This is a genomic window from Pseudomonas sp. SYWMCR5 (assembly GCF_057197165.1).
In genome coordinates this window covers 911,960-967,441 of sequence record NZ_JBXUNH010000001.1, presented here as the reverse complement: position 1 = coordinate 967,441, position 55,482 = coordinate 911,960, and the positions used below count along the sequence as shown (strand labels likewise).

55 protein-coding genes and 1 other RNA gene (2 of these 56 only partly in view) are annotated in these 55,482 nt (G+C 62.7%); 37 read left to right on the top strand and 19 right to left on the bottom strand.

Annotated features, from left to right (window positions below):
- The 5 genes from algK to yaaA all read right to left on the bottom strand — a co-directional run.
- Positions 1–1,250, bottom strand: partial view of an alginate biosynthesis TPR repeat lipoprotein AlgK gene (gene algK / locus AC2CGW_RS04575; protein ID WP_484573589.1) — the 5' portion only. It extends 271 nt beyond the left edge of the window; 1,250 of the gene's 1,521 nt are visible here — the first part of the coding sequence; it begins with the start codon at positions 1,248–1,250; its stop codon lies off the left edge, out of view.
- Between the two features lie 13 nt (positions 1,251–1,263).
- Entirely contained in the window at positions 1,264–2,430 is a 1,167-nt protein-coding gene (locus AC2CGW_RS04570) for a PilZ domain-containing protein (protein ID WP_484573588.1), read from the bottom strand.
- Positions 2,431–2,466: 36 nt separating this feature from the next.
- Complete coding sequence (locus AC2CGW_RS04565; RefSeq protein WP_411383200.1) at positions 2,467–3,948, bottom strand: glycosyltransferase family 2 protein; 1,482 nt, start codon at positions 3,946–3,948, stop codon at positions 2,467–2,469.
- Positions 3,949–4,010: 62 nt separating this feature from the next.
- A complete protein-coding gene (locus AC2CGW_RS04560; RefSeq protein WP_065864153.1) occupies positions 4,011–5,327 on the bottom strand; it encodes a nucleotide sugar dehydrogenase in 1,317 nt (438 codons plus the stop codon).
- An 876-nt stretch (positions 5,328–6,203) separates the two neighbouring features.
- The gene (yaaA, locus tag AC2CGW_RS04555) at positions 6,204–6,983 is read right to left on the bottom strand and encodes a peroxide stress protein YaaA (protein ID WP_063546032.1); all 780 of its coding nucleotides are present in this window, start codon (positions 6,981–6,983) and stop codon (positions 6,204–6,206) included.
- A 135-nt stretch (positions 6,984–7,118) separates the two neighbouring features.
- On the opposite strand from yaaA, the gene AC2CGW_RS04550 reads away from it, so the two are divergent.
- From AC2CGW_RS04550 to moaE, 5 genes are all read left to right on the top strand, one after another.
- Positions 7,119–8,246 carry a polysaccharide deacetylase family protein gene (locus tag AC2CGW_RS04550; RefSeq protein WP_186718748.1) on the top strand — a complete coding sequence of 376 codons (1,128 nt, stop codon included), beginning with the start codon at positions 7,119–7,121 and terminating at the stop codon, positions 8,244–8,246.
- Between the two features lie 292 nt (positions 8,247–8,538).
- Entirely contained in the window at positions 8,539–9,933 is a 1,395-nt protein-coding gene (locus AC2CGW_RS04545; RefSeq protein ID WP_186668120.1) for a PhoH family protein, read from the top strand.
- A 150-nt stretch (positions 9,934–10,083) separates the two neighbouring features.
- Positions 10,084–10,554: a cyclic pyranopterin monophosphate synthase MoaC gene (gene moaC / locus AC2CGW_RS04540; protein ID WP_186668118.1), complete on the top strand. Its 471-nt coding sequence runs from the start codon at positions 10,084–10,086 to the stop codon at positions 10,552–10,554.
- Positions 10,554–10,799: a MoaD/ThiS family protein gene (locus AC2CGW_RS04535; protein ID WP_186711200.1), complete on the top strand. Its 246-nt coding sequence runs from the start codon at positions 10,554–10,556 to the stop codon at positions 10,797–10,799. Before moaC ends, AC2CGW_RS04535 begins: the two co-directional genes overlap by 1 nt.
- A gap of 2 nt (positions 10,800–10,801) precedes the next feature.
- Positions 10,802–11,248, top strand: a complete 447-nt coding sequence (gene moaE / locus AC2CGW_RS04530; RefSeq protein WP_186711201.1) for a molybdopterin synthase catalytic subunit MoaE — start codon at positions 10,802–10,804, stop codon at positions 11,246–11,248.
- A 132-nt stretch (positions 11,249–11,380) separates the two neighbouring features.
- Here moaE and rhlB read toward each other — a convergent pair whose 3' ends face one another.
- Both rhlB and AC2CGW_RS04520 read right to left on the bottom strand, forming a co-directional pair.
- Entirely contained in the window at positions 11,381–12,841 is a 1,461-nt protein-coding gene (gene rhlB / locus AC2CGW_RS04525; protein ID WP_186711889.1) for an ATP-dependent RNA helicase RhlB, read from the bottom strand.
- A gap of 114 nt (positions 12,842–12,955) precedes the next feature.
- Positions 12,956–13,612, bottom strand: a complete 657-nt coding sequence (locus tag AC2CGW_RS04520) for an alpha/beta hydrolase (RefSeq protein WP_411383197.1) — start codon at positions 13,610–13,612, stop codon at positions 12,956–12,958.
- Positions 13,613–13,947: 335 nt separating this feature from the next.
- On the opposite strand from AC2CGW_RS04520, the gene AC2CGW_RS04515 reads away from it, so the two are divergent.
- The 4 genes from AC2CGW_RS04515 (at position 13,948) to AC2CGW_RS04500 (ending at position 18,105) form a co-directional block, all read left to right on the top strand.
- Complete coding sequence (locus tag AC2CGW_RS04515; RefSeq protein WP_411383196.1) at positions 13,948–14,976, top strand: amino acid ABC transporter substrate-binding protein; 1,029 nt, start codon at positions 13,948–13,950, stop codon at positions 14,974–14,976.
- Between the two features lie 67 nt (positions 14,977–15,043).
- On the top strand, positions 15,044–16,222 hold the full coding sequence (locus AC2CGW_RS04510) for an amino acid ABC transporter permease (RefSeq protein WP_484573587.1): 1,179 nt from the start codon (positions 15,044–15,046) through the stop codon (positions 16,220–16,222).
- 10 nt (positions 16,223–16,232) lie between these two features.
- On the top strand, positions 16,233–17,330 hold the full coding sequence (locus AC2CGW_RS04505; protein ID WP_186668105.1) for an amino acid ABC transporter permease: 1,098 nt from the start codon (positions 16,233–16,235) through the stop codon (positions 17,328–17,330).
- A gap of 10 nt (positions 17,331–17,340) precedes the next feature.
- Positions 17,341–18,105, top strand: a complete 765-nt coding sequence (locus tag AC2CGW_RS04500; protein WP_054893975.1) for an amino acid ABC transporter ATP-binding protein — start codon at positions 17,341–17,343, stop codon at positions 18,103–18,105.
- Between the two features lie 35 nt (positions 18,106–18,140).
- Here AC2CGW_RS04500 and algW read toward each other — a convergent pair whose 3' ends face one another.
- Positions 18,141–19,301, bottom strand: a complete 1,161-nt coding sequence (gene algW / locus AC2CGW_RS04495) for a Do family serine endopeptidase AlgW (RefSeq protein ID WP_186668103.1) — start codon at positions 19,299–19,301, stop codon at positions 18,141–18,143.
- Positions 19,302–19,508: 207 nt separating this feature from the next.
- Here algW and AC2CGW_RS04490 point away from each other — a divergent pair, with 207 nt between their 5' ends.
- The 3 genes from AC2CGW_RS04490 (at position 19,509) to cysN (ending at position 23,276) form a co-directional block, all read left to right on the top strand.
- Positions 19,509–20,267 (top strand): Nif3-like dinuclear metal center hexameric protein, encoded by a 759-nt coding sequence (locus AC2CGW_RS04490; protein ID WP_186668101.1) that lies wholly within the window; start codon positions 19,509–19,511, stop codon positions 20,265–20,267.
- A 174-nt stretch (positions 20,268–20,441) separates the two neighbouring features.
- Positions 20,442–21,359, top strand: a complete 918-nt coding sequence (gene cysD / locus AC2CGW_RS04485; RefSeq protein ID WP_186668093.1) for a sulfate adenylyltransferase subunit CysD — start codon at positions 20,442–20,444, stop codon at positions 21,357–21,359.
- Positions 21,360–21,374: 15 nt separating this feature from the next.
- Positions 21,375–23,276: a sulfate adenylyltransferase subunit CysN gene (gene cysN, locus AC2CGW_RS04480; RefSeq protein ID WP_186711346.1), complete on the top strand. Its 1,902-nt coding sequence runs from the start codon at positions 21,375–21,377 to the stop codon at positions 23,274–23,276.
- A gap of 61 nt (positions 23,277–23,337) precedes the next feature.
- Here the strand turns inward: cysN and AC2CGW_RS04475 are convergent, their stop codons facing one another.
- From AC2CGW_RS04475 to AC2CGW_RS04465, 3 genes are all read right to left on the bottom strand, one after another.
- Positions 23,338–23,583: a bacteriocin immunity protein gene (locus AC2CGW_RS04475; RefSeq protein WP_484573586.1), complete on the bottom strand. Its 246-nt coding sequence runs from the start codon at positions 23,581–23,583 to the stop codon at positions 23,338–23,340.
- Positions 23,580–23,900, bottom strand: coding sequence for an S-type pyocin (locus AC2CGW_RS04470; protein ID WP_197891824.1), 321 nt, complete (start codon positions 23,898–23,900; stop codon positions 23,580–23,582). The genes AC2CGW_RS04475 and AC2CGW_RS04470 overlap by 4 nt, the downstream gene beginning before the upstream one ends.
- A 167-nt stretch (positions 23,901–24,067) precedes the next feature.
- On the bottom strand, positions 24,068–24,547 hold the full coding sequence (locus AC2CGW_RS04465; protein WP_186718757.1) for an Lrp/AsnC family transcriptional regulator: 480 nt from the start codon (positions 24,545–24,547) through the stop codon (positions 24,068–24,070).
- 127 nt (positions 24,548–24,674) lie between these two features.
- Here AC2CGW_RS04465 and AC2CGW_RS04460 point away from each other — a divergent pair, with 127 nt between their 5' ends.
- Complete coding sequence (locus tag AC2CGW_RS04460) at positions 24,675–25,871, top strand: methionine gamma-lyase (RefSeq protein WP_484573585.1); 1,197 nt, start codon at positions 24,675–24,677, stop codon at positions 25,869–25,871.
- A 70-nt stretch (positions 25,872–25,941) separates the two neighbouring features.
- Here AC2CGW_RS04460 and AC2CGW_RS04455 read toward each other — a convergent pair whose 3' ends face one another.
- Complete coding sequence (locus AC2CGW_RS04455; protein WP_054893983.1) at positions 25,942–26,379, bottom strand: Z-ring associated ZapG family protein; 438 nt, start codon at positions 26,377–26,379, stop codon at positions 25,942–25,944.
- Between the two features lie 135 nt (positions 26,380–26,514).
- Here AC2CGW_RS04455 and AC2CGW_RS04450 point away from each other — a divergent pair, with 135 nt between their 5' ends.
- From AC2CGW_RS04450 to zapE, 3 genes are all read left to right on the top strand, one after another.
- Positions 26,515–27,150, top strand: a complete 636-nt coding sequence (locus tag AC2CGW_RS04450; RefSeq protein ID WP_484573584.1) for an alpha/beta hydrolase — start codon at positions 26,515–26,517, stop codon at positions 27,148–27,150.
- Positions 27,151–27,175: 25 nt separating this feature from the next.
- Entirely contained in the window at positions 27,176–28,525 is a 1,350-nt protein-coding gene (locus AC2CGW_RS04445) for a tryptophan--tRNA ligase (RefSeq protein WP_186711351.1), read from the top strand.
- Between the two features lie 179 nt (positions 28,526–28,704).
- Entirely contained in the window at positions 28,705–29,799 is a 1,095-nt protein-coding gene (zapE, locus tag AC2CGW_RS04440) for a cell division protein ZapE (RefSeq protein ID WP_484573583.1), read from the top strand.
- Between the two features lie 63 nt (positions 29,800–29,862).
- Here the strand turns inward: zapE and AC2CGW_RS04435 are convergent, their stop codons facing one another.
- The gene (locus AC2CGW_RS04435; RefSeq protein WP_484573687.1) at positions 29,863–30,759 is read right to left on the bottom strand and encodes a GlxA family transcriptional regulator; all 897 of its coding nucleotides are present in this window, start codon (positions 30,757–30,759) and stop codon (positions 29,863–29,865) included.
- A 282-nt stretch (positions 30,760–31,041) separates the two neighbouring features.
- On the bottom strand, positions 31,042–32,082 hold the full coding sequence (locus AC2CGW_RS04430; RefSeq protein WP_411383190.1) for an NADP(H)-dependent aldo-keto reductase: 1,041 nt from the start codon (positions 32,080–32,082) through the stop codon (positions 31,042–31,044).
- A 257-nt stretch (positions 32,083–32,339) separates the two neighbouring features.
- On the opposite strand from AC2CGW_RS04430, the gene rplM reads away from it, so the two are divergent.
- From rplM to AC2CGW_RS04395, 7 genes are all read left to right on the top strand, one after another.
- Positions 32,340–32,768 (top strand): 50S ribosomal protein L13, encoded by a 429-nt coding sequence (rplM, locus tag AC2CGW_RS04425; protein WP_054893988.1) that lies wholly within the window; start codon positions 32,340–32,342, stop codon positions 32,766–32,768.
- 14 nt (positions 32,769–32,782) lie between these two features.
- Positions 32,783–33,175, top strand: a complete 393-nt coding sequence (gene rpsI / locus AC2CGW_RS04420) for a 30S ribosomal protein S9 (protein ID WP_054893989.1) — start codon at positions 32,783–32,785, stop codon at positions 33,173–33,175.
- 262 nt (positions 33,176–33,437) lie between these two features.
- Positions 33,438–34,031 carry a ubiquinol-cytochrome c reductase iron-sulfur subunit gene (petA, locus tag AC2CGW_RS04415; protein ID WP_054893990.1) on the top strand — a complete coding sequence of 198 codons (594 nt, stop codon included), beginning with the start codon at positions 33,438–33,440 and terminating at the stop codon, positions 34,029–34,031.
- Positions 34,031–35,242, top strand: a complete 1,212-nt coding sequence (locus AC2CGW_RS04410) for a cytochrome b (RefSeq protein ID WP_054893991.1) — start codon at positions 34,031–34,033, stop codon at positions 35,240–35,242. The genes petA and AC2CGW_RS04410 overlap by 1 nt, the downstream gene beginning before the upstream one ends.
- On the top strand, positions 35,242–36,021 hold the full coding sequence (locus tag AC2CGW_RS04405) for a cytochrome c1 (RefSeq protein WP_054893992.1): 780 nt from the start codon (positions 35,242–35,244) through the stop codon (positions 36,019–36,021). The genes AC2CGW_RS04410 and AC2CGW_RS04405 overlap by 1 nt, the downstream gene beginning before the upstream one ends.
- A 121-nt stretch (positions 36,022–36,142) precedes the next feature.
- A complete protein-coding gene (locus tag AC2CGW_RS04400; RefSeq protein WP_484573582.1) occupies positions 36,143–36,766 on the top strand; it encodes a glutathione S-transferase N-terminal domain-containing protein in 624 nt (207 codons plus the stop codon).
- Positions 36,767–36,776: 10 nt separating this feature from the next.
- A complete protein-coding gene (locus AC2CGW_RS04395; RefSeq protein ID WP_484573581.1) occupies positions 36,777–37,208 on the top strand; it encodes a ClpXP protease specificity-enhancing factor in 432 nt (143 codons plus the stop codon).
- 46 nt (positions 37,209–37,254) lie between these two features.
- Here AC2CGW_RS04395 and AC2CGW_RS04390 read toward each other — a convergent pair whose 3' ends face one another.
- The 5 genes from AC2CGW_RS04390 to AC2CGW_RS04370 all read right to left on the bottom strand — a co-directional run bounded on the left by AC2CGW_RS04390 (position 37,255) and on the right by AC2CGW_RS04370 (position 40,999).
- Positions 37,255–37,473, bottom strand: coding sequence for a YgdI/YgdR family lipoprotein (locus tag AC2CGW_RS04390; protein ID WP_063546018.1), 219 nt, complete (start codon positions 37,471–37,473; stop codon positions 37,255–37,257).
- 80 nt (positions 37,474–37,553) lie between these two features.
- Positions 37,554–38,132 (bottom strand): BON domain-containing protein, encoded by a 579-nt coding sequence (locus tag AC2CGW_RS04385; RefSeq protein WP_063546017.1) that lies wholly within the window; start codon positions 38,130–38,132, stop codon positions 37,554–37,556.
- Positions 38,129–38,722: a phosphoheptose isomerase gene (locus AC2CGW_RS04380; RefSeq protein WP_054893997.1), complete on the bottom strand. Its 594-nt coding sequence runs from the start codon at positions 38,720–38,722 to the stop codon at positions 38,129–38,131. Before AC2CGW_RS04380 ends, AC2CGW_RS04385 begins: the two co-directional genes overlap by 4 nt.
- Before the next feature lie 88 nt (positions 38,723–38,810).
- Entirely contained in the window at positions 38,811–39,182 is a 372-nt protein-coding gene (locus AC2CGW_RS04375) for a YraN family protein (RefSeq protein WP_484573580.1), read from the bottom strand.
- The gene (locus AC2CGW_RS04370) at positions 39,182–40,999 is read right to left on the bottom strand and encodes a penicillin-binding protein activator (protein ID WP_484573579.1); all 1,818 of its coding nucleotides are present in this window, start codon (positions 40,997–40,999) and stop codon (positions 39,182–39,184) included. The genes AC2CGW_RS04375 and AC2CGW_RS04370 overlap by 1 nt, the downstream gene beginning before the upstream one ends.
- 187 nt (positions 41,000–41,186) lie before the next feature.
- Here AC2CGW_RS04370 and rsmI point away from each other — a divergent pair, with 187 nt between their 5' ends.
- The 14 genes from rsmI to AC2CGW_RS04300 all read left to right on the top strand — a co-directional run.
- Positions 41,187–42,062 (top strand): 16S rRNA (cytidine(1402)-2'-O)-methyltransferase, encoded by an 876-nt coding sequence (rsmI, locus tag AC2CGW_RS04365; RefSeq protein WP_484573578.1) that lies wholly within the window; start codon positions 41,187–41,189, stop codon positions 42,060–42,062.
- A gap of 67 nt (positions 42,063–42,129) precedes the next feature.
- Positions 42,130–42,489: RNase P RNA component class A (gene rnpB, locus AC2CGW_RS04360), an RNA gene on the top strand.
- 309 nt (positions 42,490–42,798) lie between these two features.
- Positions 42,799–43,254: a division/cell wall cluster transcriptional repressor MraZ gene (gene mraZ, locus AC2CGW_RS04355; RefSeq protein ID WP_004575120.1), complete on the top strand. Its 456-nt coding sequence runs from the start codon at positions 42,799–42,801 to the stop codon at positions 43,252–43,254.
- Positions 43,251–44,198, top strand: coding sequence for a 16S rRNA (cytosine(1402)-N(4))-methyltransferase RsmH (gene rsmH, locus AC2CGW_RS04350; RefSeq protein ID WP_411383188.1), 948 nt, complete (start codon positions 43,251–43,253; stop codon positions 44,196–44,198). Before mraZ ends, rsmH begins: the two co-directional genes overlap by 4 nt.
- Complete coding sequence (ftsL, locus tag AC2CGW_RS04345; protein WP_054894001.1) at positions 44,195–44,488, top strand: cell division protein FtsL; 294 nt, start codon at positions 44,195–44,197, stop codon at positions 44,486–44,488. Before rsmH ends, ftsL begins: the two co-directional genes overlap by 4 nt.
- Positions 44,488–46,218, top strand: a complete 1,731-nt coding sequence (locus AC2CGW_RS04340; RefSeq protein WP_186719096.1) for a peptidoglycan D,D-transpeptidase FtsI family protein — start codon at positions 44,488–44,490, stop codon at positions 46,216–46,218. The genes ftsL and AC2CGW_RS04340 overlap by 1 nt, the downstream gene beginning before the upstream one ends.
- A complete protein-coding gene (locus tag AC2CGW_RS04335; protein WP_186668050.1) occupies positions 46,218–47,705 on the top strand; it encodes a UDP-N-acetylmuramoyl-L-alanyl-D-glutamate--2,6-diaminopimelate ligase in 1,488 nt (495 codons plus the stop codon). The genes AC2CGW_RS04340 and AC2CGW_RS04335 overlap by 1 nt, the downstream gene beginning before the upstream one ends.
- Complete coding sequence (locus AC2CGW_RS04330) at positions 47,698–49,065, top strand: UDP-N-acetylmuramoyl-tripeptide--D-alanyl-D-alanine ligase (RefSeq protein WP_484573577.1); 1,368 nt, start codon at positions 47,698–47,700, stop codon at positions 49,063–49,065. The genes AC2CGW_RS04335 and AC2CGW_RS04330 overlap by 8 nt, the downstream gene beginning before the upstream one ends.
- Positions 49,065–50,147 (top strand): phospho-N-acetylmuramoyl-pentapeptide-transferase, encoded by a 1,083-nt coding sequence (mraY, locus tag AC2CGW_RS04325; RefSeq protein WP_054894005.1) that lies wholly within the window; start codon positions 49,065–49,067, stop codon positions 50,145–50,147. The genes AC2CGW_RS04330 and mraY overlap by 1 nt, the downstream gene beginning before the upstream one ends.
- A gap of 6 nt (positions 50,148–50,153) precedes the next feature.
- Complete coding sequence (gene murD, locus AC2CGW_RS04320; RefSeq protein WP_186718769.1) at positions 50,154–51,500, top strand: UDP-N-acetylmuramoyl-L-alanine--D-glutamate ligase; 1,347 nt, start codon at positions 50,154–50,156, stop codon at positions 51,498–51,500.
- On the top strand, positions 51,497–52,711 hold the full coding sequence (gene ftsW / locus AC2CGW_RS04315; protein WP_189657504.1) for a putative lipid II flippase FtsW: 1,215 nt from the start codon (positions 51,497–51,499) through the stop codon (positions 52,709–52,711). Before murD ends, ftsW begins: the two co-directional genes overlap by 4 nt.
- Positions 52,701–53,780: an undecaprenyldiphospho-muramoylpentapeptide beta-N-acetylglucosaminyltransferase gene (murG, locus tag AC2CGW_RS04310; protein WP_186718770.1), complete on the top strand. Its 1,080-nt coding sequence runs from the start codon at positions 52,701–52,703 to the stop codon at positions 53,778–53,780. Before ftsW ends, murG begins: the two co-directional genes overlap by 11 nt.
- The gene (gene murC, locus AC2CGW_RS04305) at positions 53,773–55,227 is read left to right on the top strand and encodes a UDP-N-acetylmuramate--L-alanine ligase (protein WP_054894009.1); all 1,455 of its coding nucleotides are present in this window, start codon (positions 53,773–53,775) and stop codon (positions 55,225–55,227) included. Before murG ends, murC begins: the two co-directional genes overlap by 8 nt.
- A protein-coding gene (locus tag AC2CGW_RS04300) for a D-alanine--D-alanine ligase (RefSeq protein WP_186668037.1) crosses the window boundary here: on the top strand, positions 55,224–55,482 show its beginning. The gene runs 698 nt beyond the window's last position; only the first 259 of its 957 coding nucleotides appear in the window; its start codon is at positions 55,224–55,226; its stop codon lies off the right edge, out of view. The genes murC and AC2CGW_RS04300 overlap by 4 nt, the downstream gene beginning before the upstream one ends.

The window sequence follows — 55,482 nt, the reverse complement described above, 5'->3', positions numbered from 1 at the left end:
TAGAGCTGAGCCAGGGCGTAGTCGGCACTGAGCTGGCCGCCACGGGCGGCACTGAGCAGATGGTCGACGGCCTTCTGCGGCTCGACATGGCCCAGGTAGCCGCGGCGGTAGAGCTGGCCGAGGTAGTAGTGGGCGCTGATTTCGCCGGCATCGGCGGCGGCCTGCAGGTGTTGCTCGGCCTTCACGGCATCGGCCGGGACGCTCTTGCCTTCGTAGTAGAGGCGGCCCAGCAGCAGTTCGGCGCGGGGCTGCTCGGCTTCGCGGCCCTTGTCGATGTAGGCCATCAGCTGGTCGGTGTCGCCCAGTTCGGGGAAGTCGTAGAGCAGTTGCGCAAGGCTGACCCAGGATGCCGGGTTGGCCGGGGCGACGTGTTCGAGCAGGTCCTTGGCGGTTTTTTCGTCGGTCTGGCCGAGGCTGCGGTCGGCGAGCACGCGGGCGACGCTGTCGACCCGTGTCGCAGGCACCGCGTTGCGGGCATAGGCGGCCTTGAGCTGGTCGAGCAGGGCGGCCTGCTGGTCGGGTTGGGCGCGCTTCTGGTAGACCGTGGCCAGCTCCACGTAGCAGATGTCAGTGGTGTTCAGCGCGGCCTTGCAGATCTTCTCCACCTCGCCCAGGTGCTGGTCGTAGGTGCCTTGGGTGCGGTACAGCAGCACCTGGGCCAGGCCCGCCTCGGGGTTGCCAGCGGCGCGCCATTGGTCGATCTGTTGCTGGGCATTGATGTTCGGGAAGCTCTGTGGGTACTGCAGGTAGAGCATCGCCAGCGGGATCAGGGTGTTGCCCTCACCTTGCCTGGCCGCGAGCTTGAGCAGGGTTTCGGCCTCCTCGCGTTCGGCCTGGGTGCTGTCGGGCTTGGCCACCAGCAGGCGGCCCAGGCGTGCCTGGGCACGTGGCGAGGAGGCGGCCGCGGCGCGGTAGGTGGCTTCGGCCTGCTTGAGCTGGGCCGGGTCGCGGGTGCCGACCTGGATATCGGCCAGGCCCACCTGTGCGTCGCTGTAGCCCAGGTCGGCGAGTGCCTTGTAATTGGCCTCGGCGGTGGCGGTGTCGCCACGTTTGAGGGCCTCGTTGGCCAGGCGCTGGTCAGGCAGGCCGACGCAGCCGGCCAGGGTGATGGCCAGCACGCAGAGCCCGAGAACCTTGTGGGAGCGGGCTTGCCCGCGAATGGCCGGGAGCTGCGATGAAGGTGTGCCTGCTGGCCCCTTCGCGGGCAAGCCCGCTCCCACAGGGGCACAGGTGTAATTGTTCGGGGTCATCGTCCTATCCCCCTCAGAGCCCGCGGGCCACGGCCTTGTCGATCAGCCAGTTCAGCGATGGACCGCGGTCGCTGTTCACCGAAGCCGGGCGGCCGGCCAGCTCTGCAGGCAGCGACTCGTCAGGCTTGATCTGCACGCGAATGTCCGAAGCCAGGTTGTCGTTGTCCAGGCTGGCGCTGCCAACGATCACACCGGTGCGCACGTTGTCTTCGCCGGCGATCTGGAAGTTGACCCGGGTACCTGGCTTGACCTCGTCGAACTGGCGATAGCTGAAGCGCGCCTCGACCATCGGGTTGGTGGTGCGCGGGATCAGTTGGTAAACCGCCTGGCCCTTGCTGGCGTACTGGCCGTCATCCACCAGCTGGCGGGCGACCACGCAATCGCAGGGGCTGGTGAGGGTGCCGGAAAGCTGCTTGCCGAACAGCTCCTCGACCTTGGCAGGCTCCATTTGCGAGTCGTCCAGATGGCCCTTGAGCAGGTCGAGCATGCTGGTGTTGAAGGTCGCCAGCGGCGCGCCCTTGACCACCTGCGCACCGTTGTCCACCAGGCTCTGCATGCTGCCGTCGCGGGGCATGGTGACGTTGGTGGTCGGTACCGCGACCACGCCGGCCTCGGCGTGGCTGACGAAGTACAGGCCGTACAGTGACTTGGCGACGAAGCCGAAGGCGGCGATGCCGACCACGAACACGCCCAGGGTGACGGTGACGGCACGCAGGCGACCGAAGGCGCTGAGGCCCGAGCCCGAATCCTTCTGCTTGCGCGCCTTGGTGAAGTTGTCGCGCTGCAGGGTACTGAGCACGTCACCGACGCTGATCAGCTCACCGGACAGGTGGGAGGTGATGATGTGGCGCAGGGTCGCGATATCACGCGGTTCCAGGTTCTGAAATTCGACACCGGTGCGGCCGCTTTGTGGATCGCTCGAGCGCACCAGGAACTCGATGTCCATCGACAGCCCCAGGTTGTCGACCACGAACTGCAGGCGACCACGCACGACATCGCCGACCGGAAGGGCTTTTTTGGCATGGAACGACAGACCACCGGCGGAGAGGTCGTCGACCTTCACATCCTGCGGCTGGCGCTCGCTGTCCAGATAGCGCAGCTTGGCCGGGATGCGCACCCGGGCGTGCTGGCGCTGGGCTTCGGACTCATGCACGACGTTGACGTTCACGGCGGTATTCATGGTGATTTGTTCCTGTTGGATCGATCCGGGTTGGGCTCACACGACCATGAACAGCACAGCGACGAAGATGCTGGCGGCCGAGAAGGTCATGGTCCGAGAGGACCAGGTGTTGAACCATTGTTGAAAGCTGGCGAGGTCACGTTTCAGGGCAGTCGGCTGGCGGGTCCAGGACTGCTTGTCGAGGCGGAAGAACACGTAGATCTTCATCAGTGCGCCGACGATCTGGTTGTAATAGAGGATCAGCGGGTAGGCCGGGCCGACGCTGTGGCCCGAGCACAGCAGCATGATGGTGAGGATCAGGCGGGTGATGCCGATCCACAGCAGGTACACCAGCAGGAACTGCAGGCCGAACTTGAAGCTGGCGATCACCGCCACGGTCAGGCCCAGCAGGCTGGTCCACATCGACACACGCTGGTCGAGCAGCACGATGCTGGTGAACAGCCCCAGGCGCTTGAGGCCCAGGCCCAGGGCACGGGAGTTCTGCCGCAGGTTGTTGCCGTACCAGCGGTACATCAGCTTGCGGCTGGCCTTGACGAAGCTCTTCTCCGGCGGATGCTCGACTGTGTTGATCGCCGCGTCCGGCACGTAGAAGGTGTCGTAGCCCAGGCGCATCAGGCTGAACCAGCTCGACTTGTCGTCGCCGGTGAGGAACTTGAAGCGGCCCAGGCGCCAGTGCATCAGCGAGTCGCTTTCGACGTCGGCGATGAACTCAGGGTTGGTGACCACGCTTGCGCGGAACATCGACATGCGCCCGGTCATGGTCAGCACGCGCTTGGACAGCGCCATCGAGCACATGTTGATGTGGCGCTGGGCGAAGCGCAGCTTGTGCCACTCGCTCATGATGTAGCCGCCGCGCACTTCGCAGAATTCGTTGGTGGTCAGGCCACCGACATTGGGGTAGAGCTTGAACCAGGGCACGGTCTTGCGTACCACGCCATCGGCCAGCACGGTGTCGCCGTCGATCACCGCGACCACCGCGTTTTCGTCCGGCAGCATCCGCGAGATGGCGCGAAATCCGTAGGCCAGGCCGTCGCGCTTGCCGGTACCGGCGATGCGCACGAAGTCCAGGGCGACGTGTTCGGGCGGGTTGAACTTGGCCCACAGGCTCTTGACCAGCAACTCGTCGGACTTCTCCACCAGCGAGCAGACCACGGTGGTCGGGTAGCCGCATTCGATCGCTTCGCGGATCACCGAGCTGTACACCTGGGCGGTGGTCAGCGCATCGATGCGAAAGCTGGTGACCATCAGGTACACGTGCGACGGGTCGGCCGCCTTGCCCAGCTTCTGCACCTTGCGGCGCAGGTAGGGGTAGACCAGGTACAGGAAGATCATGCCGCGGATGAAATGGGTGGCGCCCATGGAGTAGCGCCAGATGCCGACTGCGCCGACCAGGAAGATGAAGTGCTTCGATTGCGAATCGAAGATATCGCTGGGCAGGGCCAGGGCGATCAGCATGAGCAGGCTCATGTAGAGCAGCCATCCGGCGCACTGCAACAGCACTGTCTGGAGCCTTTGCATGTTCAGCATCCGTCGCGAGAATCAGGGAAGTGCGGGGCCGGCCGGCCCCGCGTCGGGCTGGCTTACCAGCAGATGCCTTCGGTGCGGGTGAGGGTGCTGGTGGGCTTGCTCATGAAGCCGACCAGGTCGATCACCTGCTTGCCTTCCGGCGCCTGCTGGGCCAGGGCACGGAACTGCTCGTCGCGGTTGCCGAGGATGATGATGTCGGCGCCATCGACCACCTGCTGGAAGTCGGCGTTGAGCAGCGACGAGACATGCGGGATCTTTGACTCGATGTAGTCCTTGTTGGCGCCGTGGACACGGGCGTACTCGACGTTCTGGTCGTAGATGTTCAGCTCGTAGCCCTTGCCGATCAGGCGCTCGGCCAGTTCCACCAACGGGCTTTCGCGCAGGTCGTCGGTGCCGGCCTTGAAGCTCAGGCCGAGCAGGGCGATCTTGCGCTTGTCGTGGCTTTCGATGATGTCGAAGGCGTTCTGCACCTGCGACTCGTTGCTGCGCATCAGCGAGTCGAGCAGCGGCGCCTTCACGTCGAGGCTGGCAGCGCGATAGGTGAGGGCGCGCACGTCCTTGGGCAGGCACGAACCGCCGAAGGCGAAGCCTGGGCGCATGTAGTACTGCGACAGGTTCAGGGCCTTGTCCTGGCAGACCACGTCCATTACTTCGCGACCATCGACGCCGACCGCCTTGGCGATGTTGCCGATCTCGTTGGCGAAGGTCACCTTGGTGGCGTGCCAGACGTTGCAGGTGTACTTGATCATTTCGGCCACTTCGATCGGCTTGCGGATGATCGGGGCGTCGAGCTCTTCGTAGATCGCCTGCAGCACGTCGCCGCTGGCGCTGTCCAGTTCGCCGATGACAGTCATCGGAGGCTGGTCGTAGTCCTTGATCGCGGTACTTTCGCGCAGGAACTCGGGGTTGACCGCCACGCCGAAATCGACGCCGGCCTTCTTGCCCGAGCAGTCCTCGAGGATCGGGATCACCACGTTCTTCACGGTGCCTGGCAGCACGGTGCTGCGCACCACGATGGTGTGGCGGCGGGTGGTGTCGCGCAGCACATAGCCGATCTCGCGGCACACCGATTCGATGTATTCCAGGCCCAGGTCGCCGTTCTTCTTGCTCGGGGTGCCGACGCAGATCATCGACACGTCGCTGGCGCGGATCGCCTCGGCGAAGTCGGTGGTGCCACGCAGGCGACCATTGGCGATGCCTTGCTGCAGGAGTTGCTCCAGACCCGGCTCGACGATTGGCGACTTGCCCTGGTTGATCAGGTCGATCTTGGTGGTGGACACGTCCACACCAATCACTTCATGGCCCCTTGCCGACAGGCAACCTGCACAGACGGCACCCACGTAACCCAAACCAAAGATGCTGATACGCATCGTATTCACCTCGTGTGTTTATCACGCCGACTCTTTCGAAGAGTCGGACCGGGTTGATTGACCTGCTTATACGGGCGCACGGATCCATGGCGAATTGACACTTCACCGAACGCAGGCATGAATGAATCCGGAGCGCAAACCGTTGTGCGCTCAAACTTGGCAGTAAAAGGCCAGTTATTAAAAGGCGTGCCCTGAGATGCAGCCGTCTTTATTGCAACGCGTTATCGGGTGCGCTGCTGTGCTTGTTTTTTCAAGTGAATAAATCCTTTGAAATCAACCACTAGGACGATTAGTAAGGGGCGCGTCTCTCCTGCTTGGACAGGCCGCTCGGGTATACCGAGGCGGTAGTCGAAGTTATCAGTGCAGGTATTGAGTACCTGCCAGTTGTCATCTGTAAGTCATCTCTCACGTTGCACGCTCGTGATTCGTTACGGGTGCTATGAGCGATCTGCGAAGGGAGAAGTTCCGGGGTGAGTGCAGGGCAGATGAAAGATTTCTAAATATTTTTTAAGCGCTAAATACTTTCAATCTGATAGCACGGATGGGTTTCGCCCCTATATATAAAGGGCGAGATCAAGATGAGATGGTTATATGCCAGTATCGGAAAAATTTTTTCAAAATTCGTCAAAAAACTACGAACGGTCTTATGGCGTTTGGCGATAAGCTCGGGTTCGTCTATTTTTTGGCGCCAGTAATTTGGCTTTTTGAGCGGGGCTTTCAGCGGTGCGGTACCTGTAGGAGCGGGCTTGCCCGCGAAAAGCACACCGCGGTGCCTGGCACGGGCTATGCCCGTGTTCGCGGGCAAGCCCGCTACACAGGGAGATTGGGCTGGCCTTTAGATTTTGAGCAAGACAGTTGCCCCTGCAAGCTCCAGGGCTAGTCAGCCGGGTGATCGCGCAGAAACACCAGGTGGTCAGGCTTCGATTGCTCGGCGCTGTAGTAGTACCCCTGCACATCGAAGCGCTTGAGCTGCTCGGGATCGTTGATGCGCTCCTGGATCACGAAGCGGCTCATCAGGCCGCGGGCCTTCTTGGCGTAGAAGCTGATGATCTTGTACTGGCCGTTCTTCAGGTCCTTGAAGTCGACGTTGATCACCCGCGCATTCAGGGCGTTCTTCTTCACGGCACTGAAGTACTCGTTGCTGGCCAGGTTCAGCAGCAGGTCATCGCCCTGTTCGGCCAGGGCCTGGTTCAGCCATTCGCTGATGCGCGTGCCCCAGAAGGCGTAGAGGTCCTTGCCGCGTGCGTTGGCGAGCTTGGTGCCCATTTCCAGGCGATAGGGCTGCATCAGGTCCAGTGGGCGCAGCAGCCCATAGAGGCCCGAGAGCATGCGCAGGTGTTGCTGGGCGTAGCTGAAATCGTCTTCGCCAAGGGTTTCGGCGTCCAGGCCCGTGTACACATCGCCCTTGAACGCCAGCAGCGCCTGCTTGGCGTTGGCGGGGGTGAAGTCTGGGGTCCAACTGCCGAAGCGCGCGGCATTGAGGCCGGCGAGCTTGTCGGACAGGTGCATCAGCTCGGCGATCTGGGCCGGCGACAGCTCGCGCAGTTGGGTGATCAACGTCTGCGAATCGTCCAGGTACTGCGGCAGGGTGTGGCGCTGGGTTACCGGCGGGGTGTCGTAGTCGAGGGTCTTGGCGGGGGAAATCACCGTCAGCATGGGGTCGGCTCCTGAAATCGTCGGCGACGATTCTACGGGGCCAGCAGGGCAACGCCAAACTATGCTGACGATAGTCACAGACCATCGCCGGGGCAGGCGCTATAGTGCGCATCATCCGTTTAGGGAGAACCGATCGTGCGCATTGCCTTCGCCGTGCTGGCCGGGTTGTTCAGCCTGGCTGTGCAGGCCGCCCCGTCCAATTCCGTCAGCTTCGACCGCAGCCATTGGCCCGAGCAGCTCGACAGCCCGGTGCTGTTCGACGTGGCATCGCGCGCACAGATCCTCTCCTTCGCCCAGGTGCTGCATGAAAGCGAGATGCTCGATGAGCGCGCCCTGGCGGCGCGCCTGGGGTTGCGGCAGATCAACCTGGCGGTGATTCGTTCGGTGCGGGCGCGCATGTGGCAGCGGTTGTGGGAAAACTTCCAGCAGGCCCAGCTCAGTTGCGAGCAGGATGCCTCGTTCTGCTATCCGCTGGACTCGATGGCGGATTTGCGTACGCGTTCGGCTACGTTCGCTACAGATGTCGGCGAATTCTACAAGCAGTGGGTCGAGCCCAGTCATCAGTTCAATGTCCGCTACCTCGACGAACAGTTGCGCAAGGCAGCGTTGTTTCCACAGACCAGCAGCGAGATCGAGCGGTTGTCTAGCCGCGAGCGCAATGGCGATGAACTCAACGATCGGATGTTCCTGCTGACGTTCGTCGGCGGCCCCGGCCCGGTCGGCAGCAACACGGATCTGCTCACTGATTACTTGCGCCGGCAAAAGCTGGGCGCCACCTTCTTCGTGCTGGGCAACCGCGTGCAGCAGCGCCGCGACATGGCCCAGGGGGCGAATGTCGCGGCGCTTTACGCCGGGCAGTGCGTGGGGATTCAGGGCTGGGAGTATCGCTCCCACGCCCAGTGGCAGGGCTGGCAGGACTCCCTGCGGCGCAGCCAGGCGCAGGTGCAGGGTTTGATGCCCGAGCAGTACGTGCCGCTGTTCCGCCCGCCCTATGGGCAGCGCCGCGCCGACGGCGAGGCGTTCATGGCGGCGCAAGGGCTGCAGGTGTCACTGTGGGACATCGACGCCCAGGACGACAGCGCGCTGGATGCCGAGCAGTCGGCCCAGCGGGTGATGACCTTGATGCTGCTATGGCGCAAGGGTGTGATTCAGTTCCACGACACCCTGCCCAAGGCACAGCCGGCGCTGGAATGGCTGTTGCAGCACACGGCGCAGAGCGGGATCGGGTGGCAGGATTGCGTGGAATATGCGCATCTACGCTAGGCATGAAATCCAGAGTCCAACACTGACTGTAGTCCCCCGTCACCTTATCGCCAAGCGCGGATCGTCATTCGGCAAAATAAACTTCACCGGAGCGTAAAAAGTCTTTTTTCCGTCACGCCTTTTGCGGTATGAAGGAATCGGACAGCCGATTCCTGCAGCACAGGTGGCGTCATCCAGGCCCTCCTTGCCAGGTGCGCTCCCCGCCCGTAACGACGCGGATACGGGGAGAACGGCGGTCACTCTGCGGTGCAGCCGAGCTGTGCCGTCCTGCTTTCACATAAGGTGACCGAGTATGGATGACCAAGGACGCAACCCTTCCTCCAACCAGCCAATCCTGTATGTGCTCGATACCAACGTCCTGATTCACGATCCCAACGCTTTGCTCAACTTCGAGGAGCACCACGTCGCCATACCGATGACGGTGCTGGAGGAACTCGACAAGCTCAAGACCGGTAAACAATCCATCGCCGCCGAATGTCGCCAGGCCATTCGCCTGATCGACCAGACCCTCGGCGATGCATCACCCACCGATGTCGAACAAGGGGTGCCGATCCAGCGTGGCAAGGGCGGGCCGAAGGGCTTCCTGTCGATCCTGATGAGCCCGCGCAACGAACCCAACCGGCTGCTGCCGGAGAACCTCAACGACAACATCATCATCAACCAACTGCTGGAGCTGCGCGCCAGGCGGGCTGACCTGGACGTGGTGCTGGTCACCAAAGACATCAACATGCGCCTGAAGGCGCGTGCCTGTGGCATCGCTGCCGAGGACTACAGCACCGACCAACTGGTCGATGATGTGTCCCTGCTCTCGAAGGGCTACCACTCGGTCACCGGCTCATTCTGGGACCGGGTCAGCAAGGTCGACACCCGCCAGGAACGGGGCCGTACCTGGCATCGCGTACAACTGATCGATAACTTGCCGGCCGTGCACGTCAATGAGTTCATCATCGACGAGCAAGGCTTCGTTGGTTGGATCAAGGGCATTCGCGAGAACGAATTGCTGTTGCTCGACCTGCACCAGGAGCCGCTGCTGCATCAGGAAGCCTGGGGTCTCAAGCCCCGCGACATCCACCAGAGCCTGGCGCTGTTCGCCCTGCTCGATCCGGACATCCACCTGGTCAATCTCACCGGCGCGGCCGGTTCGGGCAAAACCATCCTGGCCTTGGCCGCTGCCATCGAGCAGACCATGGTCAGCAAGCGCTACCGGCGTATCATCGCCACCCGCAGCGTGCAGGGGCTGGACCAGGAGATCGGCTTCCTGCCGGGCACCGAGGCGGAGAAGATGGAGCCCTGGCTGGGCGCCATCACCGACAACCTCGAGGCGTTGCACATGGATGACGAAAGCACCCACGGCAGTGTCGAGTACATCCTCGAACGGGTGCCGTTGCAGTTCAAGTCGCTGAACTACATCCGTGGGCGCAGCTTCCAGCAGAGCCTGATCCTGATCGACGAATGCCAGAACCTCACCCCGCACCAGATGAAGACCATCATCACCCGTGCAGGCTCTGGCTCCAAGGTGGTCTGCCTGGGCAACCTGGCGCAGATCGACACCCCCTACCTGTCCGCGACCAGCTCGGGCCTGACCTACCTGACCGAGCGCTTCAAGGACTTCCCCCATGGCGTGCACATCACCTTGCAGGGTGTGCCGCGCTCGGTGCTGGCCGAGTACGCCGAGTCGCATCTGTAGGCCCGGCTGGCTCATTCGCAGGCAAGCCCGCTTCCACACGGTTGTGGGGGCGGGCAAGCCCAGTGATGAGGCCGAAGCTGCCGACACATTCCCCTGCGCAAACCTGACCCACAGGTTTACACTCTGCTTTCCCTTCACAGGAGCAGAGCAGTGCTGACTCATCTCGATTCCCAGGGGCGCGCCAACATGGTCGACGTCACTGAAAAGGCCGTGACCGCACGCGAGGCGATCGCCGAAGCGCGGGTGCGCATGTTGCCGCAGACCTTGCGGATGATCGTCGATGGCGAGCACCCCAAGGGTGACGTGTTCGCCGTGGCGCGCATCGCTGGCATTCAGGCGGCGAAGAAGACCAGCGACCTGATCCCGCTGTGCCATCCGCTGATGCTCACCAGCGTCAAGGTGGAGCTGGCTGGCGAAGGCGAAGATGTGGTGCATATCGTTGCCCGCTGCAAGCTGGCCGGGCAAACCGGTGTGGAGATGGAGGCGCTGACCGCTGCCAGCGTCGCGGCGCTGACGATCTACGACATGTGCAAGGCCGTGGACAAGGGCATGATAATCGAGCAGGTGCGCCTGCTGGAGAAGGTCGGCGGCAAGAGCGGCCACTACAAGGTGGAGGGGTGATGAAGATCAAGGCCCTCTATTTTGCCCGTTACCGTGAGGTGCTTGGCGTCGATGCCGAGCGCCTGGAAGGGGATTTCAAGGTGCTCGACGATGTGCGCCAGGCGCTGGTGGCCAAAGGCGGCGTTTACGCCGTATTGGCCGAGCAGAACCTGATGTGCGCGCGCAACGAAGAGCTGTGCAGGCTCGATGAACCGGTCGAGGACGGCGATGAGCTCGCCTTCTTCCCGCCGGTGACCGGAGGTTGAGCATGGGCGTACGGGTACAGCAGGCGGCGTTCGACCCCGGTGCCGAAGTCAATGCCATGCACGCTGCCAATGTGGGCGTGGGCGCGGTGGTCGGGTTCGTCGGTTATGTGCGCGACTTCAACGACGGTCGCGAGGTGGCGGGGATGTTTCTCGAGCACTACCCGGGCATGACCGAGAAGGCCCTGGCCAAGATCCTGGTCGAGGCCGAGCAGCGCTGGCCCTTGCTCAAGGTCGAGGTGCTGCACCGCATCGGGGCGCTGGAGCCGGGTGAGCCGATCGTGTTCGTGGGGGTTGCCAGCGCGCATCGGCAGGCCGCGTTCGATGCCTGCAACTTCATCATGGATTACTTGAAGACCCGGGCGCCGTTCTGGAAGAAGGAGAACACTCAGGAAGGGCCGAGGTGGGTCGAAGGCAAGCAGAGTGACCAGGAGGCTGCCGGGCGCTGGTAGAACCTCTGTTTGATGGCCGGGGCGTTGCCCCGGTTCGCGGGCAAGTCGGGTCGCCGCACCGCCGCTCCCACAGGTGCCCCGCTGTCTTCAGGCCTGTGGGAGCGGGCTTGCCCGCGAAGAATCCAGCACCGATCAGTGATGCTTGCGCGGCACTGCCGTGAGCAATTCATCCGGCGGCATCTCGCACTTGATCTTGCGCCCCAGCAGTTCCTCGATCGCCGGCAACTGGTAGGAGTCATCCTCGCCGGCGAAGCTGATCGACACACCGCTGGTGCCTGCACGCCCGGTACGGCCGATGCGGTGCACGTAGTCGTCCGGGTCTTCCGGCAGGGTGAAGTTGATCACGTGGCTGATGCCGTCGATATGGATCCCACGCCCGGCCACGTCGGTGGCCACCAGCACGGTGATGCGCCCTTCGCGGAAGCTTTCCAGGGTGCGGATGCGCTTGTGCTGCGGCACATCGCCCGACAGCTGGGCGGCATTGATGCCGTCGCGCACCAGCTTTTCCTCGATGCGCCGCACCTCGTCCTTGCGGTTGGCGAAGACCATCACCCGTTCCCACTTGTTCTGCGTGACCAGGTTGTACAGCAGCTTGTACTTGTCGCTGCCCGCCACGGCGTAGACGTGCTGCTCGACCGTCTCGCTGGCAACGTTCTCCGGCTCGATCTCGACGATGGCCGGGTCAGTGGTCCACTGCTTGGCCAGGTTCATGACGTCGTCGGTGAAGGTGGCGGAGAACAGCAGGGTCTGGCGTTCGCTCTTGGGCGGGGTCTGGCGGATGATCTGGCGTACCTGCGGGATGAAGCCCATGTCGAGCATGCGGTCGGCTTCGTCCAGCACCATCACCTCGACCATGTCCAGGTGCACTTCGCCGCGTTGCTGGAAGTCCAGCAGGCGGCCCGGGGTCGCGACCAGGATGTCGCAGTAGCGCTTTTCCAGGGCCTTGAGCTGTTTGTCGTACTCCATGCCGCCGACGAAGCTCATCACGTTCAGCCCGCTGTACTTGGTCAGGGCCTCGGCGTCCTTGGCGATCTGCACCACCAGTTCGCGGGTCGGGGCGATGATCAGCGCACGCGGCTCGCCCATGTAGCGCTCCTTGGGCGGCGGAGTCTGCTGCAGCTGCGAGATGATCGAGATCAGGAACGCGGCGGTCTTGCCGGTGCCGGTCTGGGCCCGGCCGATGGCGTCCTGGCCACGCAGGGTGTAACCCAGGACCTGGGCCTGGATCGGCGTGCAGTAGGGGAAGCCCAGGTCGTGGATGGCGTGCATCAGCTCGTTGGAGAGCTTGAAGTCATGGAAGCGAGTCTTGCCTTCCTGGGGCTCGACCACGAAGTCCTCGGGCTTCCACAGGCTGGCCTGGGGTTTGGGCTTGCGCTCGCGGCGGGGCTTTTCCCGGGGCGGCTGCTCGGCAGGCGCGGCTTCGGCCTTGGCCACAGGTTCGGGCTGGCTGCGCGGCGCGGACTTCGCTCTTGACGGTTTCGGGGGCCGGGCCGGTGCGGGCTGAGGCGTGGGTGCAATCACGGGGGCAGCGGGCGCGACGGCCTGCGGGGCGGCGTCTCCCTTGCCGAATATTTTCTTGAGTGCCTTGAGCACGGTCGTCTCGTCAACTGGTTAAGGAATGTACGCCGGGCAGTGTAATGCAAGATTCAGGCTCGGCGTAGTATTCGCTGTAGTGCAATGCGCCAGTGGCTACAGGCGCTCGTCGGATTACTGCAGGCGCTTGGCCAGCCAGTCGTGGATATCGCTCAGTTCCTCGACCACCACTTCGTGTTCCATGGGGTATTCGTGCCAGCGTGCGGCGACGCCCCAGGTGTTCAGATACTCGAAGGCCGTACGGCCCATCGACGGGATCACCACCGGATCGTGCACACCGTGCAGGCACAGGGCCGGGGTGCGTTGCTGGCAGGCGCTGAGCTGATGGCCTTCGTTGAAGGTCGGGGCGTAGGTGGACAGGGCGATCACCCCGCCCAGCGCTTCCTGCCACTTTATATAGGCGGTGTGCAGCACCACGGCGCCGCCCTGGGAAAAACCGGCGAGGATGATCCGCGACAGATTGATGCCCTTGGCCTGTTCGGCCTTGATCAGCGCGATGACCTGGTCGGCCGATTCTTCAAGCTGCGTCTCGTCGATAGCCCGGGCCGGGGTCATGGCCTTGATGTCGTACCAGCTCGGCATGGCATAGCCGCCGTTGATGGTGACGGGGCGGGTTGGCGCCTGGGGCATGATGAAACGGGTACTTGGCAGACGTTCCTGCATGAATTCGGCCACCGGTAGGAAGTCGTAACGGTCGGCTCCCAGGCCGTGCAACCAGATCACACAGGCGTCGGCGGTCTTCTGGGGTTCGAGAATCAGCGGGTTGGTCATGACTGCTCCGAAAAAGTGCGTAAGAACTTATTGAGTGCGTAAAAAGAAGGCGCTGGTGGTTAGTGCCATAAAAAGATGTCGCAACTCTACAACTTTACCCCTTGACGCATGCTTAAACGCTTAAGGCGGTAACTATGGTACGCGCTTTGCTACGTTCGTACCGATGCGATGGACGGGGGCCTGAACGGTAACACCCGCCCACGTGGATGGAAGGCTGTCACAGAACAGCCCATTGCGCCAATTGACCCAAAAACAAGCCAACAAGGGTCGGATGCGCCTCATAAGGGTGCGGTGCAATTCCGGCTCGGTACAACAAGAGCATTTGGAGGTTGTTGATGAAGATGTTGAAAACCACGCTGGCAGTCCTGACCGCTGCCGCCACCCTGGGCACCGTGGGCGCCGCCCAGGCTGGCGCTACGCTCGATGCGGTACAGAAGAAGGGCTTCGTCCAGTGTGGCGTGAGCGACGGCCTCCCGGGCTTCTCCGTCCCTGACGCCCAGGGCAAGATCGTCGGCATCGACGCCGACGTCTGCCGCGCCGTGGCTGCCGCCGTGTTCGGCGACGCCACCAAGGTCAAGTTCAGCCAGCTCAACGCCAAGGAGCGCTTCACCGCGCTGCAGTCCGGCGAAGTCGACGTACTGTCGCGCAACACCACCTGGACCAGCTCGCGTGACGCTGGCATGGGCCTGGTGTTCGCCGGTGTCACCTATTACGACGGCGTAGGCTTCCTGGTGAACAAGAAGCTGGGCGTTTCCAGCGCCAAGGAACTCGATGGCGCGACCATCTGCATCCAGGCCGGTACCACCACCGAGCTGAACGTCTCCGACTACTTCCGCGCCAATGGCCTGAAGTACACCCCGATCACCTTCGACACCTCCGACGAGAGCGCCAAGTCGCTGGAATCCGGTCGTTGCGACGTGCTGACTTCCGACAAGTCGCAGCTCTACGCACAGCGCTCCAAGCTGGCTGCCCCGACCGAGTACGTGGTGCTGCCGGAAACCATTTCCAAGGAGCCCCTGGGCCCGGTCGTGCGTAAAGGCGACGAAGAGTGGTTCAGCATCGTCAAGTGGACCCTCTACGCCATGCTCAACGCAGAAGAAGCAGGCGTGACCTCGAAGAACGTCGAGGCCGAAGCCAAATCCACCAAGAACCCCGACGTCGCTCGCCTGCTGGGTGCCGACGGCGAGTACGGCAAGGACCTGAAGCTGCCCAAGGACTGGGTGGTGCAGATCGTCAAGCAAGTGGGCAACTACGGTGAAGTGTTCGAGAAGAACCTGGGCAAGAGCACCCCGCTGGAAATCGACCGCGGCCTGAATGCCCTGTGGAACAACGGCGGCATCCAGTACGCACCGCCTGTGCGCTGATGGCTGCCCCCCGCGACGGCATCCGGCCGTCGCGGGTCGTTCGACTCCCTTCTTTTCGGGGCATTTCATGCAAAATCATATCGGCGCACGGAAAGGGTTATCCCTGAGCGATCCACGTGTGCGCGCGTGGCTGTTCCAGATCATCACGGTCGTGGCCGTGATCGGCCTGGGCTGGTACCTCATCCACAACACCCAGACCAACATGCAGCACCGAGGGATTACCTCGGGCTTCGACTTTCTCGAGCGCAGTGCCGGTTTCGGCATCGCCCAGCACCTGATCGGCTACACCGAAGCCGACACCTATGCACGGGTGTTGCTGGTCGGCCTGCTCAATACCCTGCTGGCAAGCGTCATCGGCATCATCATCGCCACCGTGCTTGGCTTCGTCGTCGGCGTTGCCCGGTTATCCTCGAACTGGGTGATCAGCAAGCTGGCGGCGGTGTATGTCGAGACCTTCCGTAACATTCCACCGCTGCTGCAGATCCTGTTCTGGTACTTCGCGGTATTCACCGCGCTGCCGGGGCCACGGGGCAGCATCAATATCGATGACCTGTTCTTCATCAGCAGCCGTGGCGTGAACATGCCGGGCGCTTCCATCGGCGAAGCTTTCTGGCCGTTCGTCGTGGCGCTGCTGCTGGCGGTCGTGGCAATCGCCCTGATGGTGCGCTACGCCAACAAACGCTTCGATGAAACCGGTCAGCCGTTCCACAAGTTCTGGGTGGGGCTGGCGCTGCTCTTTGGCATTCCCGGCGTCTGCGTGTTGCTGTTCGGCAACCCGCTGCAGTGGGAAGTGCCGCAGCTCAAAGGTTTCAACTTCGTCGGCGGTTGGGTGCTGATTCCCGAATTCCTCGCGCTGACCCTGGCGCTGTCGATCTACACCGCCGCCTTCATTGCCGAAATCGTGCGCGCCGGTATCCGCTCGGTCAGCCATGGCCAGACCGAAGCCGCCCGTTCGCTGGGCCTGCGCGAAGGTCCGACCTTGCGCAAGGTGATCATTCCGCAGGCGATGCGGGTGATCATCCCGCCGCTGACCAGCCAATACCTGAACCTGACGAAGAACTCGTCGCTCGCGGCGGTCATCGGCTATCCGGAACTGGTGTCGCTGTTTGCCGGTACGGTGCTGAACCAGACCGGCCAGTCGGTCGAGGTCATGGCGATCACCATGGGTGTGTATCTGACGATCAGCATCAGCATCTCGTTGCTGATGAACTGGTACAACAAGCGCATTGCGCTGATCGAGCGGTGAGGACAGGCGCATGACTTCCCATGTTTTCAAACCCGATATGCCGCCACCGGTGAAGACCGTCGGCGTGCTGGCGTGGATGCGCGCCAACCTGTTTTCCAGCTGGATCAATACGCTGCTGACCCTGTTCGCGGTCTACCTGGTCTGGCTGATCGTGCCAGCACTGTTGCAGTGGGCGTTCCTGGACGCCAACTGGACGGGCACGACCCGCGCCGACTGCACCAAGGACGGCGCTTGCTGGGTGTTCATCCAGCAACGCATCGGCCAGTTCATGTACGGCTATTACCCGAGCGAGTTGCGCTGGCGGGTCGACCTGACCGTGTGGCTGGGCGTGATCGCCGCGGCACCGCTGTTCATCCGCCGCTTCCCGCGCAAGGTGCCCTACGGTATTGGTTATCTGGTGCTGTATCCGATCCTCGCCTACCTGCTGTTGCACGGCGGCAGCTTCGGCCTGACGCTGGTGCCGACCTCGCAATGGGGCGGGCTGATGCTGACCCTGGTCATTGCCACCGTGGGCATCGCAGCGGCCTTGCCGTTGGGCATTCTGCTGGCCCTCGGTCGGCGTTCGAGTATGCCGGTGGTCAAGGCGGTCTCGGTGACCTTCATCGAGTTCTGGCGCGGCATTCCACTGATTACCGTGCTGTTCATGTCGTCGGTGATGCTGCCGCTGTTCATGCCCGAGGGCACGAGCTTCGACAAGCTGCTGCGGGCGATGATCTTCGTGATCCTGTTCGAGTCGGCCTACATCGCCGAGGTGGTTCGCGGCGGCCTGCAGGCGATTCCCAAGGGGCAGTACGAGGCAGCCGCGGCGATGGGGCTGGGCTATTGGCGTGCCATGGGCCTGGTGATCTTGCCGCAAGCCCTGAAGCTGGTGATCCCCGGCATCGTCAACACCTTCATCGCGCTGTTCAAGGACACGAGCCTGGTGATCATCATCGGCCTGTTCGATCTGCTCAACAGCACCCGGCAAGCCACGGCAGACCCTGCCTGGCTTGGCATGGCGACCGAGGGCTACGTATTCGCGGCCCTGGTCTACTGGATTTTCTGTTTCGGTATGTCCCGCTACTCCATGCACCTGGAGCGCAAGCTGGACACTGGCCACAAGCGTTAGGAGTTTCGAAATGAGTGAAGCGATCAAGCAGCCCGCCGGCCCCGAAGGCATCATCCAGATGCAGGGCGTGAACAAGTGGTATGGCCAGTTCCATGTGCTCAAGGATATCAACCTGAACGTACGCCAGGGCGAGCGCATCGTCCTGTGCGGGCCGTCCGGCTCGGGCAAGTCCACCACCATCCGTTGCCTGAACCGGCTGGAAGAGCACCAGCAGGGGCGCATCGTCGTCGATGGCGTCGAGTTGACCAACGACCTCAAGCAGATCGAGGCGATCCGCCGTGAAGTCGGCATGGTGTTCCAGCACTTCAACCTGTTCCCGCACCTGACCATCCTCGAGAACTGCACCCTGGCACCGATGTGGGTACGCAAGATGCCCAAGCGCAAGGCCGAGGAAATCGCCATGCATTACCTGGAGCGTGTGCGTATTCCAGAGCAGGCGCACAAGTTCCCGGGGCAGTTGTCCGGTGGCCAGCAGCAACGTGTGGCCATTGCCCGCGCGCTGTGCATGAAGCCCAAGATCATGCTGTTCGACGAGCCGACGTCGGCACTCGATCCGGAGATGGTCAAGGAAGTGCTCGACACCATGGTCGGCCTGGCAGAAGACGGCATGACCATGCTCTGCGTGACCCACGAGATGGGCTTTGCCCGCACCGTGGCGAACCGGGTGATCTTCATGGACAAGGGGGAGATCGTCGAGCAGGCCTCGCCGGATGACTTCTTCGACCGGCCGCGCAGTGACCGGACCAAGTTGTTCCTGAGCCAGATCCTGCACTGATATGACTGGGGCCGCAAAGCGGCCCCATGTTGCTGTTACTTTTCTTCTTTGGTCGCCACCGGCGCTGGTGGCGGCCGCAGGCCCACCTCGGCAATCAGCTTCAGTTGCTTGCCATTGCGCATCACTTCGATGCTGATCTTCTCGCTCGGTTTGATCCGCGCGACCTGGTTCATCGACTTGCGACCATCGCCGGCCGGCTCGCCATTGATGCTCATGATTACGTCACCCAGTTGCAGCCCCGCACGCTGGGCCGGGCCGTCGCGGAAAATGCCGGCGACCACGATACCCGGACGCCCCTGCATGCCGAACGACTCGGCCAATTCCTCGCTCAATGGCTGCACCTCGATGCCCAGCCAGCCTCGAATCACCTGGCCATGTTCGACGATCGACTTCATCACCTCCAGCGCCAACTTGGCGGGAATGGCGAAACCGATGCCCTGCGAACCACCGGATTTGGAGAAGATCGCGGTGTTGATGCCGATCAGATTGCCGTTGGCGTCGACCAGCGCACCGCCGGAGTTGCCCGGGTTGATGGCCGCGTCGGTCTGGATGAAGTCTTCGTAGTTGTTCAGCCCCAGCTGGTTGCGGCCGGTGGCGCTGATGATGCCCATGGTCACGGTCTGGCCGACACCGAAGGGGTTGCCGATGGCCAGGCAGACATCGCCGATGTGGATGTTGTCGGAGCGGCCGATGGTGATGGCGGGCAGGTTCTTAAGGTCGATCTTCAGCACCGCGAGGTCGGTTTCCGGGTCGCTGCCGATGACCCGGGCCAGGGTCTCGCGGCCATCCTTGAGCGCTACCACGATCTGGTCGGCACCACTGGTCACGTGGTTGTTGGTCAGCAGGTAGCCTTCGGGGCTCATGATCACCGCCGAGCCCAGGCTCGATTCCCAGCGTCGCTGCTTGGGCAGGTTGTCGCCGAAGAAACGGCGGAACTGCGGGTCTTCGAACAGCGGATGGGCGCTCTTGTTGACCACTTTGGTGGTGTACAGGTTGGCGACGGCGGGCGCCGCCAGGGTGACGGCGTCGGCATAGCTGACCGGGCCCTGCATGATCCGCGAAGTCTGCGGTGCCTGTTGCAGGTTGACGTCCTGGCTGGGCAGGCCGACCCATTCCGGGAAACGCTGGATGATCAGTGCGGCGATCAGTACACCGGTGAGCAGGGGCCAGCCAAAGTAACGCAAAGCCTTGAGCATCGAATGAATCCTGGAAATAGGGCGAGGGCCGTGGTGCAAACGCGCGCGATCATACACCTCGGTGATCGGCGATGGTATGGATTGCGGTGCAGCCTTCGCGGACAAGTCGGGGCGCCGGTTTCCCCGAACCCGGCGACGGCCCATAATGGCGCTCAGTATACGAGGCCTGGCGCCCGTTGAAGCACCGAATTACAAGGAGATTTTTCCATGGCCGTCGCCCTGAGCACCCTGGTCGAGGAAGCCGAGCGCTACCTGTCCAGTGCCAAGATCCAGGATTATTGCCCCAACGGCCTGCAGGTCGAGGGGCGTCCGCAGGTCAGCCGTATCGTCACGGGCGTCACGGCCAGCCAGGCCTTGCTCGACGCTGCAGTCGAAGCCGAGGCCGACCTGGTGCTGGTCCACCACGGCTACTTCTGGAAGGGCGAGAGCCCATGCATCACCGGGATCAAGCAGCGGCGCATCAAGACCCTGCTCAAGCATGACATCAGCCTCCTGGCGTTCCACCTGCCGCTGGACGTGCACCCTGAGGTGGGCAATAACGTGCAGCTGGCGCGCCAGCTCGACATCACCGTCGAAGGCCCGCTCGATCCCGAAAACCCTCGAGTGGTCGGCCTGATCGGCTCCCTCGCCGAGCCCATGTCGGCCGGCGATTTCGCCCGCCGCGTGCGCGAAGTCATGGGCCGCGAGCCGCTCGTAGTCGAGGGCGAGGGGACGATTCGCCGGGTGGGGTGGTGCACCGGTGGCGGCCAGGGCTATATCGACAACGCCATCGCCGCGGGTGTCGACCTGTTCATCAGCGGAGAGGCCTCCGAGCAGACCTACCACAGTGCGCGCGAGAACGGCATCAGCTTCATCGCTGCGGGGCACCATGCCACCGAACGCTACGGGGTGCAGGCGCTGGGCGACTACCTGGCCAAGCGCTTTGCCCTGGAGCACCTGTTCATCGATTGCCCGAATCCAATCTAGTCGGGCGGGGCCCTGTAGCAGGCTCAGCCCGCGACAGGGTCCTCAAACCCCCAGTCATATCATTAGACCGTTTCGATCTAGCAGCCCTCCTAAATAGAATCAGGCGCTGTGATAAAGTGGCTCGCTCGAACACGGCCCGCTGGCCGTCCATAAGATCGTTTTTCGTGAGTAGCCATGGTCGACAAACTGACGCACTTGAAACAGCTGGAGGCGGAGAGCATCCACATCATCCGCGAGGTGGCCGCCGAGTTCGACAACCCGGTGATGCTGTACTCGATCGGCAAGGACTCCGCCGTGATGCTGCACCTGGCGCGCAAGGCCTTCTTCCCGGGCAAGCTGCCGTTCCCGGTGATGCACGTCGACACCCAGTGGAAATTCCAGGAGATGTACCGCTTCCGCGACAAGATGGTCGAGGAAATGGGGCTGGAGCTGATCACCCACGTCAACCCCGAGGGTGTGGCGCAAGGGATCAACCCCTTCACCCACGGTAGCTCCAAGCACACCGACATCATGAAGACCCAGGGCCTGAAGCAGGCGCTCGACAAGCATGGTTTCGACGCCGCCTTCGGTGGCGCGCGCCGCGATGAAGAGAAGTCGCGGGCCAAGGAGCGCGTCTACTCGTTCCGCGACAGCAAGCACCGCTGGGACCCGAAGAACCAGCGTCCGGAGCTGTGGAACGTCTACAACGGCAAGGTCAACAAGGGCGAGTCGATCCGCGTCTTCCCGCTGTCGAACTGGACCGAGCTGGACATCTGGCAGTACATCTACCTCGAAGGCATCCCGATCGTGCCGCTGTACTTCGCTGCCGAGCGTGAAGTCATCGAGAAGAACGGCACCCTGATCATGATCGACGACGATCGCATCCTCGAGCACCTCAGCGCCGAGGAAAAGGCACGTATCGTCAAGAAGAAGGTGCGTTTCCGTACCCTGGGCTGCTACCCGTTGACGGGCGCTGTCGAGTCCGAAGCCGAAACGCTGACCGACATCATTCAGGAAATGCTTCTGACGCGTACTTCCGAGCGTCAGGGCCGAGTCATCGACCACGATGGCGCCGGCTCCATGGAAGACAAGAAACGTCAGGGCTACTTCTAACTTCAGGGTTACTCCATGTCGCACCAATCCGATTTGATCAGCGAAGACATCCTCGCTTATCTGGCTCAGCACGAGCGCAAAGAACTGCTGCGTTTCCTCACCTGCGGCAACGTGGATGACGGCAAGAGCACCCTGATCGGGCGCCTGCTGCACGACTCCAAGATGATCTACGAGGACCACCTCGAGGCCATCACCCGTGACTCGAAGAAGTCCGGTACCACGGGCGAGGAAGTCGACCTGGCGCTGCTGGTCGATGGCCTGCAGGCCGAGCGCGAGCAGGGCATCACCATCGATGTCGCCTACCGCTACTTCTCCACCGCCAAGCGCAAGTTCATCATCGCCGACACCCCGGGCCACGAGCAGTACACCCGCAACATGGCCACCGGCGCCTCGACCTGCGACCTGGCGATCATCCTGGTCGATGCCCGCTACGGCGTGCAGACCCAGACCCGCCGCCACAGCTATATCGCCTCGTTGCTGGGCATCAAGCACATCGTCGTCGCGATCAACAAGATGGACCTCAAAGGCTTTGACGAGCAAGTCTTCGAGTCGATCAAGGCCGACTACCTGAAGTTCGCCGACGCCATCGACCTGAAGCCGTCGAGCCTGCACTTCGTGCCGATGTCGGCGCTCAAGGGTGACAACGTGGTCAACCGCAGCGAGCGCTCGCCGTGGTACACGGGCCCGGCGCTGATGGAGATCCTCGAGACCGTCGAGGTTTCGGCTGACCGCAACGTCACCGATCTGCGTTTCCCGGTGCAGTACGTCAATCGTCCGAACCTGAACTTCCGTGGCTTCGCCGGCACCATCGCCAGTGGCGTGGTGCACAAGGGCGACGACATTGTGGTGCTGCCGTCGGGCAAGAGCAGCCGGGTCAAGTCCATCGTCACCTACGAGGGCGAGCTGGAGAACGCAGGCCCAGGCCAGGCCGTGACCCTGACCATGGAAGACGAGATCGACATCTCCCGTGGTGACCTGCTGGTGCATGCCGACAATGTCCCGCAGGTGGCCGACCAGTTCGACGCCATGCTGGTGTGGATGGCCGAGGAGCCGATGCTTCCGGGCAAGAAGTACGACATCAAGCGCGCCACCAGCTACGTGCCGGGCTCGATTGCCAGCATTACCCACAAGGTCGATGTGAACACCCTGGAGCAGGGCGCCGCCAGCGCGCTGCAACTGAACGAGATCGGCCGGGTCAAGGTGTCGCTGGACGCCGCCATTGCCCTGGACGGCTACGACAGCAACCGCACCACCGGTGCGTTCATCGTCATCGATCGCCTGACCAACGGCACCGTGGGCGCCGGCATGATCATCGCCCCGCCGGTGCTGCCGCACGGCAGCACTGGCCAGCATGGCAAGCTCGCCCACGTCTCCACCGAGGAGCGCGCCCTGCGCTTCGGCCAGCAGCCGGCCACCGTGCTGTTCAGTGGCCTGTCGGGCGCCGGCAAGAGCACCCTGGCCTATGCCGTGGAGCGCAAGCTGTTCGACATGGGCCGTGCGGTCTATGTGCTCGACGGCCAGAACCTGCGCCATGACCTGAACAAGGGCTTGCCGCAGGATCGCGCCGGTCGCACCGAGAACTGGCGTCGTGCCGCTCACGTGGCGCGTCAGTTCAACGAAGCCGGCCTGCTGACCCTGGCCGCCTTCGTCGCCCCGGATGCCGAAGGCCGCGAGCAGGCCAAGGCGCTGATCGGCAAGGAACGCCTGGTGACCGTCTACGTCCAGGCTTCGCCGCTGGCGTGCCGCGAGCGTGACCCACAGGGCCTGTATGCCGCCGGTGGCGACAACATCCCGGGCGAAAGCTTCCCGTTCGACGTGCCGCTGGATGCTGACCTGGTGATCGACACCCAGAGCACCAGCGTCGAGGAAGGTGTGAAGCAAGTGCTGGATGTGCTGCGCCAGCGCGGCGCGATCTGACGCCCGATGCTGCACCAGAAACCCCGCTTCGGCGGGGTTTTCTGTTGAGGGCCAGACCCGTTCAGGCCAGCCCATTGTCCTGCCGCCACGTCATCACCTTTTGAACAATGCTGTTCGCCGACTCGCTTGTGCCTGATTCAGGGTGATAGATGAGGTCTGACCCCTTCGGGTGAGCGGTGATGTCGATGAAGTGCTCCAGCAACCCATCCTGGAAACTTGCCGAACCTTGTGCGGTGATCAGCACTTCGACCAATGATTCGAACTCGTCAGGTGCGTAGTCGCTCAACTGCTGCCTGAAGGTGATCATTCCTCGACCTCCGAGGACAGCGCATATTGCAGGGCGCTCATGATTCGCATGTTGTCCATGTCGTACACCACTGCGCTGAGCGCTGGTGGCAAAAGATGGCAGATCTGGTAGGAGCGCAAGCCTCTGGCCGTTTCTCCGAAGGGCGCGCGAGGTGCCCAGCCTTTCTTGATTCGGTTCAATTGCGATTCGACAAATTGCTTCGAGAGTACCGGGTCTTCGGCGATGGTCATCCAGAAGGTGCTGGAGAACTGGTCGAAGCTTGTGAAATGTTGCCCGGCGAGCTTTTGGGCGATGTGGGTGGGGATGGGTGTGGCCATGTCGTTCGGGCTCCTTGTGCACGACAGGGTGAGGTGCCCCATGATCAACGCTTGGTCAGCCAGGGAATAGATTCCGATTGCCGAGTTCTGCGCGGGTTGTTTTCTTGTGCCGAGTCAGAAAACTCCGCTACTGGTGTCGTCCAGGGCTGGCACCCTGTGCAAGACGCCTAGATATGCTTCTCCCCCACCGGAATCACCCGCCTTTCCTTCACCGCCTTGTACGAAAAACTCGAATAGATCTCCTTCACCCCGGGCAGTGTCTGCAGCACTTCGCGGGCGAATTCGCCGAAAGACTCCAGGTCCCGCGCGAGGACCTCCAGGAGAAAGTCATAGCGCCCCGAGATGTTGTGGCAGGCGACGATTTCCGGGATTTCCATCAGGCGCTTCTCGAAGGCGCGGGCAGCGTCCTTGTTGTGCGATTCCATCATGATGCTGACGAACGCTGTGACGCCAAAGCCCAGAGACTTGGGCGAAAGGATGGCCTGGTAGCCGGTGATATAGCCGCCTTCTTCCAGCAGCTTGACCCGCCGCCAGCAAGGCGAAGTGGTCAGGGCAACCTGGTCGGCGAGTTCGGCGACGGTGAGGCGGGCGTTGTCCTGCAGGGCGCCGAGCAGGGCGCGGTCGGTTCGGTCCAGAGGGGCTGGCATGGTGTGCCCTTTTTTCGGTCTGATTGTTGTTTTTGTTCCAGAACTGCCGATGTTCACGGGGCAATTTGGAAAAAAATCCGGGGTGCCAAGGCATAAGCTTAGAACAAACAACAAGGAGGCTGTTGTCATGCGCGCTGCCGTCGATAAGACCGGTTTTTCCACGCGGGCCATTCACCATGGCTACGACCCGCAGTCCCATGGTGGCGCGCTGGTGCCGCCGGTCTACCAGACCGCGACCTACGCTTTCGAAAGCGTCGAGTATGGCGCGGCCTGCTTTGCCGGAGAGCAGTGCGGACACTTCTATAGTCGGATCTCCAACCCGACCCTGGCCCTGCTGGAGCAGCGCATGGCGTCGCTGGAGGGCGGCGAGGCGGGGCTGGCCCTGGCCTCGGGCATGGGTGCCATCACCTCGACGATGTGGACCCTGCTGCGCCCGGGGGATGAGCTGATCGTCGGCGACACCTTGTACGGTTGCACTTTTGCTTTCCTGCACCATGGCATCGGCGAGTTTGGCGTGAAGGTGCGGCATGTTGACCTGAACGATCCGGTCGCGCTCGAGGCGGCGATCACTTCCAGCACGCGGATGATCTATTTCGAGACCCCGGCCAACCCCAACATGCACCTGGTGGACATCGCCGCCGTGGTAGGTGTGGCGCGCCGGCATGACCTGCTGGTGGTGATCGACAACACCTATTGCACCCCCTATCTGCAACGCCCGCTGGAGCTAGGCGCGGACCTGGTGGTGCATTCGGCGACCAAGTACCTCAGTGGCCACGGCGATATCACCGCCGGGCTGGTGGTGGGGCGCAAGGCGCTGATCGACCGCATTCGCCTGGAAGGCTTGAAGGACATGACCGGCGCCGTGCTGTCGCCGCACGACGCATCGCTGCTGATGCGCGGTATGAAAACCCTGGCCCTGCGCATGGAGCGCCATTGCAGCAATGCCTTGCGCGTGGCGCAGTTTCTGGAGCGTCATCCACAGGTCGAGCTGATTCATTACCCGGGCCTGCCGAGCTTTGCGCAGTTCGGCCTGGCGCAGCGGCAGATGCGTTTGCCGGGCGGGATGATTGCCTTCGAACTCAAGGGCGGCATCCAGGCGGGGCGACGCTTCATGAACGCGTTGCAGTTGTTCTGCCGCGCGGTGAGCCTGGGGGATGCCGAGTCATTGGCGCAGCACCCGGCGAGCATGACCCATTCGAGCTACACGCCCGAGGAACGAGCGCAGCATGGGATCTCCGAGGGGTTGGTGCGGTTGTCGGTGGGCCTGGAGGATGTCGACGACCTGCTGGCGGATCTTGGGCAGGCCCTCGGGAGCCGTGTTTGAGTTAAGTGATGGCCACTTTTCACGGGCACAAAAAAGGCCGCTTTACGCGGCCTTCGTCATGCTTGCTGGGTCAGCGCTTGAGGCCGTAGCTCTCGTCGAGCATGCCCGGCGAGTTCGGCGCCTTGGGCGCGTAGTCGCGTGGGACTTCGGCGGTATCCTTCGGCGGTGTCAGGCGATCGCGCGGACCTTGTGCGGCTTCGGAGTGCAACGACGCGAGCAGGCGCTGGCGGGTCAGCTCGTCCAGGGCCAGGCGATTGGCCCCGTCAGCCAGGTGATCCTGCACATCCTGGTAGCTCTGGGTCAGTTTCTTGACCAGCGAAGCAGTGCTGTTGAAGTGGGTGACCACTTCGTTCTGGTAATTGTCGAAACGCTGCTGGATGTCGTCCAGCTGGCGTTGCGTACTGCTGGGAGCCGCGTTGGGGAGAAGGCGGGCCAGGGCGAAACCGACGACGACACCAACGACCAGTGCCAGGGTCGGCAGCAACCAAACAAGGAGCGAGTGTTCCACGAGTCCTTCCTCTATAAACGGCTTTGCTTTACGTTAACGGCTCAGACCTGCGCTGTATACCGCGAGCGATCGCAAATCAGAACAGAATTCCTCCTCTAGACGAATCGACCCCCCACGAGGTCACGGAGTAGTGCCTTGCTTGTCCGCGAAACCCCCATGTTCATCGATGGCCCCAGTGGCCCGCTGGAAGCCTTGTACCTGGACGTGGCCGATGCCCGCGGCGTGGTGCTGATCTGCCACCCCAACCCGGTCCAGGGTGGCACCATGCTCAACAAGGTGGTCTCGACGCTGCAGCGCACGGCTCGCGATGCGGGCTACAGCACCCTGCGCTTCAACTACCGTGGCGTCGGCCAGAGCGCCGGCAGCCACGACATGGGCGCTGGCGAAGTGGCCGATGCCGAGGCCGCCGCGGCCTGGCTGCGCGCCACACATCCTGAGCTGGCGCTGGTACTGATGGGCTTCTCGTTCGGGGGCTTCGTCGCCGCCAGCCTGGCCGGGCGGCTGGAACGCGCCGGGAGCGAGTTGCAACATCTGTTCATGATTGCCCCGGCGGTGATGCGCCTGACCGCCGACTTCCCGCTGCCCGAGCGCTGCGCCCTCACCGTGGTCCAGCCTGACACCGACGAGGTGGTCGACCCTGCGCTGGTCTATGAATGGTCCGACACACTGACGCGCCCCCATGAGCTGCTGAAAGTGGCAGAATGCGGACACTTCTTCCATGGCAAGCTGACCGATCTGAAGGATCTGGTGCTGCCGCGTCTTTCGAACTGAGCCAAGCCTGAATAAGCGATCACCCATGACCACGCGCATTCTCACCGGTATCACCACCACCGGCACTCCGCACCTGGGCAACTACGCCGGTGCCATCCGTCCGGCGATCCTCGCCAGCCAGCAGCCCGGTGCCGACTCGTTCTACTTCCTGGCTGACTATCACGCCCTGATCAAGTGCGACGACCCGCTGCGCATCCAGCGCTCGCGCCTGGAAATCGCCGCCACCTGGCTGGCCGGTGGCCTGGATCCGGACAAGGTCACGTTCTACCGCCAGTCCGACATTCCTGAAATCCCTGAGCTGACCTGGCTGCTGACCTGCGTGGCTGCCAAGGGCCTGCTCAATCGCGCCCACGCCTACAAGGCCTCGGTCGACAAGAACCTGGAAAGCGGCGAAGACCCGGATGCCGGCGTGTCCATGGGCCTATACAGCTACCCGGTGCTGATGGCCGCCGACATCCTGATGTTCAACGCACATAAGGTCCCGGTCGGTCGTGACCAGATCCAGCACGTTGAAATGGCCCGTGACATCGGCCAGCGCTTCAACCACCTGTTCGGCCAGGGCAAGGAGTTCTTCGTTCTGCCCGAGGCGGTGATCGAGGAAAGCGTGGCCACGCTCCCAGGCCTGGACGGTCGCAAGATGTCCAAAAGCTACGACAACACCATCCCGCTGTTCACCAGCGCCAAGGACATGAAGGACGCCATCTCGCGCATCGTCACCGACTCGCGTGCGCCAGGCGAGGCGAAGGATCCGGACAACTCCCACCTGTTCACCCTGTACCAGGCCTTCGCCAGCGCCGCACAAGCCGGCGAGTTCCGCGAAGAGTTGCTGCAGGGCCTGGGCTGGGGCGAGGCGAAGAGCCGCCTGTTCCAGTTGCTCGACGGCCAGTTGGCCGAGAAGCGCGAGCACTACCATCAACTGATCTCGCGTCCGTCGGACCTGGAAGACATCCTCCTGGCCGGCGCAGCCAAGGCGCGCAAGATCGCCACGCCGTTCCTCGAGCAGTTGCGTGAGTCGGTGGGCCTGCGCTCCTTCCGCAGCAGCGTCCAGGTCAACGCCGAAGTGAAGAAGAAGGCTGCCAAGAGCGCGCGCTTCGTCAGCTTCCGCGATGAAGACGGCAGCTTCCGCTTCCGCCTCCTGGCCGCCGATGGCGAGCAATTGTTGCTGTCGCGCAGCTTCGCCGACGGCAAGAGTGCAGGCGCGGTGAGCAAGCAACTGCAGCAGGGTGGCGAGGCGGATGTGCGTGTAGATGGCCTGGGCTTCAGCCTGTGGCTCGATGGCGAGCAGGTGGCCGAAGGCCCGCAGTTCGCCGATGCAAGCGCCCGTGATGCGGCGGTGCTGAGCCTGCGTGAGGCGTTGGCGCCCCAGCAGGACTGAAACAGGGACCTGTAGGAGCGGCGGTTCGGCGCTCCGACTTGCCCGCGAAGCAGGCGCCGCGTTGCATGGCACCGGCCATGCCGGTGTTCGCGGGCAAGCCCGCTCCTACAGACTGATTGCCATTAAGCGGGCCGGTCGCTACAGTGACGGCCCGTTTTTTGTTGCCTCGCTAACGAATCATGACGCCCCTAGAACGATATCAAGCAGATCTGAAACGCCCCGATTTCTTCCATGACGCGGCGCAGGAAACGGCGGTGCGTCACTTGCAGCGCCTTTACGACGACCTGGTCGCCGCGCAGAGCAACAAGCCGGGCGTGTTCGGCAAGCTGTTCGGCAAGAAGGAGCAGACACCGGTCAAAGGCCTGTATTTCTGGGGCGGGGTAGGGCGTGGCAAGACCTACCTGGTCGACACCTTCTTCGAGGCGCTGCCGTTCAAGGAGAAGATGCGCACCCACTTCCACCGCTTCATGAAGCGTGTGCACGAGGAAATGAAAACCCTCAAGGGTGAGAAGAACCCGCTGACCATCATCGCCAAGCGCTTCTCCCAGGAAGCCAAGGTGATCTGCTTCGATGAGTTCTTCGTGTCCGACATCACCGACGCCATGATCCTCGGCACCTTGATGGAAGAGCTGTTCAAGAACGGCGTCTCTTTGGTGGCCACCTCCAACATCGTGCCGGACGGCCTGTACAAGGACGGCCTGCAGCGTGCGCGCTTCCTCCCGGCCATCGCCATGATCAAGCAGTACACCGATGTGGTGAACGTCGACAGTGGCGTTGACTATCGCTTGCGCCACCTGGAGCAGGCCGAGCTGTTCCACTTCCCGCTCAACGAAGCCGCCCACGAGAGTATGCGCGCCAGTTTCAAGGCCCTGACCCCCGATTGCACCCAGGCGGTCGAGAACGACGTGCTGATGATCGAGAATCGCGAGATCCACGCGTTGCGCACCTGTGACGACGTCGCCTGGTTCGACTTCCGCGCCTTGTGCGATGGGCCACGCAGCCAGAACGACTACATCGAGTTGGGCAAGATCTTCCATGCCGTGCTGCTGAGCAACGTCGAGCAGATGGGCGTCACCACCGACGACATCGCCCGCCGCTTCATCAACATGGTCGACGAGTTCTATGATCGCAACGTCAAGCTGATCATTTCGGCCGAAGTCGAGCTCAAGGACCTGTACACCGGCGGGCGCCTGAGCTTCGAGTTCCAGCGTACGCTCAGCCGACTGCTGGAAATGCAGTCCCACGAGTTCCTGGCTCGCGCGCACAAGCCCTGAAGCAGTACCTGTCCCCTGGCAGGCGCGGGCTTGCCGCGCACCTGCCAGGGGTGGTTGGTGTTCTCAGGCCTCCTGCATGAACTGCTGCCGATACTGGTTCGGCGACAGTTCGGTGTGCTGGCGGAACAGCCGGGCGAAGAAGCTCGCGTCGTCGTACCCCACCTCATAACTGATGGTCTTGATGCTCTTGCGGGTGCTCGAGAGCAGGCCCTTGGCGGTCTCGATACGCAGGCGCTGCAGGTAGTGCAGTGGCTTGTCCCCGGTCGCGCTCTGGAAGCGGCGCATGAAGTTGCGGATGCTCATGCCATGGTTGCGCGCCACGTCCTCGAAGCGGAACTTGTCGGCGAAGTGCTCCTCCAGCCAGTGCTGGATCTGCAGGATGATCAGGTCCTGGTGCAGCTTCTGCCCGCCGAAGCCCATGCGCCCTGGCGTGTAGTTGCGCTGCACTTCGTAGAGGATATCGCGAGCCACCGCCCGCGCCACGTTGGCGCCGCAGAAACGCTCGATCAGGTAGATGTACAGGTCGCAGGCCGAGGTGGTGCCGCCGGCGCAGTATAGGTTGTCGGCGTCGGTCAGGTGCTTGTCCTGATTCAGGCGGATAGTGGGGAAGCGTTCGGCGAAGCTGTTGAAGAAGCGCCAGTAGGTGGTCGCCTCCTTGCCATCGAGCAGGCCTGACTCGGCGAGCCAGAACACGCCGCTGGCTTCGCCGCACAGCACGGCGCCACGGGCGTGCTGCTCACGCAGCCAGGGGAGCACTTGCGGGTAGCGGGCGAGCAGGTTGTCGAAGTCGTCCCAGAACGCCGGGAGGATGATCACATCGGCGTCACCCAGGCGACTGTCCACGGGGAGTTGTACGTCGCTGAAGCTGTCCACCGGCTGGCCGTCAGGGCTCACCAGGTGAATCTCGAACATCGATTGCAGCCCCAGGCCCAGTTGCTTGCTGTAACGCAGGCTGGCCAGGTGGAAGAAGTCCTTGGCCTGCATCAGTGTCGAAGCGAACACTTTATCAATGGCCAGGATGCTGACGCGCCGCAACGACGCGGAGGGTTGGGTAAACATCATTGTCATTGTTCTTATAGGGTAGAGTGGTCAATCACCGGCTGGATCGTCTTATTTTTTGGCGATTGTGTCTACCCCGAAGAAATGCGCTGCCCTCTTCGCGGGCAAGCCCGCTCCCACAAGGCCTGTGATGAACCTTGTGGGAGCGGGCTTGCTCGCGAAGAGGGCAGTACATGATCACGCTCAGGGCGCCGGGTTTGGCTGCTGCTGGTGCAGTGCCTCGATCGCCGCCAACAGTTCGTCACTCAGAACCAGGTTGGCGCTGTCCAGGTTGCTCTGCAATTGCTTGAGATCGGTCGCCCCGATGATGTTGCTGGTCACGAACGGCTGGCGGGTGACGAATGCCAGGGCCATCTGCGCCGGATCCAGGCCATGCTCGCGGGCCAACTGCACGTAGCGGCTGCAGGCGGCCACGGTCTGCGGGTTGGAGTAGCGGGCGAAGCGGCTGAACAAGGTCAGGCGTGCCTTTTCCGGGCGCGCGCCGTTCTCGTACTTGCCCGACAGCATGCCGAAGGCCAGTGGCGAATAAGCCAGCAGGCCGCACTGCTCGCGGATCGCCACTTCCGCCAGGCCCACCTCGAAGCTGCGATTGAGCAGGTTGTACGGGTTCTGGATCGACACTGCCCGTGGCCAGCCGCGGCTTTCGGCCAGGTGCAGGAACTTCATGGTGCCCCATGGCGTTTCGTTGGACAGGCCGATGTGGCGGATCTTGCCGGCGCGCACTTGCTCGTCGAGCACCTCCAGCGTTTCCTCCAGCGGCGTGAACAGGTCGTTGGGCAGGTGCTGGTAGCCCAGCTTGCCGAAGAAGTTGGTCGAACGCTCCGGCCAGTGCAGCTGGTAGAGGTCGATGCGGTCGGTCTGCAGGCGCTTGAGGCTTTCGTCCAGCGCGGCGACGATGTGCTGGCGGTTGTGCTTGAGTTGGCCGTCGCGGATATGGCTGATGCCGTTACCGGGGCCGGCGACTTTGCTGGCGAGGATCCAGTCGTCACGGTCGCCATTGGCGGCGAACCAGTTGCCGATGATGCGTTCGGTCGCCGCGTAGGTCTCCGGGCGCGGCGGCACCGGGTACATTTCGGCGGTGTCGATGAAGTTGATGCCGGCGGCCTTGGCCAGAGCGATCTGCTCGAAGGCCTCATCCTGGACGTTCTGCTCACCCCAGGTCATGGTGCCCAGGCACAGTGCGCTGACGTTGAGGTCGGTACGGCCGAGCTTGCGGTATTCCATCGGAAGGCTCTCTGCTGGACAAAGAAACCATCAAAGCAGGTTGAAAATCTTTGCGCAATCTGGATAATGCTGGGCCTCTCCGTGTGGCGGAAGTGATGCACCACCACGCAGGAAGAACCCCGTCGATCATGGGCGTGCCCGACCCGAGCCCCCAAAAGCGTCCGTGCTCGGCTGCGCGCTTGCACTTGGCAAGTTGTGCACTATCCAGTAAGATTCGCCGTCTATTTTTCGCTGGGCGGCCTCTGAGGCTTTAGAGAATGAAAACTTTTACTGCTAAACCGGAAACAGTAAAGCGCGAGTGGTTCGTAATCGATGCCGCTGGTCAGACCCTGGGTCGTCTGGCTACCGAAATCGCTACCCGTCTGCGCGGCAAACACAAGCCTGAGTACACTCCTCACGTTGACACCGGCGACTACATCGTCGTCATCAACGCCGAGCAGGTTCGTGTAACTGGTGCCAAGTCTTCGGACAAGATGTACTACTCCCACTCCGGCTTCCCAGGTGGCATCAAGGAAATCAGCTTCGAAAAGCTGATCGACAAGGCCCCTGAGCGCGTCATCGAGACCGCGGTCAAAGGCATGCTGCCGAAGAACCCGCTGGGTCGCGACATGTACCGCAAGCTGAAAGTGTACGCGGGTGCTACCCACCCTCACACTGCTCAGCAGCCTCAAGAACTGAAGATCTAACGGGATAGTTCATTATGTCGGCGACTCAAAATTACGGCACTGGCCGTCGCAAGACCGCAACCGCTCGCGTTTTCCTGCGTCCGGGTACTGGTAACATTTCCATCAACAACCGTCCTCTGGACACTTTCTTCGGCCGCGAAACCGCTCGCATGGTTGTTCGCCAGCCGCTGGAACTGACCGAGACCGTTGAGAAGTTCGACATCTACGTCACCGTCGCCGGTGGTGGTGTCAGCGGTCAGGCCGGTGCTATCCGCCACGGTATCACCCGCGCTCTGATGGAATACGACGAAACCCTGCGTGGCGCTCTGCGTCGTGCTGGCTACGTCACCCGCGACGCTCGTGAAGTCGAGCGTAAGAAAGTGGGTCTGCGTAAAGCGCGTAAGCGTCCTCAGTACTCCAAGCGTTAATACCGCTTCGGCAGTCGAAAAAGCCCGGTTCCTTGGAACCGGGCTTTTTTTATGTCTTGAACTAACCTGTCAGCATGTCCGGGCCGAGTTGTCACATAGACGCAGATCAAGCAAAGCGAGGGTTGTAGCCCGAACCAGGGGTAATCACCTTGTCAGTGTGTGGATTTGTTTCTTACCATGGCGGCCAATTTTTAGCGCCACAGACATTACTAATAGACGCCTGATCCAGCGGGCGAGAAGAAAGCTGATGGGAGAGGACTGAATGAGCAATGACGGCGTCAACGCAGGCCGGCGCCGCTTCCTCGTAGCTGCCACATCCGTGGTGGGGGCTGCGGGGGCAGTGGGGGCTGCGGTACCGTTCGTGGGGTCATGGTTCCCCAGTGCCAAGGCGAAAGCCGCTGGGGCACCGGTGAAGGTCAACATCGCCAAGGTTGAGCCCGGGCAGCAGATGGTTGCCGAATGGCGCGGTCAGCCGGTGTTCATCGTGCGACGAACGCAAGAGATCCTCGGCAATCTGAAAAAGATCACTGCAGACCTGTCCGACCCCGAGTCCAAGGCTTCGGTGCAGCCGACCTACGTCGATCCCGAGGTTCGCTCGATCAAGCCGGAAATACTCATCCTCGTTGGCTTGTGCACCCACCTGGGGTGCTCGCCGACTTTCCGTCCGGAAGTCGCCCCCGCCGATCTCGGTCCGAAGTGGGTCGGTGGCTATTTCTGCCCTTGCCATGGCTCGCACTATGATCTGGCGGGTCGCGTCTACAAGTCGCAGCCAGCCCCGCTCAATTTGCCAGTGCCGCCGCACTCGTACGAGTCGGACGACATCATCGTCATCGGCGTCGATCAGGAGAACGCATGATGAGCAAGTTCATGGACTGGATTGATGCTCGCTTCCCCGCCACGAAAATGTGGGAAGACCACCTGAGCAAGTATTACGCGCCCAAGAACTTCAACTTCCTGTACTTCTTTGGCTCCCTCGCGTTGCTGGTGCTGGTCAACCAGATCGTCACGGGGGTCTGGCTGACCATGAGCTTCACGCCCTCGGCAGAAGAGGCCTTCGCCTCGGTCGAGTACATCATGCGCGATGTCGAGTACGGCTGGATTCTGCGCTATCTGCACTCCACCGGCGCCTCGGCGTTCTTCATCGTGGTCTACCTGCACATGTTCCGCGGGTTGCTCTACGGTTCGTACCAAAAGCCGCGTGAGCTGGTGTGGCTGTTCGGCATGCTGATCTACCTGGCGCTGATGGCCGAGGCCTTCATGGGTTACCTGCTGCCTTGGGGGCAGATGTCCTACTGGGGCGCCCAGGTGATCATCTCGCTGTTCGGTGCCATCCCGGTGATCGGCGATGATCTCACTCAATGGATCCGTGGTGACTACCTGATCTCAGGCATCACCCTGAACCGCTTCTTTGCCCTGCATGTGGTGGCGCTGCCGATCGTCATTCTCGGGCTTGTGGTGCTGCACATCCTGGCACTGCACGAGGTGGGCTCGAACAACCCGGACGGTGTCGACATCAAGAAGCACAAGGACGAGAACGGTGTACCGCTGGATGGCATTCCCTTCCACCCGTACTACACGGTCAAGGATATCGTCGGGGTCGTGGTATTCCTCTTCGTGTTCTGCGCCGTGGTGTTCTTCTTCCCGGAAATGGGTGGCTACTTCCTGGAAAAACCTAACTTCGAGCAGGCCAACGCCTTCAAGACCCCCGAGCACATTGCGCCGGTGTGGTACTTCACGCCCTTCTACGCGATCCTGCGGGCGGTGCCTGACAAGCTGTTCGGTGTCATCGCCATGGGCGCGGCGATTGCGGTGCTGTTCGTGTTGCCCTGGCTCGATCGCAGTCCGGTGCGCTCCATGCGCTACAAGGGCTGGTTGAGCAAGATCTTCCTGCTGGTGTTCTGCGTGGCCTTCATCATTCTCGGCGTGCTCGGTGTGCTGGCGCCTACGCCCGGACGGACCCTGCTGTCCCAGGTCTGCACCGTGCTGTATTTCGCCTACTTCCTGTTGATGCCGTTCTACACAAGGCTCGAGAAGACAAAACCGGTTCCGGAAAGGGTGACTGGCTGATGAAAAAGTTTATTGCAGTAATGTTCCTGGCATTGATGCCTGCCTTATCCTTTGCTGCCGAGCAGGGTGTGGAGCTGCAGAAGGTCGATATCGACCTGACCGACAAGGCCGCGTTGCAAGACGGGGCGCGCACCTTCGCCAACTATTGCATGGGTTGCCACAGCGCCAAGTTCCAGCGGTACGAGCGGGTTGCCGATGACCTGGGCATCCCCCACGAGCTGATGCTCGAAAAGCTGGTGTTCACGGGGGCCAAGATCGGCGATCACATGAAGATCGGCATGCAGCCCAGCGATGCCAAGACCTGGTTCGGTGCGGCGCCGCCTGATCTCACGTTGGTCGCCCGAGTGCGTGGCAACGATTGGCTGTACAGCTACCTGCACAGCTTCTACGAAGACAAGTCGCGCCCTTATGGGGTGAACAACAAGGTCTTCCCGAACGTGGGCATGCCCAACGTGCTGGTCGGGCTGCAGGGCAACCAGGTGATTGGCTGCAAGCAGATCCAGACAGTGGTCGACGGCAAGAAGCAATTCGACCCGCTGACTGGCAGTCCTTTGACCCATGAAGCCTGTGACCAGCTGACCATCGAGCCGAAATCCGGTACCCTGACGCCCGAGCAGTTCGACGAGAAGGTCAAGAACCTGGTGACCTTCCTGGCCTATTCGGCCAACCCGGTCAAACTGGAAAGTCAGCGCATCGGCACCTATGTCCTGCTGTACCTGGCTTTCTTCTTCGTGTTCGCCTACTTGCTCAAGCGCGAATACTGGAAGGACGTGCACTGATCACGCAGTAGTTTCTGGTAGTTGAACGCGCCCTGGGGTGCTCCTGCGCAATCGCGAGGAGCCTCCCAGGGCGCGTTTGCATTTGCAGTTTCACAAGCATCCCCATGCGAGGAGGAGCTACATGGGCGCGACCAACAGGTTAGCCTGCTATTCCGACCCCGCTGACCATTATTCTCATCGGGTACGCCTCGTTCTCGCCGAGAAGGGCGTCAGTGTGCAGATCATCGACGTCATCGCCGATCGTCTGCCGCCCAAACTGATCGAAGTGAACCCCTATGGCAGCGTGCCAACCCTGGTCGACCGCGACCTGGCGTTGTACGAATCGACCGTGGTGATGGAATACCTCGAGGAGCGTTATCCTCATCCGCCGCTGATGCCGGTATACCCGGTGGCGCGCGGCAACAGCCGCCTGCTGATGCACCGTATCCAGCGTGACTGGTGTGCACTGGCTGATGTCATTCTCGATCCGCGTGCCGCCGAGGCTGCGCGTGGCGCGGCGCGCAAGTCGCTGCGCGAGAGTCTGACCGGTGTCTCGGCGCTGTTCGGCGAGTTTCCCTGCTTCATGAGCGAGGAGCAAAGCCTGGTCGATTGTTGTCTACTGCCCATACTCTGGCGATTGCCGGTCCTGGGTATCGAACTGCCGCGGCAAGCCAAGCCGCTGCTGGATTATATGGAGCGACAGTTCGCTCGCGAGCCTTTCCAGGCGAGCCTGTCTGCTGCTGAACGTGAAATGCGCAAGCTTTAAGGAGCCGTTGATGAACTCCAGTCGCCCCTATCTGGTTAGAGCACTGTACGAGTGGATCGTCGACAACGATTGCACCCCCCATATGCTGGTCAATGCCGAGTATCCGGCGGTCCAGGTGCCCCAGGGATTTGCCAGCGATGGCCAGATCGTCTTGAACATTTCGCCCAGCGCTGTGCGTAACCTGCACATGGACAACGACGCGGTGAGCTTCGAGGGGCGCTTCAGTGGCGTGGCCCATTCGCTCTATGTGCCGGCAGGCGCGATCCTGGGTATCTATGCTCGGGAGAATGGCCAGGGCATGGTGTTCGAGCTGGAGCCGCCGTTGATGGATGGCGAAGAGCTCGATGACGAAGGCGTCGAGCCTGATGATGATGGCCCGCCGGAGGGTGGTGGCCAGCCGCCGCGACCCAGTGGGCGGCCGAGCTTGAAAGTGGTCAAGTAATAAAAAAGGCGATCCATCCGGATCGCCTTTTTTATTCAAGTTCGGATTACAGGTCCTTGATCGTGCGTACCTGGTCCTTGTTGATGCGGGTCGGCTTGCCGTCCAGCTGCTTGAATTCGTAGAAGCCCGAGTCTTTGTCGAACTTTGGCGTGTCGAGCGTCTGCAGCTCGCGGCCGTCGTTGAGGGTGATCGTGCTCGGGGTGGAGCAGCCGGCCAAGGTGGCGAAGGCGGTGATGGCGAGAAGGGACAGCAGGGACTTCTTCATGGGCTTTCCTGGGTTGTTTGCGGCAATACCTGGTGCGATGGGCTACAGCGCGCATTCATCGCGCGCCGTGGCCCTGGATATCAATCGATGTACTCGAACAGCTTGACGATCTTCTGTACGCCAGACACACCCTGAACCACGTTGGTGGCGGCGTTGGCTTCCTGCTGGGTGACCAGGCCGAGCAGGTAGACGATTCCGTTCTCGGTGATCACCTTGATGCGTGAGCTGGGAACGTTGGCATCACCGATCATCTGGGTCTTGATCTTGGTGGTCAGCCAGGTGTCGTTGTTGCGTGCCAGGATCGACGAGGGCTGCATCACCTGCAGCTCGTTATGCACCTTCTTGACCCGTTGTACCTGGCCGGCGGTCTGCTCGGCGAGGCTCTTGAGATCGGCGCGCGGCGTTTGACCGGCGAGCAGCACGATGCCGTTGTAGCTGCTGACGACGATGTGCGAGCCCTTGTCCAGGTCGGGGCTTGCCTTGGCGACGTTGACCGAAACCTTGGTTTCGATCAGCGAATCGTCGATCTTGCTACCGATGGTGCGGGTGCCGCGATCATCTTCGATCGGCGAGTTGCGGGTCGAGGTCAATACCGAGCTGCAACCGGAAATACCGAGGCACAGGGTCAGGGCCATGAGGCCGAGGCGCTTGGGGATCATTCTTCACTCCCGAACAGTTGGCTGTCGATCAGATCGCACAGGCAATGGATCGCCAGCAGGTGGACTTCCTGGATACGCGCAGTGACCGTGGAGGGGACGCGGATCTCCACATCCTCGGGCAGCAGCAGCGAAGCCATACCGCCGCCGTCACGTCCGGTCAATGCTACGACAATCATTTCACGATCATGTGCGGCCTGGATCGCCTGGATCACGTTGGCCGAGTTGCCGCTGGTGGAGATCGCCAGCAGTACGTCGCCGGGTTGGCCCAGGGCGCGGATCTGCTTGGAGAAGACTTCGTTGTAGCTGTAGTCGTTGGCGATCGAGGTGATGGTCGAGCTGTCGGTGGTCAGGGCGATGGCTGGCAGGCTCGGACGCTCGCGCTCGAAGCGGTTGAGCAGTTCCGAGGAGAAATGCTGGGCGTCGCCCGCCGAGCCACCGTTGCCGCAGGCGAGCATCTTGCCCTCGTTGAGCAGCGCGTTGACCATGACCAGGCTGGCCTGCTCGATGTGCGGTGCCAGGATGTCCATTGCCTGTTGCTTGGTATCGATGCTGGCCTGGAACAGCCGGCGAATTCGGGATTGCATGTCCATCTGGTGTGACCTTAAGTGCGGCGGAGGCCTGCGCGACGCGCGACAGGGGCCAGCCCGCGAAACATAGAGCAAAGAAATCGGAATGGGTTCAGCATTCGAAGGCGTTTTTCAGCCATTGAAGCGGCCGACCTGCATGGTGGCTGCCCTGCAGGGCGACTACGTCGAAGCGGCAGGGGTGATCGGCCCAGCGGGACTCCTTCAGCAGGAACAGGTTGGCGGCAAGCGCCAGGCGTTTCTGCTTGCGCGCGTCGATACTTTCGAGCGCTCCGCCGAAATCCGCGTGCAAGCGGTAGCGGACTTCGACGAATACTACTGTATCGGCGTCGAGCATGACCAGATCAAGCTCGCCTCCCTTGCATCGCCAGTTACGCGTCAGCAGTTGCAGGCCTTGCCCTCGAAGATACTCGAGGGCCTGGTTTTCTGCCGCGAGCCCGGCGCTGGTGGGGGAGGCCTCGGGCATCAGCGTGCAGTATCCGGCAGGCGCTTGACCTGACCGCCGGAGAATTCGGCCCATGGCAGTTGGCGTTCGATGCGCTGGTTGGCGTTGATGCTCAGGCTGCCGGACAGGCCCTCGACGCGGTTGTCAGGCAGCGCCTTGAGCTGGCCTAGGCGTGGCGCCAGGCTGTAGGCATCGACACCCATGGCGTACAGGCGACCCAGGCTGCCGGCAGCTTGAGGCCACTGCTGCACGACTTGCTGACGCAGGCTGTTGGTGTTGTCCAGCAACCAGGGGGTTTCGCAGAAGCGGACGCCGTTCATGTCGTTGTACTGGTTCACGTCACCACTGGCGCTGTAGAGGTTGGAGGTGGCGTAGACCGGTACGTCACCCGCGTACTGGAAGTTGAGGGTCGGCTTGATCTGCTGGGCCTGCTGCGGGGTGGCGGCGAGGAAGATGAAATCGATGTCCTGGCGACGCGATGGTTGTGCGGCGACATTACCACCCACGGCGCTCTGCAGGCTCTTGGCACGACCTTCGCTCTGGCGCAGCTGGAACAGGTCGGCGATCTGTTGGGCCAGGGCCACCGGCTGGGCGATGCGCTCGGCAGCGAGCAGGGTGCCGCCGTTGCCTTCCCAGTCCTGGCGGAAAGCTGCGAGCACGCGGTCACCCCATTCGCCGCTCGGCACCAGGGCCACGGCGCGGACCAGGCCGTCTGCGCGGGCACGGCGAGAGACTTCGCGAGCTTCGTCCTCGGCGGCGAGGCCGAACTGGAACAGTTGTGGTGGCGATTTCTGCCCGGCCTCGGCGTAGTTCAGTGCCAGGGTGGTGATGGGCAGTTGCGGGTAGTCGGCGAGTTTCTTCACCAGTGGTTTTTCGAGCGGACCGATCACCAGCTGTACGCCGGCCGCCTGGGCCTGGCGATAGAAGTCGTCCAGCGAGGTGAGGCGCGAGCTGTCGAAAACCTGAACCGCCGGCGCTGGCTGGCCGGATTGCTGGGCCTGGAAATGGGCTGCCATGAAGCCGTCGCGCAGCGCGCGGGCTACACCGGCGAGCGGGCCTTCCTGTGGCAGCAGCAGGGCGATCTTGGTCAGCGGCTGGCTGGCCAGTTGCTTGAGCTTGACCAGTGCGTCAGGCAACTGCTTGGCGGCCGGATGATCGGCATGTTGCTGGCGCCAGCTGTCGATGGCGGCCTGTTGCTGCTCCAGGGTGCCGGCGCTCTTGACCGCCAGGGCCAGGCTGGTCCAGCCGGCGAGGGTCGGGTTGCTGGTTGGTTGCTGCAGCTGGTCGGCGGGCAGCGAGGCTACCAGCGACCAGATGGCATCGTTGTTCTTGGTTCCGTCCGGCCCGCTGAGCAGCGGAGCCAGCAAGATGCGCTGCTGGGCCGCAGGAAGTGCCTGGCCGTCGGCTTCGAGGGCTGCAGCATGCACGCTGTAGGTGCGCACCTGCTGCTCTTCGGGGAGCTCGCCGACGCGTTGCAGGCTCGGGTGCGACAGGGCGCCGAGGGCGGCCTTGGGCTGGTTGCGGCTCATCGCCAGCTCGGCAGCCAGGGTGCTGGCGAACACCTGTTGGGCGGGTTTGAGCGTGTCCAGTGGAACCTGCTCGAGGATGCGTGCGGCGCGTGGGAAGTCCTTCTGCCGGTAGGCCATGTCGGCGGCGCTCAGGCGCAGCAGCGCGGCGTCTTCGGCGGACTTGCTGGAAGCCGCCTTCTCGAGCAGTTGCTCGATGCTGGCGTCCGGGGTGCGTGGCAGTTCGCCCAGGCTGGATGAGGGCGAGCTGGCGCAGGCTGCCAGCAGGGCAGCGAGACAGAGGGCTGTGAGCAGCCGCAGGCAAGCGATCATGTAAGGGTCCTGTTACTCGATCAAGTTGGCCGGTAATTGTACCCAAGCGCTGGCCGGGGCGCGATCTTGCTGACGCTGATCCTTCACTATAGGTCGCATGTCAGGGGGTGGCGGCCAAGTTCTTTGCGCCTTGTTGCGGGCGCTCGGGCTACAATGGCGCCTTTGATCGGCAAGGCAGGTGTGTGCAGTGACTGATGTTGCAGGGGTTCCAAAATCCATAGCGGGTACGCTTTACGTCGTTGCGACGCCCATCGGCAACCTCGACGACATGAGCGCCCGGGCACTCAAGGTGCTGGCCGGCGTGGCGCTGATCGCCGCCGAGGATACCCGCCACTCGGTGCGTCTGCTGCAGCATTTCGGCATCGAGACGCCGCTGGCGGCCTGCCATGAGCACAACGAGCGCGACGAAGGCAGTCGCTTCATTACGCGCTTGCTGGCGGGTGACGATGTGGCGCTGGTGTCCGACGCCGGCACGCCGCTGATTTCCGATCCGGGCTATCACCTGGTGCGCCAGGCGCGGGCTGCCGGGGTGAAGGTGGTGCCGGTGCCAGGGGCGTGCGCGCTGATCGCTGCGCTATCGGCGGCGGGGCTGCCCTCTGATCGCTTCATTTTCGAAGGCTTCCTGCCGGCGAAGGCTGTCGGGCGCCGTGCGCGTCTGGAGCAGGTCAAGGAAGAACCTCGGACCTTGATCTTCTATGAAGCGCCGCATCGTATCCTTGAGTGCCTGGAAGACATGGAGGCGGTATTCGGCGGTGAGCGCCCGGCTGTACTGGCGCGAGAGCTGACCAAGACGTTCGAGACGCTCAAGGGCTTGCCGCTGGCCGAGTTGCGCGCCTTTGTCGCAACTGACGCCAATCAGCAGCGTGGTGAGTGCGTGGTGCTGGTGGCGGGCTGGAGTGCGCCGCAAGACGACCAGGCGATCAGTAGCGACGCCATGCGTGTATTGGATCTGTTGCTGGCAGAATTACCGCTCAAGCGGGCGGCAGCATTGGCGGCGGAAATTACCGGGGTGCGTAAGAATCTTCTTTATCAAGCAGCGCTGGATAAACAGAAAAGCCATTAATGGCGTAATGATATTATTTGCGGTATTGCTTGTTCTTGATCGCGCCTGCCGTTACCCTTGTCGGCGGAGAGTCGATCGGACAGTCGCTGCCTGTTTTTGTTCCGCAAAATCAGGGGGAGGAAAGTCCGGGCTCCGCAGGGCAGAGTGCCAGGTAACGCCTGGGAGGCGCGAGCCTACGGAAAGTGCCACAGAAAATAACCGCCTAAGCACTTCGGTGCCGGTAAGGGTGAAAAGGTGCGGTAAGAGCGCACCGCACGGCTGGCAACAGTTCGTGGCTAGGTAAACCCCACTCGGAGCAAGACCAAATAGGGTTCCATACGGCGTGGCCCGCGTCGGAACCGGGTAGGTTGCTAGAGGCGTCCAGTGATGGCCGTCGTAGAGGAATGACTGTCCTCGACAAAACCCGGCTTACAGATCGACTCTCCACCCCCTCTCTTCCTGCTTGAATCGATAGCAGATCCTTCCTGGTAATGCCGAAAAGTTCTTACTCTTGATAATTCACTTTAACTTCACACTCTATCCGTTTGAGTGCGCTTGATTTTTTCCGCCAATTTTTTCTTCCGGTAGTCCTTCCTCCTTCCTTTGTTGCGCTAAATCTCGGTCCTGTAAGGGTTTTCCCTATGAACGCGCCTTGACGGTGTGGCGGACGGATTCCTATAGTGTGCGCAAGTGGCAGAAAGTGGGATGAAGTGGGTTTTCTGGCACAAAAAAGTTACCATTGTGGGGAATCGCAGCCGTGTTCCGCGGAGCCAACGCCGTCAGCCTCGATGCAAAGGGCCGTCTCGCCATGCCGAGCCGGTACCGTGACGAGCTCGATTCGCGTTGCAATGGTCAACTTATCGTGACCATCGACGCTGTTGACCCCTGCTTGTGTGTTTATCCCCTCGATGAGTGGGAGCAGATAGAAGCCAAGTTGCGTGCCTTGCCGTCGCTGCGTGAGGAAAACCGCCGCCTGCAGCGTTTGCTGATCGGTAATGCGGTGGACCTGGAGCTCGATGGCAGTGGTCGTTTCCTGGTTCCGCCCCGTTTGCGTGAGTACGCCAAGCTCGACAAGAAGGCGATGCTGGTGGGGCAACTGAACAAATTCCAGCTGTGGGATGAGGATGCCTGGAACGCGGTTTCGGCAGCCGACCTCGCAGCTATTCAACAACCGGGCGCCATGCCCGATGAACTGCGTGACCTGATCCTGTGACGATAGATAGCGGCTTCAACCACATCACCGTATTGCTCGACGAAGCTGTCGAGGCATTGGCCCTGCGCGCCGACGGTTGCTATCTGGACGGGACCTTTGGTCGCGGTGGGCACAGTCGTCTCATTCTCAGCAAGCTCGGGCCGCAAGGGCGGCTGCTGGGCTTCGACAAAGATCCACAGGCGATTGCCACGGGGCAAGCGCTGGCGGCCGAAGACGGCCGCTTTGTCATTGTGCAGCGCAGCTTCGCCGAACTGGGTGATGAAGTGCGTGCGCGCGGGCTGGACGGCAAGGTCAGCGGTATCCTGCTCGACCTGGGTGTCTCCTCGCCGCAGCTGGACGATCCTGAGCGCGGCTTCAGTTTCCTCAACGATGGCCCGCTGGACATGCGCATGAATCCGGGCCAGGGCATCAGCGCCGCCGAGTTCATCGCCACCGCGCCCGTCGAAGAAATAGCCCGCGTGTTCAAGGAGTACGGCGAGGAGCGTTTTGCCGGTCGCATGGCGCGTGCGGTGGTCGAGCGTCGCGAGAAGCAGCCGTTCACCCGTACCGCCGACCTGGCCGAAGTGCTCAAGGTCGCCAACCCTGCTTGGGAGAAGGGCAAGAATCCGGCGACTCGCGCTTTCCAGGGGCTGCGCATTCACGTCAATAACGAACTGGGCGATCTGGAGGCCGGCCTGGATGCCGCGCTCGAGGCGCTGGAAGTCGGCGGCCGCCTGGCGGTGATCAGCTTCCACTCGCTGGAAGACCGCATCGTCAAACTGTTCATGCGCAAGCTGGTCAAGGGCGAAGCGGATAACCTGCCACGCAACCTGCCGGTGCAGCACAAGGCCTTCGAGCCTCGTATCAAGCTGATCGGCAAGGCGCAGTTCGCCTCCGATGCAGAACTCAAGGCCAACCCGCGTGCGCGCAGCGCCGTCATGCGCGTGGCGGAGAAGCTGCGGTGAGTCGCCTGTTCGCCAAGCCATTGCCAGGCGGAAGCTTCCTGATGCTTCTGCTGTTCGTTGGCGTGCTGGTGTCGGCCATCGCTGTCTCCTACAGCGCTCACTGGAACCGCCAGTTGCTCAACACGCTCTACAACGAGCTGAGCGAGCGCGACAAGGCCCAGGCTGAGTGGGGGCGCCTGATTCTCGAGCAGAGCACCTGGACTGCCCACAGCCGTATCGAAAACCTGGCTGCCGGCCAGTTGAAGATGCGCGTACCCAACGCTGACGAAGTGCGGATGGTGACGCCATGATGAAGCTCGAGGGTGCACTCTACCCCTGGCGCTTCCGGGTCGTCGTAGGCCTGCTGGCGTTGATGGTCGGCGCGATCAGCTGGCGGATCATCGACCTGCAGGTGGTCGACCGAGACTTCCTCAAGGGGCAGGGCGATGCTCGCAGCCTGCGCCATATCCCGATTCCTGCACACCGTGGCCTGATTACCGACCGCAATGGCGAGCCTCTGGCCGTCAGTACGCCGGTCACCACGCTCTGGGCCAACCCCAAGGAGATGCAGGCGTCCAAGGACCGTTGGCCGCAACTGGCCGCTGTGCTGGGGCAGAACCCGCAGCAACTGATCGAGCGCCTCACCCAGCAGGCCAACAAGGAATTCATCTACCTGGTTCGCGGCCTCACGCCCGAGCAGGGCCAGCAGGTACTCGACCTTAAAGTGCCCGGCGTCTATGGCCTCGAAGAATTCCGCCGCTTCTATCCGGCAGGCGATGTCACGGCGCACATGGTCGGCTTTACCGACCTGGACGACCACGGTCGTGAAGGTGTCGAGCTCGCCTATGACGAATGGCTGGCCGGGGTGCCCGGCAAACGTCAGGTGATCAAGGACCGGCGCGGTCGCCTGATCAAGGATATTCAAGTCACCAAGAACGCCAAGGCCGGTAAGACCTTGGCGTTGTCGATAGACCTGCGCCTGCAGTACCTGGCGACTCGCGAGCTGCGCAATGCCATCGCCGAGCAGGATGCCAAGGCCGGCAGCCTGGTGATCATGGACGTCAAGACCGGCGAGGTCCTGGCGATGGTCAACCAGCCAACGTACAACCCCAACAACCGCCGCAGCATGTTCCCGGCAGCCATGCGTAACCGGGCGATCATCGATGTGTTCGAGCCAGGTTCCACGGTCAAGCCGATTTCCATGAGTGCGGCGCTGCAGAGCGGGCGCTGGAAACCCACCGACAAGGTCGAGGTGTATCCGGGCAGCCTGCAGATTGGTCGCTACACGATCAAGGACGTGTCCAGGAGCGAGGGCCCGATCCTCGACCTGACCGGCATCCTGATCAACTCCAGTAACGTCGGCATGAGCAAGATCGCCTTCGATATCGGCGGCGAAGCCATCTATCGGGTGATGTCGCAGGTTGGCCTGGGGCAGTACACCGGCCTGGGCTTCCCGGGTGAGCGCGTGGGCAACCTGCCCAACCATCGTGAGTGGCGCAAGGCCGAGACAGCCACGCTCTCCTATGGATACGGCGTATCGGTCACCGCCCTGCAGTTGGTTCACGCCTACGCCGCGCTGGCCAACGACGGCAAGATGGTGCCGCTGTCGATTCTCAAGGTCGACAAGGCGCCGGAAGCCGTGCAAGCCATTCCGAAGGAAACCGCCAAGACCATCCAGGGCATGTTGCAGCAGGTGATCGAGGCGCCGCGCGGTGTGTTCCGCGCCCAGGTGCCGTTCTACCACGTTGCCGGCAAGTCGGGCACCGCGCGCAAGGCCACGGTCGGCTCCAAGGGATACACCGAAAACGCCTACCGTTCGCTGTTTGCCGGTTTCGGCCCGATGAGCGACCCGCGCTACGCCATCGTCGTGGTCATCGACGAGCCGGGCAAAGGCGGTTACTTCGGTGGTCTGGTCTCGGCGCCGGTGTTCAGCAAGGTCATGTCCGGCACTCTGCGGCTGATGAACGTGCCGCCGGATAACCTGCCGCCCGCGAACGTGCAGCAGGCCAGTGCAGTACCCGCCAAGGGAGGGCGTGGTTGATGACAATGCCATTGAGCAAGCTTTTCGCCCATGCCAGCCGCGATCCGTTGATTCGCGAGCTGACACTCGACAGCCGCCAGGTGCGGCCGGGTGATCTGTTCCTGGCGGTGCCGGGTGCCAAGGTCGATGGCCGCGACCACATCGCCGACGCGCTTGCCCGCGGTGCTGCCGCCATTGCCTATGAAGAGCAGGGCGCCACGGTGCTGCCGCTCACCGACGTGCCGCTGATTCCGGTCAAGGGCCTGATCGCGCAACTGTCGGCCATCGCCGGCCGTTTCTATGGCGAGCCGAGCCGCCAGCTCAACCTGGTCGGCGTGACCGGCACCAACGGCAAGACCAGCGTGACGCAATTGCTCGCCCAGGCCCTCGACCAGTTGGGCCAGCGCTGCGGTCTGATCGGCACCTTGGGCACCGGTTTCTTCGGTGACTTGCAGAGCGGCCGCCTGACCACGCCGGACCCGATTGCCGTGCAAGCCACGCTCAACGACCTCAAGAAGGGCGGTGCCAAGGCCGTGGCGATGGAAGTGTCTTCCCACGCCCTGGAGCAGGGACGCGTGGCGGCGCTGGCCTTCGATATCGCGGTGATGACCAACCTGTCGCGCGATCACCTGGACTACCACGGCAGCATGGAGGCCTACGAGGCCGCCAAGGCCAAGCTGTTCGCATGGCCGAGCCTGCGCTGCCAGGTGGTCAACCTGGACGATGCCTTTGGTCGTCGTCTGGCCGAAGACTTTGCCCGCCGCCCGAGTGCCGATCATATCGAGACCCGGATGCTCAGCTATAGCCTGGAAAACCCGGACGCCTCGCTGTTCTGCCGCGAAGCCCACTTCGACGATGATGGCGTGCGCGCCATCATCGTCACCGCTCAAGGCGAACGCACACTGCGCAGCCAACTGCTCGGGCGCTTCAACCTGAGCAACATGCTGGCCGCCGTAGCCACGTTGCTGGCGCTGGATTACTCGCTGGACGAAATACTGAAAGTCACCCCGCAACTGCAGGGGCCTGTCGGTCGCATGCAGCGCCTGGGTGGTGGTGCCAAGCCGCTGGTGGTGGTCGACTACGCCCACACCCCCGACGCACTGGAGAAGGTGCTCGAAGCCCTGCGCCCGCACGCCCACGGCAAGCTGCTGTGCCTGTTCGGCTGCGGCGGGGATCGCGATCGCGGCAAGCGTCCGCTGATGGCCGAGGTGGCCGAGCGTCTGGCCGACCGCGTACTGGTCACCGACGACAACCCACGTACCGAGGATCCGCTGCGGATCTTCGATGACATTCGCCCAGGTTTCGCCAAGGCTGCCGACGCCGAGTTCGTCGCCGGTCGCGGCCAGGCCATCGCACACCTGATCGCCACCGCTGCCGCCGACGATGTGATCGTGCTGGCCGGCAAGGGGCACGAGGATTACCAGGAGATCAATGGCGAGCGCCTTGATTTCTCCGATCTGGTCGAAGCCGAGAAGGCACTTTCAGCCTGGGGGGCTCCACATGATTAAGCCCATGACACTCAGCCAGCTGACTACAGCACTGAGTGCTCGTCTGGTCGGTGCCGACGCCACCTTCAACGGTGTCAGCATCGACAGCCGCAGCGTGGCTGCGGGGCAACTGTTCATTGCACTGACCGGCCCGCGTTTCGATGGTCACGACTACCTTGCCGATGTGAAGGCCAAGGGGGCCGTGGCCGCGTTGGTCGAGCGCGAAATCGCCGATGTCGACCTGCCGCAACTGCTGGTTGCCGATTGTCGTGTGGCGCTGGGCCAGTTGGGCGCGCTCAATCGCGCCGCCTTCGACAAGCCGGTGGTCGCCATCACAGGCTCCAGCGGCAAGACCACGGTCAAGGAGATGCTGGCTTCCATCCTGCGTACCCGCGGTCTTGTGCATGCCACCCGTGGCAACCTGAACAACGACCTCGGCGCGCCACTGACGTTGCTGGAGATCGCGCCCGAACACAGCGCTGCGGTGATCGAGCTGGGCGCTTCGCGCATCGGCGAGATTCGCTACACCGTTGGTCTCACTCAGCCGCAAGTCGTCATCCTCAACAACGCTGGCACCGCCCACGTGGGTGAGTTCGGCGGCCCGGAGAAGATCGTCGAGGCCAAGGGCGAGATTCTCGAGGGCTTGGGCGAGGGCGGTATCGCCGTGCTCAATCTCGACGACAAGGCCTTTGACATCTGGCGCAAGCGCGCCGGTGCGCACCAGGTGCTGAGCTTCGCCCTGACCAACGAGAAGGCCGACTTCCATGCCAGCGACATCGGTCGCGACGCGCGCGGCTGCCCTTCGTTCACCCTGCACGGTCCGAGCGGCAGTGCGCCGGTACAGTTGAACCTGCTCGGTACGCATAACGTCAGCAACGCCCTGGCCGCCACTGCTGCCGCACATGCCGTGGGCGTGAGCCTGCCGGGTATCGTTGCCGGCCTGGCCGCAGTGCAGCCGGTCAAGGGCCGTTCCGTGGCGCAGATCGCGCCCAGCGGTGCGCGGGTGATCGACGACACCTACAACGCAAATCCCACCTCGATGTGTGCCGCCATTGATATACTCGCCGGCTTTTCCGGACGCACCGTCCTGGTGCTCGGGGATATCGGCGAACTGGGGCAATGGGCCGAGGAAGGCCACCGTCAGGTGGGCGACCATGCGCGCGGCAAGGTCGATGCCTTGTACGCGACGGGCACCAACATGGTTCATGCGGTCCAGGCGTTCGGCGCCAATGGCCGCCATTTCGCTACTCAAGCTGAGCTGATCGACGCCGTTCGTGCCGAGAGCGTCAGCGATACCACTATCTTGATCAAGGGCTCGCGCAGCGCTGCGATGGAAAACGTCGTGGCTGCTCTGTGTGGTGCCAGCGGGGAGAAACATTAATGCTGCTGCTGTTGGCTGAGTATCTGCAACAGTTCTACAAGGGCTTCGCGGTCTTCCAGTACCTGTCCCTGCGCGGGATCCTGGGTGTGTTGACGGCGTTGTCCCTGGCACTGTGGCTGGGGCCCTGGATGATTCGTACCCTGCAGATTCGCCAGATCGGTCAGGCCGTGCGTAACGACGGCCCGCAATCGCACCTGTCCAAGTCCGGCACCCCGACCATGGGCGGTGCGCTGATCCTGTCCGCTATCGCCATCAGCACCTTGCTGTGGGCCGACCTGACCAATCGCTATGTCTGGGTGGTGCTGATCGTCACCCTGCTGTTCGGCGCCATCGGCTGGGTCGACGACTACCGCAAGGTGATCGAGAAGAACTCCCGCGGCCTGCCGAGCCGCTGGAAGTATTTCTGGCAGTCGGTATTTGGCCTCGGGGCTGCGGTCTTCCTCTACATGACTGCACCGACCAGCGTCGAAACCACGCTGATCGTGCCGTTCCTCAAGGACTTCACCATCCCACTGGGCGTCGGCTTCGTCGTGCTGACCTACTTCGTCATCGTCGGCTCGAGCAACGCGGTCAACCTGACCGACGGCCTCGACGGCCTGGCGATCATGCCGACGGTGATGGTGGGCGGTGCGCTCGGTATTTTCTGCTATCTGTCGGGCAACGTGAAGTTCGCCGAATACCTGCTGATCCCTTATGTACCGGGCTCGGGCGAGCTGATCGTGTTCTGCGGTGCGCTGATCGGCGCAGGCCTGGGCTTCCTCTGGTTCAACACCTACCCGGCGCAAGTCTTCATGGGTGACGTCGGTGCCCTGGCACTGGGCGCCGCGCTGGGCACCATCGCCGTGATCGTCCGCCAGGAAATCGTGCTGTTCATCATGGGCGGCATCTTCGTGGTGGAAACCCTTTCGGTGGTGATCCAGGTGGCCTCGTTCAAGTTGACCGGCAAGCGCGTGTTTCGCATGGCGCCGATTCACCACCATTTCGAACTCAAGGGTTGGCCCGAGCCGCGGGTGATCGTCCGATTCTGGATCATCACCGTGATTCTGGTGCTGATCGGCCTTGCCACCCTGAAACTGAGGTAAACGAGCGTGTCACTGATCGCTTCCGACCAATTCCGCATCGTTGTCGGCCTCGGCAAGAGCGGCATGTCCCTGGTTCGCTTCCTGGCGAACCGGGGCATCGCCTTTGCGGTCGCCGATACCCGCGAGCAACCGCCGGAACTGGAGACCCTGCGCCGTGAATACCCGCAGGTGGAAGTGCGCTGTGGTGAACTGGATGTGGACTTCCTGTGCCGCGCCAACGAGCTTTACGTCAGCCCCGGCCTGGCACTGGCTACCCCGGCGTTGCAGCAGGCCGCCGCACGAGGCGTGAAGCTCTCCGGTGACATCGAACTGTTCGCCCGCCATGCCAAGGCGCCGATCATCGCGATCAGCGGCTCCAACGCCAAGAGCACCGTGACCACCCTGGTCGGCGAGATGGCTGCCAAGGCCGGCAAGCGCGTCGCTGTCGGTGGCAACCTCGGTACGCCGGCGCTGGACCTGCTCGACGATGCAGTCGAGTTGTATGTGATGGAGCTGTCGAGCTTCCAGCTGGAGACCACCGACCAGCTCAACGCCGAAGTGGCGACCGTACTGAATATCAGCGAAGACCACATGGATCGCTACAGTGGCCTGCCGGCCTATCACCTGGCCAAGCACCGCATCTTCCGGGGTGCGCGCCAAGTGGTGGTGAACCGTCAGGATGCCCTGAGCCGGCCGCTGCCGGTCGAGGGCATTCCATGCTGGACCTTCGGCCTCAACACCCCCGACTTCAAGGCCTTCGGCCTGCGTGATGTTGCGGGCGAGAAACACCTGGCATTCGAGTTCCGCACCCTGATGCCCGTGCGCGATCTGAAGATCCGCGGTGCGCACAACCAGAGCAATGCCCTGGCCGCCCTGGCCCTGGGCCATGCCGCCGGTCTGCCGTTCGAGCCGATGCTCGAAGCCCTGCGCGAGTTCAAGGGCCTTGTCCATCGCTGCCAGTGGATCCGCGAGCGTAATGGCGTGAACTGGTACGACGATTCCAAGGCCACCAACGTCGGTGCGGCACTGGCCGCCATCGAGGGCCTGGGCGCCGATATCGATGGCAAGCTGGTCCTGATCGCTGGCGGTGACGGCAAGGGGGCGGACTTCTCTGCTCTGCGCGAGCCGGTGGGCAAGCATTGCCGCGCCGTGGTGTTGCTGGGGCGTGACGCCGAGCGCCTGGCCGAGACCTTCGGCGACAGCGTGCCGCTGGTGCGGGTCAAGACCCTGGACGAAGCCGTGCAGCGCTGCGCCGAGCTCGCCCAGCCAGGTGACGCGGTGCTGCTGTCGCCGGCCTGCGCCAGCCTCGACATGTTCAAGAATTTTGAAGAGCGCGGGCGGCTGTTCGCCCAGGCGGCGGAGGGGCTGGCATGATCTTCGGTATCCTCAAGCCCTATCCCTCGCCGCTGATCAGCGGTCGTGGCATCGACCTGGACTTCCCGCTGCTGGCGGGCTGCCTGGCCCTGCTTGGCCTGGGCCTGGTGATGATCACCTCGGCCTCCTCGGAAGTCGCCGCGGTGCAGTCGGGCAACCCGCTTTACCACATGATCCGCCACCTGGTGTACGTCGCCCTGGGGCTGGGTGCCTGCGGCCTGACCATGATGGTGCCGATCGCCACCTGGCAGCGCATGGGCTTCCTCATGCTGATCGGCGCCTTCGGCCTGCTGGTGCTGGTGCTGGTACCAGGCATCGGCCGGGAGGTGAACGGTTCGATGCGCTGGATTGGCTTCAGCTTCTTCAACGTCCAGCCGTCGGAAATCGCCAAGGTCTTCGTGGTCATCTACCTCGCAGGTTACCTGGTGCGTCGTCAGACCGAGGTGCGCGAGAGCTGGATGGGCTTCTTCAAGCCGTTCATCGTTTTGCTGCCCATGGCCGGCCTGCTGCTGATGGAGCCTGACTTCGGCGCCACCGTGGTGATGATGGGCGCTGCGGCGGCCATGCTGTTCCTCGGTGGGGTGGGGCTGTTCCGCTTCTCGCTGATGGTGGTGCTGGCGGTGGTCGCGGTGTTCATTCTGGTTCAGGCGCAACCCTACCGGATGGCGCGCTTGATCACCTTCACCGACCCCTGGTCCGACCAGTTCGGTTCGGGCTACCAGCTGACCCAGGCACTGATTGCCTTCGGTCGTGGCGAGTGGCTGGGCGTCGGCCTGGGCAACAGCGTACAGAAACAGTTCTATCTGCCCGAGGCGCACACCGACTTCGTGTTCTCGGTGCTGGCCGAAGAGCTTGGCGTGGTTGGCTCGCTGTGCACCGTGGCACTGTTCGTGTTCGTCACCATCCGTGCCTTGTACATCGGCCTGTGGGCCGAGAAGGCCAAGCAGTTCTTCGCCGCCTACATGGCCTTCGGCCTGGCCTTCCTGTGGATCGGCCAGTTCCTGATCAACATTGGTGTGAACGTGGGCCTGCTGCCGACCAAGGGGCTGACGCTGCCATTCCTCAGCTACGGGGGCAGCTCGCTGGTGATCTGCTGCGCCTGTGTGGGGCTGTTGCTGCGTATCGAGTGGGAGAGTCGAACGCACCTGGGCAGCGAGGAACACGAGTTCAAAGAGAGCGATTTTGCCGAGGAGACCAGTCATGGCCGCTGATGGCAAGAACGTACTGATCATGGCCGGTGGCACCGGGGGGCATGTGTTCCCGGCCCTGGCCTGCGCCCGCGAATTCCAGGCGCGCGGCTACAGCGTGCATTGGCTGGGTACGCCACGGGGTATCGAGAACGAACTGGTGCCCCAGGCCGGCTTGCCGCTGCACCTGATCCAGGTCAGCGGGCTGCGTGGCAAGGGCAAGCTGTCGCTGCTCAAGGCGCCGTTCACCCTGGTCAAGGCCGTGCTGCAGGCGCGGCGCATCATTCGTGAGCTCAAGCCGGTGTGCGTGCTGGGCTTTGGCGGCTATGTCACAGGCCCTGGCGGTGTTGCCGCGCGGCTGTGCGGTGTGCCGCTGGTGATTCACGAACAGAATGCCCGCGCGGGTACCGCCAATCGGCTGCTGGTGCCACTGGCCGCACGAGTCTGCGAAGCTTTCCCCGACACCTTCGCTGCCAGCGAAAAACGTCGGACTACCGGTAACCCGGTGCGCCCGGAACTGTTCCTGGAAGCGCCCCGTGCGGCACTTGCCGAGCGTCGTGCGCGCCTTCTGGTGCTCGGCGGCAGCCTCGGTGCGGAACCATTGAACAAATTGCTGCCTAAGGCCCTGTCCGAAGTGACTGCAGACCTGCGTCCAGAGGTGTTCCACCAGGCTGGCAAGCAACATGCGTCGATCACCGCCGAGCGTTATCGCGAGGCCGGGATCGAGGCTCAGGTAGAGCCTTTCATCAAAGACATGGCCCACGCTTATGGCTGGGCCGACATGGTGGTGTGCCGGGCCGGCGCCCTGACCGTCAGCGAACTCGCGGCGGCGGGCCTGCCCTCGATGCTGGTGCCCTTGCCCCACGCGATCGACGATCACCAGACCCACAACGCGCAATATCTGGCTCGCGAAGGTGCTGCCTTCCTGATGCCACAAGCGACAACTGGCGCAGCGCAGCTCGCTGAACGCCTGAACGAGGTGCTGATGCAACCCGAGAAACTCAACACCATGGCCGGCACTGCACGTCGCCTGGCCAAGCCTGCTGCAACCAGCACCGTGGTCGATATCTGCCTGGAGGTGGCCCATGGTTGAAAGCCAGAAAGCCATGCCGCAGCCCAAGATGGGCCGCATTCGTCGCATTCACTTCGTCGGTATCGGCGGCGTGGGCATGTGCGGTATCGCCGAAGTGCTGCTGAACCTGGGCTACGAAGTGTCCGGTTCCGACCTCAAGGCCTCGCCGGTCACCCAGCGCCTGGAGTCGTTCGGCGCCGAAATTTTCGTGGGTCACCGTGCCGAGAACGCTGCCACCGCCGATGTACTGGTGGTTTCCAGCGCAATCAATCCGGCCAACCCTGAAGTTGCCACCGCGCTCGAGCGCCGTATCCCGGTGGTGCCGCGTGCCGAAATGCTGGCCGAGCTGATGCGCTACCGCCACGGCATCGCCGTCGCCGGTACCCACGGCAAGACCACCACCACCAGCCTGCTGGCCTCGGTGTTCGCTGCCGGCGGCCTGGATCCGACCTTCGTCATCGGTGGCCGTCTGACCGCCGCTGGCACCAACGCCCAGCTCGGTACCAGCCGCTACCTGATCGCCGAAGCCGATGAAAGCGATGCCAGCTTCCTGCACCTGCAGCCGATGGTCGCCGTCGTCACCAATATCGACGCCGACCACATGGCAACCTACGAAGGTGACTTCAACAAGCTGAAGAAGACCTTCGTCGAGTTCCTGCATAACCTGCCGTTCTACGGGCTGGCCGTGATGTGCCTGGACGATCCGGTCGTGCGCGAGATCCTGCCTCAGGTCAAGCGCCCCACCGTCACCTATGGCTTCAGCGAAGAGGCCGACATCCGCGCCATCAATGTGCGCCAGCAGGGCATGCAGACGCATTTCACCGTGCTGCGTCGCGACTGCGAGCCGCTGGAAGTGTCGGTGAACATGCCGGGCAACCACAACGTGCTCAACGCCCTGGCCACCATCGCCATCGCCACCGACGAGGGCATCAGTGACGATGCCATCATCCAGGGGCTGTCGGGCTTCCAGGGTGTGGGGCGACGCTTCCAGGTGTATGGCGAGCTGCCAGTCGAAGGCGGCAGCGTGATGCTGGTCGACGACTATGGCCATCACCCCACCGAAGTGGCGGCGGTGATCAAGGCCGTGCGCGGTGGTTGGCCGAGCCGGCGCCTGGTCATCGTCTACCAGCCGCACCGCTACAGCCGCACCCGCGATCTTTACGACGACTTCGTGCAGGTGCTGGGTGATGCCAACGTGCTGCTGCTGATGGAAGTCTATCCGGCCGGAGAGGAGCCGATCCCCGGCGCCGACAGCCGCCAGCTGTGCCACAGCATCCGCCAGCGCGGCAAGCTGGACCCGATCTACATCGAACGTGGCGCTGAGCTTGCGCCACTGGTTAAGCCGCTGCTGCGCGCCGGTGACATCCTGATCTGCCAGGGTGCCGGCGATGTGGGTGGCCTGGCCCCGCAACTGATGAAAAGCCCGCTGTTCGCTGGCGCTGTCGCCAAGCAGGAGAAACCGCTGTGAGTACCGCCTACGACAAACTGCACTCCACGCTCGACGTCAAGGCCTTCGGCCGCGTCGCCGTGCTCTATGGCGGCAAGAGCGCCGAGCGCGAGGTTTCGCTCAAGTCGGGTGCGGCGGTGATCGAGGCGCTGACCTCGGCCGGTGTGGATGTGGTTGCCATCGATGTGGGCGACGATCTGCTCGCGCGCCTGCAAAGCGAGAAGATCGACCGTGCCTTCATCATTCTTCACGGCCGCGGTGGTGAAGACGGCAGCA

What these genes read in the sequence shown, in the direction of transcription:
- AC2CGW_RS04570 (WP_484573588.1), bottom strand. Translation starts at nt 2,430, where the DNA reads ATGAATACCGCCGTGAACGTCAACGTCGTGCATGAGTCCGAAGCCCAG.
- AC2CGW_RS04565 (WP_411383200.1), bottom strand. Translation starts at nt 3,948, where the DNA reads ATGCAAAGGCTCCAGACAGTGCTGTTGCAGTGCGCCGGATGGCTGCTC.
- AC2CGW_RS04560 (WP_065864153.1), bottom strand. Translation starts at nt 5,327, where the DNA reads ATGCGTATCAGCATCTTTGGTTTGGGTTACGTGGGTGCCGTCTGTGCA.
- yaaA (WP_063546032.1), bottom strand. Translation starts at nt 6,983, where the DNA reads ATGCTGACGGTGATTTCCCCCGCCAAGACCCTCGACTACGACACCCCG.
- AC2CGW_RS04545 (WP_186668120.1), top strand. Translation starts at nt 8,539, where the DNA reads ATGGATGACCAAGGACGCAACCCTTCCTCCAACCAGCCAATCCTGTAT.
- AC2CGW_RS04535 (WP_186711200.1), top strand. Translation starts at nt 10,554, where the DNA reads ATGAAGATCAAGGCCCTCTATTTTGCCCGTTACCGTGAGGTGCTTGGC.
- moaE (WP_186711201.1), top strand. Translation starts at nt 10,802, where the DNA reads ATGGGCGTACGGGTACAGCAGGCGGCGTTCGACCCCGGTGCCGAAGTC.
- AC2CGW_RS04520 (WP_411383197.1), bottom strand. Translation starts at nt 13,612, where the DNA reads ATGACCAACCCGCTGATTCTCGAACCCCAGAAGACCGCCGACGCCTGT.
- AC2CGW_RS04515 (WP_411383196.1), top strand. Translation starts at nt 13,948, where the DNA reads ATGAAGATGTTGAAAACCACGCTGGCAGTCCTGACCGCTGCCGCCACC.
- AC2CGW_RS04510 (WP_484573587.1), top strand. Translation starts at nt 15,044, where the DNA reads ATGCAAAATCATATCGGCGCACGGAAAGGGTTATCCCTGAGCGATCCA.
- AC2CGW_RS04505 (WP_186668105.1), top strand. Translation starts at nt 16,233, where the DNA reads ATGACTTCCCATGTTTTCAAACCCGATATGCCGCCACCGGTGAAGACC.
- AC2CGW_RS04500 (WP_054893975.1), top strand. Translation starts at nt 17,341, where the DNA reads ATGAGTGAAGCGATCAAGCAGCCCGCCGGCCCCGAAGGCATCATCCAG.
- algW (WP_186668103.1), bottom strand. Translation starts at nt 19,301, where the DNA reads ATGCTCAAGGCTTTGCGTTACTTTGGCTGGCCCCTGCTCACCGGTGTA.
- AC2CGW_RS04490 (WP_186668101.1), top strand. Translation starts at nt 19,509, where the DNA reads ATGGCCGTCGCCCTGAGCACCCTGGTCGAGGAAGCCGAGCGCTACCTG.
- cysD (WP_186668093.1), top strand. Translation starts at nt 20,442, where the DNA reads ATGGTCGACAAACTGACGCACTTGAAACAGCTGGAGGCGGAGAGCATC.
- cysN (WP_186711346.1), top strand. Translation starts at nt 21,375, where the DNA reads ATGTCGCACCAATCCGATTTGATCAGCGAAGACATCCTCGCTTATCTG.
- AC2CGW_RS04475 (WP_484573586.1), bottom strand. Translation starts at nt 23,583, where the DNA reads ATGATCACCTTCAGGCAGCAGTTGAGCGACTACGCACCTGACGAGTTC.
- AC2CGW_RS04470 (WP_197891824.1), bottom strand. Translation starts at nt 23,900, where the DNA reads ATGGCCACACCCATCCCCACCCACATCGCCCAAAAGCTCGCCGGGCAA.
- AC2CGW_RS04465 (WP_186718757.1), bottom strand. Translation starts at nt 24,547, where the DNA reads ATGCCAGCCCCTCTGGACCGAACCGACCGCGCCCTGCTCGGCGCCCTG.
- AC2CGW_RS04460 (WP_484573585.1), top strand. Translation starts at nt 24,675, where the DNA reads ATGCGCGCTGCCGTCGATAAGACCGGTTTTTCCACGCGGGCCATTCAC.
- AC2CGW_RS04445 (WP_186711351.1), top strand. Translation starts at nt 27,176, where the DNA reads ATGACCACGCGCATTCTCACCGGTATCACCACCACCGGCACTCCGCAC.
- zapE (WP_484573583.1), top strand. Translation starts at nt 28,705, where the DNA reads ATGACGCCCCTAGAACGATATCAAGCAGATCTGAAACGCCCCGATTTC.
- AC2CGW_RS04430 (WP_411383190.1), bottom strand. Translation starts at nt 32,082, where the DNA reads ATGGAATACCGCAAGCTCGGCCGTACCGACCTCAACGTCAGCGCACTG.
- rplM (WP_054893988.1), top strand. Translation starts at nt 32,340, where the DNA reads ATGAAAACTTTTACTGCTAAACCGGAAACAGTAAAGCGCGAGTGGTTC.
- rpsI (WP_054893989.1), top strand. Translation starts at nt 32,783, where the DNA reads ATGTCGGCGACTCAAAATTACGGCACTGGCCGTCGCAAGACCGCAACC.
- petA (WP_054893990.1), top strand. Translation starts at nt 33,438, where the DNA reads ATGAGCAATGACGGCGTCAACGCAGGCCGGCGCCGCTTCCTCGTAGCT.
- AC2CGW_RS04410 (WP_054893991.1), top strand. Translation starts at nt 34,031, where the DNA reads ATGAGCAAGTTCATGGACTGGATTGATGCTCGCTTCCCCGCCACGAAA.
- AC2CGW_RS04405 (WP_054893992.1), top strand. Translation starts at nt 35,242, where the DNA reads ATGAAAAAGTTTATTGCAGTAATGTTCCTGGCATTGATGCCTGCCTTA.
- AC2CGW_RS04400 (WP_484573582.1), top strand. Translation starts at nt 36,143, where the DNA reads ATGGGCGCGACCAACAGGTTAGCCTGCTATTCCGACCCCGCTGACCAT.
- AC2CGW_RS04395 (WP_484573581.1), top strand. Translation starts at nt 36,777, where the DNA reads ATGAACTCCAGTCGCCCCTATCTGGTTAGAGCACTGTACGAGTGGATC.
- AC2CGW_RS04390 (WP_063546018.1), bottom strand. Translation starts at nt 37,473, where the DNA reads ATGAAGAAGTCCCTGCTGTCCCTTCTCGCCATCACCGCCTTCGCCACC.
- AC2CGW_RS04385 (WP_063546017.1), bottom strand. Translation starts at nt 38,132, where the DNA reads ATGATCCCCAAGCGCCTCGGCCTCATGGCCCTGACCCTGTGCCTCGGT.
- AC2CGW_RS04380 (WP_054893997.1), bottom strand. Translation starts at nt 38,722, where the DNA reads ATGGACATGCAATCCCGAATTCGCCGGCTGTTCCAGGCCAGCATCGAT.
- AC2CGW_RS04375 (WP_484573580.1), bottom strand. Translation starts at nt 39,182, where the DNA reads ATGCCCGAGGCCTCCCCCACCAGCGCCGGGCTCGCGGCAGAAAACCAG.
- AC2CGW_RS04370 (WP_484573579.1), bottom strand. Translation starts at nt 40,999, where the DNA reads ATGATCGCTTGCCTGCGGCTGCTCACAGCCCTCTGTCTCGCTGCCCTG.
- AC2CGW_RS04340 (WP_186719096.1), top strand. Translation starts at nt 44,488, where the DNA reads ATGAAGCTCGAGGGTGCACTCTACCCCTGGCGCTTCCGGGTCGTCGTA.
- AC2CGW_RS04335 (WP_186668050.1), top strand. Translation starts at nt 46,218, where the DNA reads ATGACAATGCCATTGAGCAAGCTTTTCGCCCATGCCAGCCGCGATCCG.
- AC2CGW_RS04330 (WP_484573577.1), top strand. Translation starts at nt 47,698, where the DNA reads ATGATTAAGCCCATGACACTCAGCCAGCTGACTACAGCACTGAGTGCT.
- mraY (WP_054894005.1), top strand. Translation starts at nt 49,065, where the DNA reads ATGCTGCTGCTGTTGGCTGAGTATCTGCAACAGTTCTACAAGGGCTTC.
- ftsW (WP_189657504.1), top strand. Translation starts at nt 51,497, where the DNA reads ATGATCTTCGGTATCCTCAAGCCCTATCCCTCGCCGCTGATCAGCGGT.
- murG (WP_186718770.1), top strand. Translation starts at nt 52,701, where the DNA reads ATGGCCGCTGATGGCAAGAACGTACTGATCATGGCCGGTGGCACCGGG.
- murC (WP_054894009.1), top strand. Translation starts at nt 53,773, where the DNA reads ATGGTTGAAAGCCAGAAAGCCATGCCGCAGCCCAAGATGGGCCGCATT.